Consider the following 57,671-nt stretch of genomic DNA (forward strand, 5'->3'; position numbering starts at 1 on the left):
ACAACCGGAGACCGACGAAACGGAGGCAGGACCCGAAATCGAGGTTGCCAAGAAGGATGTCAAGGAAGCGCTGGAGAGCTGGCTCAAGGTAAAGGTGCATTATCCACGCAGAGGCTCGAAGAAAAATATGGTTGCGATGGCTGGTGATAATGCCCGTGTTAGTCTGGATGAGAAGTTCCGGTTAATTGCCCGCGATGAGCAGCGTACCGTAATGGCTGTCGAGAATCTCGGAGATTGGCTTGGAACAGGCGTCATTCGCCGTATTGAGGCATTCGATAACTCGAATATTCAAGGCTCTGACCCGGTTTCGGCAATGGTTGTATTTACGGATGGCAAGCCGGATCGCAAGGAATACCGTAAGTACAAAATCCGCACAGTCATAGGTCCTGATGATTACGGTACGATGCGTGAGGTCATAAGACGCCGTTATGAGCGTGTTTTGAAGGAAGGCTTGCCACTACCGGATCTGGTCGTTATCGATGGAGGAAAAGGGCAAATTTCCGCGGCTATCGATGTGCTGGAAAATGAACTGGGTCTTTATATTCCGGTTTGTGGACTCGCCAAGGATGACCGTCACAAAACCGCACAGCTGATTATGGGGGACCCTGCAGAAATCGTTCCGCTGCCGCGTGACAGTCAGGAGTTTTACCTGCTCCAGCGTATTCAGGACGAGGTCCATCGCTTCGCTATTACGTTCCACCGCGAAACGCGTGCCAAATCGATGATCGTCTCCCAGCTGGATTCGATTCCGGGAATTGGCGAGAAACGGCGTAAGGCGATGCTGAAGCATTTTGGCTCGATGAAAAAAATAAAAGAAGCCAGCATTGAAGATTTCCGGCTTCTGGGTATCGGGGAAAAGCTGGCCACACAAATATTACAATCGCTTAATCAGAATCAAGACGAGGCATAGCTAGTGCCCGTCTTTTTTTGTTGCCATGCAGCCGATACAGCAGCCAGCCGACAAGACCGGGGAATATCAGATAAAAGCTGCCGACCACGATATGCATCCAATCCCCGAGACCATACAAGGAAAGCCCCATCAAAATACTATCCATCGAGGCGTGGGCAAACAGTACCGTCATAAACCCGTATTTAAGAAAGGCATATCCAAAAATGACACCGATAATCGTGACCTCAACAAGTCGGGTATAGACCGGATAAATCGGATATTGGGTATGGCTCATCGCCCAGATGATGCTCGGGAGCAGTACAGCCAGAAACCGAATGCGGACAATTTTCAGAAAGAAGGCAATGCCGAACAATCGGTATACGGTTTCTTCGGAGATAGCCGCTGCCCAGGCCATGAGCGGAAACAGTGCAGGGAACGTCATGTTCAGCACGGAATCTGCTGCATCATTCACCGACCATACGTCAAAAGCATGCTCCGCTATAAAGAACAGCACTTGCTGGACGCCGAGAATAAAGAAACAGAGCAGGTAGCCGCGAGTCATGGCCACCCATACCTGGCCCCCAAAAGCGGGATCCTGCCATTCCGGCAGCGGATTCCAGCTGTAACGGGACCACATCTGTCTGCCGGCAAGGACGGAGAGGTAGACGCTAACAGCCATCATCGCAATATTAATATTGAGAAGCCACAAGTAAAAGAGCGCTTCGAACTGGGATGGACCCGCCGTATGTGAGGTTCGGAAAGCCGGCAGCATGTTGAAGTTGTTTCCAATATAAATAATGAGAAAAATCAAGGTCAGCCACAGGCCGCGACGAAATGTGATTTGACGCCGATAGCGTATGATGATGAACAGAGCTGTAGCCGCCATAATTAACGATACACCCATACTGATGTTGGTCATCAGGGAGGCGCTGCTATTTTGCTTCTCCTTCCATTCCTCAAAAGCAGCCGGGATCTTGAAGTCAGGCTGGAAGGAAACGACCTGACCCTTGGAAACGAGAAGTGTAAGCTGTAGCTTTGCCTGCCCGATCAGATCAGTCCTGCTCTCATAAACAAGCACACGCCCCGTTAAGGAGGGGGAATTATTTTTCTTGTCCCGTTGGGGATGGGAATCCAGCAAGGTGAAATTGGTTGGCGAGTAGCCCTGTTCCTTGATCGTCTGCTCGGCCAACAGCTGAGGGTCCACTCCTGGCGCAGATACCGTATCTGCTCTGGACGATGGCGACTCATACGTCTTCCAGCCGAGCACCTTCTGATTCGAGTAATTGATATCGATGTAATAAGTTTTAGAGCTGGCAAGGTCATTAATTTCAACCTCGTAGTAGTCCAGCGGAAGCTGGGAATATCGCTCCGTATAAGAATGGAATAAGTGCTCCTTTTGCAAGTACCCGCTTCGTTCGGAATGAGTTTGGTATAACGTGCTCGTTGTATGATCGTCTGATAATGCGAAATGCTGCCTGGCAAAAATGACTGCTGTGTCAGCGGCCGCCTGCTGGGTAATCGTCGGTAGTCCATCCGCCTCTTCATTGGATGAAGGAGGTCCAGACAAATACGAGGATATGAGAATGACGGTAAAATAAAGGATAATACCAACAACTGCCAGCAACTGCAGCGGTCTATCCAATGAACGATTGATCATAGTAGTCTCCTTGGAATGAAGAAATGGGAAGGCTTGATTATTGTATTCCATAAACTTAGCATACATGTCTGATCAAATCCAATGCATTACCAAGCATAACGGGGATAAACGTTGAAAACCAAAGCGAATCCTCAGTTTGATGCCTGCCAGCTATAATAAGAATCGGAATATCCCTGCTTTTCGAGTTATTACGACTTTGTACTTATGGAAGAATAGCCTTATAATTCATATCAATTGAATACAGAAGCCGAATTTCTTTCCGAAAACGGGGGAACCATTTGTAGTAGTAAGGGGTGAATTCGATTCCATTCATGAGAGTGGAATTGATAGGGTACCTGTAAACCCGAATCCGTCAGCTAACCTCGTAGGCTTTATGGCAGGAACCTGTTTAGTTGACATTGGGTTTCCGATGTCTTTTTTTTGTTCTTTTTCAAATATTTGTGAGGTGAGAAATGAAAGTAACGTTGAAAAAAATCCAATTAACACCTCCGCAAATTTTGGTATTGGGTTTTGCCGCGATTATTTTGATTGGAGCACTGGTGCTTACGCTTCCAGTCTCATCGGCGACGGGGGACCGATTATCTTTTATTAATGCCTTGTTTACAGCGACATCTGCCACTTGTGTGACTGGGCTTGTTGTTGTGGATACAGGTACGTACTTCTCCGTGTTTGGTCAAATCGTTATTGTCACGTTGATTCAGATTGGCGGACTCGGCTTTATGACGATGGCGACCTTATTTGCCTTTGCATTGAAGAAACGAATTTCTTTGAAGGAACGCCTCATTCTTCAGGAAGCGATGAACCAAGGGAGTATGGAAGGCATTGTGCGCCTGATTCGTAAAGTAATTCGCTACTCGCTTACGATAGAGCTGATAGCTGCGATCATTTTTTCCATCCGCTGGTCCATAGATCTTGGTCCAGCCAAAGGTATTTATTTCGGAATCTGGCATGCGGTTTCATTTTTTAATAATGCAGGGTTCGATTTGTTCGGCTCGGTGAGCGGCCCATTCAGCAGTCTGACCTCGTATGCGGCCGACCCGGTTATCAACATCGTTTCAATGGGACTTATTGTGTTGGGCGGTATTGGTTTTATCGTCATGTCGGATCTGCTCGAATATAGAAAAATAAAACGGTTGTCGCTGCACTCCAAGGTAGTGTTAAGTACAACGGGCGTGTTGATCCTCACAGGAGCTGTGGTGATGTATGCTTTTGAATTCAGCAACGCCAAAACATTAGGATCACTGGACTGGTCAGGGAAAATATGGGCCTCGTTCTTTCAATCGGTAACGCCGCGGACAGCAGGGGCCAATACGGTCGATATCGGAGCTATGCGCCAGGCTTCCCAATTTTTTATGATTATTCTGATGTTTATAGGTGCTTCTCCAGGCTCGACAGGCGGAGGGATCAAGACCACGACCTTCATGACGCTGATCGGTGCTATTGTGGCGATGATTCGCGGCAAGGAGGACATTGTATTGTTCCATTACCGCTTGGGTAAGGATCGTATTCTAAAGGCGATTACGTTAACGATGATTGCACTATTTCTTGTGATTTTCGTGGCCATGATATTATCCACCACAGAGAGTCATCCATTTCTGATGATACTCTTTGAAGTTACCTCGGCTTTTGGCACGGTAGGGCTGACGATGGGATTAACGACGGATTTGACGATGGTTGGTAAAATATTGATTTCACTGACGATGTTTGCTGGCCGTTTGGGGCCAATAACCTTGGCCTATGCACTCGGACCCAAAACTGAAAAAGAATTATACAGATACCCTGAGGGGAAAATTACAATCGGATAGGGGAAAAGCAGGATGAAGCGCACGCAGTATGCAGTAATTGGATTGGGGAGATTCGGGTCAAGCTTGGCCAGAGAGCTGACCAAGTTAGGTCATGAGGTTCTTGGCATTGATCAGGACGAAGAAGCGGTTGATGAAATGAGCGAGGTGTTAACCCATGTCGTCGTCGCTGACTCCACAGATGAGGAGGTGCTGCGCTCACTGGGTATACGTAACTTTGATTGTGTGATCGTGGCGATTGGAAGCGATATTCAATCGAGTATATTAACGGCTATTTTGCTTAAGGATATAGGGGTGCCGTTAGTTGTTACCAAAGCGTTATCCGAGCTGCACGGCAAGGTGCTGAACAAAATCGGCGTTGATCGTGTCATATTCCCGGAGCGCGATATGGGAATACGTGTAGCGCATCAACTAGTATCTCCGAATCTATTGGATTTTATCGAGCTGTCCAGGGATTATACGATAGCTGAGCTGTCAGTACCGAAACGAATGTCGGGGCGAACGCTGAAGGATCTGAATTTACGAGTTAAGTATGGCTGTAGTGTTGTTGCTATTAATAAGAAGGAAGGCGTTATTATCGCGCCTACGGCTAATGATTTATTGGAAGAACGGGATATCATGGTGATCATAGGCACGAATTCGCAGATCGAATCGTTTGAGAATGAAGTGAAATAATCGTTTATAGAAACATGTTGATTGCTGGAGTCAGATTCGGAGTGTGTTGAGTTGAATAACGAGGTCAGTGAGCTGGTTTACCATGTGTTGTTCTTATTAATATTTATATTGGGTATGGGTATGCTGTCTGGTAAGTTAGCCGCCTGGTTGAAGCTTCCGGATGTCGCTTTATTTTTGATTGCCGGAATGGTTGTGGGTCAGGGCCTGCATCTGGTAACGGAGACCAGCAGCTCGTTTACGAATCAGTTTATATTAACCTTGGGTTCAGTCTTGATATTATTTGATGGCGGTCGCAATATCCGATTGTCCGGTCTTCGAAAAGTATGGCTCACCTTGACACTGCTAAGCGTTCCCGGTGTGCTGATCACCTGTGGGGTTGTCGCCGTGACGGCTCATTGGCTGCTGGGCATGCCTTTATTGTATGCCGTACTGCTTGGGGCTATCATTTCATCGACAGATCCGGCAACTCTGATACCCGTGTTCAAGCAGGTGCGGATTCGTACCAAGGTGAGAGAAACAGTTGAGAGCGAATCGGCATTCAATGATGCGACCGGATCGATTCTGACGTTTTCCGTGCTGGCTGTGATTACAGGAGGACAGGCAATTTCCGTATCGGCAAGTGTTATACAGTTTGTGGTTACCGCGCTTGGCGGAATCCTGGTCGGGGCTGTCATAGGTTTCATCTTGGTCTATGTTACGGCGCATAGCAAGCTCGGCTGGATGCGGGATTATGCCACCATAGCGATGGTGGTTACAGCTATTTCCGCTTATTTGTTAGGTGAAACGATACATGTCAGCGGGTTTATGGCTACATTTACAGCAGGGCTCATTTGGGGTAATGTGCATATATTCAAGCTCGATTTACAGGACAAGCATCAAGAGATGGGTCATTTTAGCGAAAATATAACCGTTATCATGCGGATGCTGATTTTTATTATGCTTGGCAGTCAGGTTAACTTTGGCGTGATCTGGGCTAACCTGTGGCCGAGCCTCGGGGTGATCGCTGTTTTCATATTCATTGCACGTCCGTTAACTGTGCTGGCTTCGGCACTGCCGGACCGCAAGGCACGCTGGACCTGGAGAGAGCTTGTATTCATGTTCTGGGTTCGTGAAACAGGAGTCATTCCTGCGGCCTTATCCGGTATGGTGGTGGGACTTGGCGTGAAGTATGCGGACATCATGGCTTCGGTAACTTTCCTCGCGGTGCTGTTCACGATCCTGCTGCAGGCAGGTACGACGGCCTATGTGGCCCGAAAGCTGGGTGTCACTGAAGCCGATACCGCTACTGACACGGAGGAGCTCAATCGCTCCGGTTAAAGTGGCTCTTGGCCTTTTCAATAAAACGTTGTGCCGATGGATGATGAACGGCTTCCTCTGTAAACAGCAGCGAGGTCGTTCTTGTTGTTTGATCCAGAGCAGGAATGAAACGGACGACCAGCTCGTTTTCCTCCAGAAAATGACGGCGAAGATAAGACTCGGGCAGCAGGGTAGCGGTTTTACAGGTGGACACGAGACGAATGATCGCTTCGAATGAATCGATCTCCATTTTGACATCAGGATGTAACGAATAACGCTGGAACAGCTCGTCCATCAGAATCCGGTACCAGGTGCCCCGTGAAAATAGGATCATTGGAAGCTCGTGCAGGTCTTCGATTTGTATAGCAGCTTTATCCACAAAAGGATGATTATCCGGCAGCACAATACATAGACGGTCGTCGAAAAGCGGAATGCACTGCAGCCCGGGGTGCTCAATCTTTGAGGCCACCAGGCCGATATCTACCTTGCGCTCCTTGACCATCGGGACGATCTCATGGGTTTTTCCGGTAATGGCTTTAATGTCGGTATGAGGGTAGTCCTTGGCATAAATCGTAATGAGATCAGGCAGGGTGGACTGCAGTGTGGTAAGACTGGCCCCGATAATAATACTGGAGGGCTTATCGGTCGTTTTGAATACCTCCAGAGAACGCTGCAGCTTGCGCCCCATAGCGCGCTGCTCCAAGGCATACTCATAGCAGATTTGTCCGGCACGGGTAATCTCCAGTCGTTTGCCCTTGCGGTGAAACAGCTGGATTCCAAGCTCCTCCTCCAGACGCATAATTTTTCTGGATAAGGCCGGCTGTGAAATATTTAACGTTTGGGAAGCCTTATTCAAGCTTTCCATTTCGACGACAATGGCGAAGATATCGATATTCTCAAACATCCAATAACCTGCTTTCTGTTATGTGAAAAACGCATAAGTGATTATAAAAAATCGGCACTTCCATTATAAGCACTAAAGGAGTACGATGTATAGGTCACGTAATCTTCACAAAATTTGTCTATAACTGCATAAAACGTTGTCGATTCATGGAAAATAGGCGTAGCGAACTTGTTGACGCTTGTTTCTTGCGGGGGTACAATGAAATATGGTTTTGACAATCGTGTGAACACGGCTATTTACTACTTAAGGGGGGAACGCATTCTAATGTTTCGAAATTCGTATTTAAATCGTAAGCTGCATTCATTACTTGGTGTGATTCCGGTCGGATTTTTCCTGGTCGAGCACCTAATCACCAACTACTCCGCTTCTAAAGGCGGACATGTGGCATTTCTGGAGAGCGTGGATTTTCTTCATAGTCTGCCTATAACGCTTGCACTGGAAATTGTAGGGATCTGGATTCCGCTGCTGTATCATGCCATTTACGGCTTGTATGTTGCTTTTACGGCGCGGAATAACGTATCTAATTATGGATATTTCCGCAATCAAATGTTTTTTATGCAGCGCGTGACAGGGGTAATAACGTTCTTGTTCGTGGCATGGCATTTCTTTGAAACCCGTTTTCAAATTACGCTGGGCTTGCCGCAGGAACAGATTGGCGTGCAAATGCATCATATTGCAACGAATCCGGTCAATTTTGTGTTTTACTGTATTGGGATTGTGGCTGCGGTGTTCCACTTTAGCAACGGTATGTGGTCATTCCTGGTTAGCTGGGGAGTCACTGTCGGACCGCGGGCGCAAAAGGTTTCCACATTTGTATGGATGGGCGTATTTGTAGTGATGACGATTATGTTCATCATGTCTTTGACCGCATTTTTAAGTCCTGAGTTCCAAAATCTGCCGATGCCGGTTAAAGGTTAAGGAGGGAATACACAACAATGGCTAATTCAAAGGTAATCGTAGTTGGCGGGGGTTTGGCTGGTTTAATGGCCACAATTAAAGCTGCTGAGGCAGGTGTTCACGTTAGCCTGTTTTCACTGGTTCCTGTTAAACGTTCACATTCCGTCTGTGCGCAAGGTGGTATCAATGGCGCCGTTAATACAAAAGGCGAAGGCGATTCCACCTGGGAGCATTTTGATGATACCGTATACGGAGGAGACTTCCTCGCCAATCAACCGCCTGTTAAGGCGATGTGTGATGCTGCACCTGGTATTATCCATCTCATGGACCGTATGGGTGTTATGTTCAATCGTACACCGGAGGGTTTATTGGATTTCCGCCGCTTCGGAGGAACCCAATACCACCGTACGGCATTTGCCGGAGCTACTACTGGGCAACAATTGCTCTATGCATTGGATGAGCAGGTACGTCGCTGGGAGACTGCGGGTCTTGTAACGAAATATGAGCATTATGAGTTTCTGGGAGCTATTATTGATGACGATGGCGTATGCCGCGGTATTACTGCACAGGATCTGCGCAGTATGGAAGTATTGTCCTTCCCTGCAGATGCGGTTATTCTAGCATCAGGCGGTCCTGGTATTATTTTCGGTAAATCAACGAACTCGGTTATTAATACAGGTACAGCGGCTAGTGCGGTGTATCAGCAAGGTGTTTATTACGCGAACGGCGAGTTTATCCAGATTCACCCTACAGCGATTCCGGGCGATGACAAGCTGCGCCTGATGTCGGAGTCTGCACGTGGTGAAGGCGGTCGGATTTGGACCTACAAAGACGGCAAGCCTTGGTACTTCCTGGAAGAAAAATATCCAGCCTATGGTAACCTGGTTCCTCGTGATATTGCAACCCGCGAAATCTTCGCAGTGTGCGTCGACGACAAGCTTGGCATCAACGGCGAAAACATGGTATACCTTGACCTTTCCCATAAGGATCCAAAGGAACTGGATGTTAAGCTTGGTGGAATTATTGAAATTTATGAAAAATTCATGGGCGATGATCCGCGTAAAATCCCGATGAAAATCTTCCCTGCGGTTCATTATTCCATGGGCGGCATGTGGGTCGATTTCAATCAAATGACCAACGTTCCTGGCTTATTCGCCTGTGGCGAGTGCGAGTATCAGTATCATGGCGCCAATCGCCTCGGTGCAAACTCGCTGTTGTCTGCTATTTATGGCGGGATGATTACAGGTCCGAAGGCCATCGAATATATTAAGGGCTTGGATAAGCATACCGAAGATATATCGACCAGCCTGTTTGATCAGGATCTGGCAAGACAAAAGGACAAGTATGAAAGCTTGTTAAAAATGGACGGAACCGAAAATGCCTACGTGCTTCACAAGGAATTGGGCGAATGGATGACCAACAACATGACGGTTGTTCGTTACAACAAGAAGCTGCAGGAAACCTTGGACAAGATCAATGAATTGAAACAGCGTTATCAAAATATCAGCATGACCGATACAGCGCGCTGGAACAATCAGGGTGTAGCTTTTACTCGTCAATTGTGGAACATGATGGAATTATCGCATGCGATGACATTGGGAGCTTTAATGCGTGATGAGAGCCGCGGCGCTCACTATAAACCGGAATTCACCGAGCGTGATGACGAACGTTTCCTGAAAACAACAAAAGCCAAATGGACTCCAAACGGCCCAACCATTGAATATGAAGATGTTGACGTATCCTTGATCGAGCCACGTAAACGCGACTATTCGACGGATAAGAAGAAGGGAGGACACTAATCATGGCTGAGACGAATACAGCTAACAAAAAAGTGAAATTCATTGTAACCCGTCAGGATTCTCCGGAAAGCAGCTCTTATACTGAGGAGTTCGAAATTCCATATCGTCCTAATATGAACGTCATCAGTGCCTTGATGGAAGTGCAGCGTAATCCTACGAATGCCAAGGGTGACAAAACGACACCGGTATGCTGGGAATCGAACTGCCTGGAGGAAGTATGCGGAGCTTGCTCGATGGTCATCAACGGTAAGCCTCGTCAAGCATGTACAGCACTGGTAGATAAGCTGGAGCAGCCGGTACGGATCGCACCGATGAGTACGTTCCCAGTTGTTCGTGACTTGGTTATTAACCGCGAGCGGATGTTCAATGCACTCAAGAGAGTAAAAGCATGGATTCCGATTGATGGTACGTATGACCTCGGACCAGGACCACGGATGGCTGAATCCAAACGTCAATGGGCTTATGAGCTGTCCAAATGCATGACCTGTGGGGTATGTCTGGAATCTTGCCCGAACGTCAATGACAAAACGTCCTTTATCGGACCTGCTGCCATTTCCCAGGTTCGTTTGTTTAACGCGCATCCGACAGGAGAGATGAATGCTGAAGAGCGTCTGGATACCTTGATGGAGGATGGCGGCATTGAGGGCTGCGGTAACTCGCAGAACTGCGTGCGTTCTTGCCCGAAGGGAATTCCACTCACAACTTCTATCGCCGCTATGAACAAAGATACAACCAAACATTTGTTTGCCAAGTGGTTGGGACTATAGAGGTATTATGCGCAGACCGACTCCTTCATCCATGATGAAGGGGTCTTTTTTACGATACTTACATATTGACGAATGGGCTTTTTATGATTACAATTTATTTAAACGTTTAAATTTTAGGTTGTAGGGGTGGTTCATTGAGCAAAAATCGTCAGATTACCATCGTCGATATTGCGGAAGCGGCTGGAGTCTCTATTGCAACCGTATCTAATGTGCTTAACCGTCGCAAGGTTCCGATGTCGGAGGGGACCATTCGCAAGGTTGAGAAGATTGCCGAAGAGCTTGGATATCGCCGAAATGTAATGGCCGCTAACCTGAGCCGCAGGAAATCCTTCGAGCTTGGGCTGATGATACCGAACTATGATGCTTATTATGGCCGTTTTGCTGAAGAAATGGAGCGGACCGCGCATCGCTTCGGTTATCATATGTCCGTTTTCTCTGCCGGTGGCTACGATCCCGATATGGAGAAACGTCATCTGGAAGTGCTATTGCAGCGCAGGGTTGATGGGTTGTTTTGCCACGGGCTTGCGATGACTCCCGAAACGACGCGTCAAATTGTCGGCGACGGAACACCACTTGTGCTGTTTAATGCCTGGGATTGGCCGCAGGATATAGCCATTCATGCCGTTAATCTGAATTTTGCGGATGGATGCGTGCAGGCTGTCCATCATTTGGTCGAGCAGGGCTGCGAAGCTCTGATCTATCTCAGCTCCGTACGATCCAAGGCAACGAATGAGCAGCGGTTAAAGGGCTTCAGGCAAGGATTGGCTGAGCTGCATAAAGCATCTGTGGCATCTGGAATTGTAGACCTGGGAGGCAAACCGATGACAGAGCTGGTGAAGCAAACTCAGGAAATCAGCGGGGGAAAGGGACCCATCGGAATTTTGGCATTTGACGATCTCACAGCTCTTCGTTTCATGTCAGCCGTTCAGGAGCAAGGCTATCGGGTACCCGAGCAGTACAAAATTTTTGGAATCAATAATGATCCTGTTTCCAGTGCCTGTTATCCGCCTATCTCAACACTCGATATTCCGTATAGCCAGCAGGCCCAATACGCAATTACGCTGATGCTCCGTCAATTGGGCGAGGAGCCGGACACGGATAAAGGGGTTCCCGCACTTCCCGATTCAACTGAGCATGAGGTGCGTATTCCGTTGACGATGCTGCCGCGTTTGTCGACTTCAAGTTAAAAGCTGGATCATCCATTGTACCTGTTTATAAAACTAATCGAATTGGGAGCGTGATTGTGCATGTGGAAGAAAGCAATTGAAGATGTTTTGGATAAAACGAGAGCTAATATTAATCGGTTTGGCGATTTATTCCCGCATGTCAGCAGCAATGGGAAATACGAGCTGAACGCGAACGATGAGTGGACGGACGGATTCTGGTCAGGTATTTTGTGGTTGTGCTATGAGTATTCCGGTGATCCTGTATTTAAAGAAGCTGCTCTTAGAACGGTAGACAGCTTCCGCAGTCGTCTGGAAACAAACACGAAGCTCGATCATCATGATATCGGTTTTCTCTATTCGCTATCATCCAAAGCGCAATGGATTATTGAACGCGATGAAGCCGCGAAGCAATTGACGATTCAGGCAGCGGATGTGCTGCTGGCACGTTGGAGACCTAAGGGGCAATACATTCAGGCCTGGGGACCTGAAGGCGATCCGGAAAATGGGGGTCGGATCATTATCGATTGCCTGCTGAACTTACCGCTTCTGTACTGGGCTTATGAGCAAACGGGTGATGAGAAATACAAGGAGATTGCTGTCATTCATGCCGATAAATCGCGCCGTTTTCTGGTTCGTGGCGATGATTCCTCGTATCATACGTTTTATTTCGACCCGGAGAATGGGGAATCCCTGCGAGGCGGTACGCATCAGGGTTATAAAGACAGCTCTACCTGGACTCGCGGACAAGCCTGGGGTATTTACGGCTTTGCCTTATCGTATCACTATACGAAAGATCCTTTATATCTGGAAACGTCCAAACGATTGGCAAGGTACTTTCTGGAACGTTTACCAGAGGATGATGTTGTGTACTGGGACTTCGATGCTCCGATTCATGCAGATACGAAGCGAGACAGCTCCGCCTCTGCGATTACCTCAGCAGGTATCCTTGAATTGCTGACGCATTTGGAAGCAGACGATCCGGATCGCGCATTCCTTGAGGATGGACTCCAGCGTTCGATGAAAGGTCTGGTCAACAGCTATGCTACGATTGGACAACCGGATGCGGAGGGGCTGCTGGATCATGGCTCCTACAGCGTTCGCGGCGGCAATGCGCCGGATGATCATGTGATCTGGGGAGACTATTATTACCTGGAAGCACTGGTTCGGTTGGAAAAGGGCATCAAGGGCTATTGGTACGATAGATAAGTCAATTCAAGATTATTGAACGGTAAAAAAGGACCTTCAGCTCTACTTTTTTAAGTGGGGTTGAGGTTCCTTTTTTCATTGTGAGGGGCTAATTCAGCCGCTGATTGTTCCTCTTCACGATGCAGCAAAAACTGCTTGCCATACTCTCCGTGAGGATGGATATTGGCATTCTCCATTTGAATCGTGGAATGCGTGATCCCGTAATGCTCCTTCAAGGTTTCGTTAATGGCCAGTATGATGCAAAATGGCTGAATGTCATCGTTGATGAATACATGAGCGGTCAAAGAGTAATGATCCGATGAGATCGCCCATAAATGCATTTCGTGAACGTCCTCAACCCCTTCCACCTGTCTGATCCTTGCTCGGATTTCATCCAAATTAAATTGCATGGGTACCGATTCCATCAGGATTAAATAAGAGGCTTTAATGATCTTCAAACCGCCCATGAAAATAATAGCGCCGATACATATACTGATTAAAGGATCAAACCACTGCAGCTGAGTAAAATAAATAAGTATGGCGGATACAATAACACCAACCGAGCTCAACAAGTCGCCGATAAAATGCCATAACGCGCTCTGGATGTTCAAATTGTTCTCTTCTTTCATACTGCGGCTCAGTATGACCGTCAGTACGATATTGACAACCAGACCGATGGAAGAAATCACAAGCATCAGCTTGAAGTCAATCGGTTGGGGATTAATAAAGCGCGTGATGCCCTCAACAAATATCCCGACGGAGATAATGGCCAAAGCGAGCCCATTCAGGAAAGAAGCAACAATTTCAAAACGCAAATAGCCAAATGTAAATCTGGCATTGGGTGGATGTGTGGCCAAATAGATCGCAATCATGCTGAGTCCGAGCGCCAATACGTCAGAGATCATATGGGCAGAGTCAGATAGCAGGGCTAAGGAATTGGACAGCAGACCTCCAATGATTTCGACTATAGTGAAAAAAAGCGTTAATATAAGTGTAAGCCACAATGTTCTTTTGGATTTGGATTGTTCTTTGACATGGCCCAGGTGATGATAGTCATACATGAAGCTCGCCTCCTTAACAGTTAAATAAACCTATGGATGGATTATACGTCAAGGTCCGAATTTTGGCAAATACTTTAATTGATACTGTTTATCACCGTTTTGATAGAAGTTATCACTGATTTGAGAAGTTTTATCATTGATTTACTCTGTTTTCCTATCAAATACTTTAAATTTACCAATTCAATACAATAAAATATTCGAATTTCATATCGTTACTTAACCTGATTAATAAGCGCTTTCAAAATTGTTACATAACTGAAATATATCTGTTATGGTTTTAACATCTTCGTCGTGTATTATAATAAACAAGACCCCCTTTTTAATATAAACACTTGAAGAGTCGCCCCGTTGGCGGCTCTCTTTTTTTGTCCAGTTGACAAATAACCCTAATAGACCAAGGGTTTACGGGCATATGTGTTAAAGTTAGGGGGACTTTTGAGAGCATTGGAAGGAAATTGGAAGGAAACCTGAGTAATCTAAGTTTTAGTGCAGAGATTGTTTTATATCTCTATTCTATTTGTGTCTTTATTCATATTGGGGATCAAATGGGAGTACAGATCTAACGTGTTTTCGAAGCGTCTTCATTTGCCATTCTACATAGACTCATCCTTTCTTTAAAAATCTATTTATCGTACTTGTAGGAATAATGTATATGTATATCTGCTAAAAGTTTGATTACAGCACTGTTCAATTCAAATTACTTTTGATTGTATGACGTTGGTTCGGATTATACGGTGGACAGAAGGGGGATATCCTTTTACTCCAATTCCTAAATTATGGATTGCCAACACAAAACTGGACAACAATTATGCGGACCTTTTCCCGATAAGAGATCCCTCAGGCGTTTTGTTGGAGGGACCCCTACAAATACTATAGTTGTTACACTAACAGACGCTGTAACCGAATTTTTTTCATTCAGCGGTTCAAGAAGTTCGAGATACTTGAAACTGAATACGATTGGTTGGGAAATTAGAAGATCTGATCGTGTTAAATCGCATTCATTTTGATATTTTAAAAGGGAGGTAACTATATTCTATAGGGGGAAACGATATAATGAAGAAATGGATGAAATCGACCACAGCACTTGCGTTAACGGCTAGCTTAATCGCTGGATGTTCGTCTCAGGATGCGGCAAAATCACCGACGGCTGGTGGTAATTCAATGTCTGCGTCACAGGCATCGGCAGGGGTTGACGATAAATTTAAAGACAAGCTAAGCCTCAATTTGATGAGCATCACTTACGAAGGCGGAGGCTGGCCAGACAAGCATCCTATGATTGACTATTTGAATAAAAAATTCAATGTTGATCTGAAATTCCAATGGGTTCCAACGGACACCTACAAGGAAAAGTTGGGTGTTCTAGCGGCATCTAATTCATTTCCAGACGCATTCTTTGTCGATATAAACGATTTTTTGAAATGGCGTGATAAGGGCGTATTTCTGGATGTACAGCCCCTGTTAGCCAATTTTCCTAATCTCACCAAAGACATTAAACCGGAAGCGTTCGCTATCGGCAATCCAATCGGCAAAGCATACGGTGTTCCGATCTACACACCTGAAACCCGCGATACTTTGGTCATCCGTAAGGATTGGCTGGATAAGCTGGGCCTCAAATATCCAACGACCACTGAAGAGTTGTATAACGTAGCCAAGGCGTTCACCAAAAACGATCCGGACGGGAACGGTAAAGATGATACGATTGGGTTTTCGACCGCTATAAGTGGGGGCGGCACAACCTTTGACAGATTTGATTACTTGAAATTTGCATTTGGCTTGGCCAATGGGTGGAAAGAGGTTAACGGTACTTTGGTTCCATGGCAATCACAGAACAAGGAATTGAAGGACTTCTTGGGTTATTTAAGAAGGGCCTATGCCGAAGGTATTTTGGATAAAGATTTTGCTGTAAATAAGAACAATGATCCGAGTGTTAAAACGGAAGCCAACAAATTGGGCATCCATCAACTGGTTGCAACAGCGATTTATGCCGAAGGCTCCTCCGGATCGGAATTGAATATTAAGAAGACAGCACCGAACGCGCAATGGATAACGGGTGCACCTCCTAAAGGTCCTACGGGTCTTCAAGGTGTGGGAACGTCAGCATCTTCAAACAAAGTCGTAATCAATGCCAAAATTGATAAAAACAAGCAAGAACGTATCCTGGCCATACTGGATTATTTAGCCACGGATGAAGGTGATAACTTGAACAAGAGCGGTGTTGAGGGCATTCATTATAAAAAGACGGCAGATAATAAATACGAAAAGCTTGATGCTTTCGATAAGGATCGTCCATTCATTATAGGTTTTTGGTTTTTCCGCAAATCCAATCCGTTAACGACTAACCGTCTATGGGATGATCCTGCATATGCCAAAAGGATAAATGCCATCTTTGATGAAAATGCCAAATATGCAAATCCTAATAAAGGGGTGGGCGTCTTTTCAGAGACAGCTGCCAAATCAGGTACTTCGCTGGATCAGAAATTAATGAGCGAAATGGTGAAATACATCATTGGCGAAATCCCAGCTGAAGGCATTGATAAAGGGATTGATGATTGGAAAAAGAATGGCGGAGACAAGATGATTGAAGAAATGAATGCTGCCTACAAATTAATGAAGTAAAGAAATACGATTCGCTGTAGTGTATAGATGAGGCCTCCAAGGGAATGCTTGCTGGGTCTCTTTTTTTGACGGTCTACTTGTGGGATGTAGTCAGGTGTTTATGAAAAATAAAGTAGTAGACTGTTTCCCATTGCTAAGAATGGATTTTGAAATCCAAAATGCAGCAGCTTTAAGAAATAAGTATAGACTCAGCGACTACAAGGTGTTTTTTTGGTGGATGATATAAAAGTATGAATATATCCCCAGTCTATAACTTTTTTTTAAGTCTAATACTTTATTTTTCAATCAACACTTTATTTTCTAGTTGAGAACTTTATTTGTTTCTTACATCAGGAGGAAAGCACATGTTTCAGGTATTAGTAGCGGAGGATGAACTCTGGATTCGAGATGCCGTGGTGGAAATGGTCGAGAAGCTTGAACCTCAGTTTAGTATTGCCAGCGAGGTTAGTAACGGTGAAGAGGCATGGAGTTTCATTAACGAGTATTGGCCCAGCATTGTGATCACGGATATAATGATGCCCAAGCAAACCGGACTATGGCTGATTGAACAAATCCATCGATTGCATTTACCCGTTGTCGTTATCGTGGTAAGCGGCTACGATAATTTTCAATATGCGAAACAAGCCATGCGTTATGGAGTATCTGAATACTTGCTCAAGCCTGTGGATGAAGAAGAGTTACACAGTGCGCTGAGAAGATCGACCAAACGGCTTGAAGACATGACGGAAACCCATGACGATTATCTGAAAATTCAGCAATTTATCGAACAGTTACCTGAACTGAGTCAGAAGGCACTGCTTCAAGAGCTTAACTCTATCCTGGATTACATTCTGAAGCAGAAGGTGAAAGCTCCGAGCATGTTTAAAAGTCTGATGAACATCCTCGATACCAAGCTAAACGAGTTGTTTCAAGCTATGATTTCGAATTACAACACGCTACCTTTAATGGAAGAGGATGAACAGGGCATCCGCAAGCATTTTGCAAGCTTAATGGATACGTGGCTGCTGGCCTCTCCCAAATATGAGTCCCAGCAATTTAAAAGTTCAATTAAAAAGGTTTGTGATTATATAGATGAACACTATTATGAAAATTTTACGCTCGCGCGTCTGGCAGATATGTCGCACATGAGCGTATCTTACTTTAGCATGCTGTTTAAGAAAACAACCGGTCAAACTTGTATAAATTATTTGAATCTGGTCCGTCTACAGAAGGCAAAGGAGCTCCTGCAGGAGCCAGATCTGAAAATTTACGAGATTGCGGATATGGTAGGTTATACCTCATTACCTTATTTCAATCGAATATTTAAACAAATTGTAACCATCACCCCGTTTGAATATAGAAAGCGTCTTGGCCTATGAATAACCCCGTTGGCTATATTTCACGATGGAAGATTTCGATCAAGGTGAAGATGGTGCTGGCTTTCCTGAGTGTGAGTGTCTTCTCTGTTTTGTTGTTAGGGGGATTCTCGCATTATATATACAGCAATGTGGCGGAGAAAGAGTTTTATAGCATTTCCAAGGAAGCTACCGTTCGCCTGAACTATCACCTTGATTATTATTTTCGGCAGCTACAGCAGTCGACGCACTCACTGATCTCGAGCGATCGGATCCAGCAATGGCTTACAAGCATGAACTATACCAATGAGGATATACAGAATGTCGAGAAGGAACTGAGGAGCTACTTGGCGCTTAATTATTCCGAAACGCAAGGCATGTTTCTGATCCCGATGTATAATCCTGTCGTTTCGATGGCCCAATCGTTTGCGAAGCTGGATCGCTTAACAAATGAGCCCTGGTATGACAGGCCGCTTTCTGGTAATTTAGAAATCCTCCCTACGCATATCGCCAAATACGAGATCGCTAACGGAAGACCCGTAGTTTCCGTATTTCTACCTATTTTCGATAAGAACTCGATGGATCTGATCGGAAGGCTTGTGGTGGACGTATCTTTGCAAGAAATCGAGCGCTCCTTGCAAAGCTCCAAACTAGGCAGCTCGGGCACTTTTTTTATCGTGTCCGCTCAAAATTCCATCGTGTACCATCCCAATGAAGAGTGGGACGGACTGCCGATGGCCGAGACTGACCTTGCTTCCCTGCGAATTCCAGATGAACAGTCGGCAGCCAAGCAGCGTTATCAGGGCAAGGATTATTTAATTGCAAGTTCCCGTTCAGCTGTTACCGGTTGGCGAATTGTGTCGATGGTTCCCTTCGAAGAGGTGGCGGTGGGCCTCAGTGCGGCCCGAATCTCCATGCTGGCCGTGCTTCTTCTAATCACTATACTCGTCCTTATTGTCGTCCCATTGGTGGCGAATCGCTTCATAAAACCGATTCTAACCCTGCGCAGCTTGATGAGACAGGTGGGCAAAGGGGATCTTACGGTACAGTCGGATTCAGTAACCGGACAAGACGAGATCCAGCAGCTTTTTCACAGCTTCAATTATATGGTTAAGAGACTCGATCAACTGATTGTTACCAATACGGGACTGCAATTAAGGGAAATGAAGGCTCAGCTCATGCAAAAGGAGATGTTCATCAAAGCCTTGCAGAATCAGATCAATCCGCACCTGCTCTATAATACATTGGGCATCATTACAGGGATGGCTTATCTTGAAAAGGTTCCCGTCATCGAACGGATGGCACGTAATTTAGCAGATGTGTACCGATATACGACCAGGTTTACGGAGATGGAAGTTAAGCTAGAGGAAGAGCTCGGTCATTTGCATAAATATTTGGAAATCATTCACATTCGCTTTCCGAAGCATTTTCAAAGTCAATGTTATTTCAATGAGAAGTTTTTGCACCTTCGGGTCGTTAAATTTATTTTGCAGCCGATTGTGGAGAATGCGGTTAAATATGCCATCGAGCCCAGAGGCGGTGAGGGTGCGGTTATCATTAGCGCCTATGATGAAGGCTCCGATTTCATTATCGAAGTGGTGGATAATGGACCGGGGATTGACCAGGAGGTCTTGCTGCGCATCAATGAACAATTAGATCAAATCTCATCCAATGTTGATGAACATTATGGACAAGGGGATTCGCTTGGGATCTCGAATGTGCATGCCCGGCTTGTATTAAAATACGGCAATAAGTACGGGGTTAAGCTTACCTCATTTGCAGGAAGGGGAACGGTTGTATCACTTAGGCTGCCTCTGATTACCGATGGGCGGAAGTGAGGAAGATTGAGGGGGGAATTATAAGATCTGATCATTACAATCAAACCTGTATTCGCTATACTTATCCTATAAAGCAGGAAGAAAGGAAGCACCGATATGGATTCAGCAAACCCAACAATAAAAGCACCTACCGTTTTATCGCCGGGCAAGAGAAATAAGTTTTCGAGCTGGCGGAGAGGAATTCCACTTTATTTCATGATTTTGCCTGGTTTTTTGTTTTTTGCGATTTTTAAGTATATGCCGATGGCAGGGATCCTTCTCGCTTTTAAGGATTACGATCCGTTTGTAGGATTTTGGGAAAGCAAGTGGGTAGGTTTGGAGCATTTTCACAGACTTTTTAGCTCCCCTGATTTCTTTACTCTGATGTGGAATACGCTTGCGCTCAGCGCGGTAAATTTGTTTTTCTTTTTCCCTGCGCCGATCATTTTGGCTATTCTGCTGAATGAAATCCGGTTGGCCTGGTTCCGAAAAAGCATTCAGACGATTGTATATATTCCCCACTTCCTTTCTTGGGTCATTGTCATTAGCGTCACCTTTATTTTGTTTTCTACACAGGAGGGTGGCGTCAATAAGATGCTCGTCGAATGGGGTTTTCCTCGATTCGAGCTGCTGACTAACCCTGAGTATTTTCGTCCGCTTTATTTGTCTCAGAATATTTGGAAGGAGACGGGATGGAACGCAGTCATCTTTTTCGCTGCGCTCGCCTCGATCGATCCGACTTTATATGAAGCGTCCGTTGTGGACGGGGCTTCCCGCTGGAGGCAATTGTGGCACATTACACTGCCTGCTTTAAAGCAAATCATTATTATCCTATTTATTCTCCGGGTAGGTTATGTGATGAATACGGGCTTCGAACATATCCTGCTTATGCAAAATCCTTTGAACCTCGGTGTAGCGGATGTATTTGATACGTATGTGTACCGGGAGGGGATCCTTCAAGGACAGTTCAGCTTCACGACAGCCGTAGGATTGTTCAAGTCCGTCATTGGCCTTATCTTAATTGTGTTAGCGAACCGGGTAGCCAAAAAAATGGGCGAGGAGGGCGTATATTGAGATGAATACTTACAATTTTCGGGGGAAATCCCCAGTCTACCTAACTATCGTCTACGCCCTGCTTATTCTTATTATTTGTGTTGAGCTTTTCCCTATTCTGTATATTATTATGATGTCCTTTTCCAGCAAACAAGAAATCGTGACCCGGGGTTTTTTTCTAATTCCGAAAGAGTGGAGCTTAAATGCTTACTCTTATTTGATAGACAACCCCAACTTTATGCAGGCCTTTCGCAGTTCAGTGACGATCACCTCCGTGGGGACGATCTTCAGCATGACGATGACGACACTCATGGCGTACGGCTTATCCAAACCTTGGCTTAAGGGACGAAATATTCTGAATTTCATGGTGTTGTTTACTATGCTGTTCAGCGGCGGCATTATCCCTTTATATTTGCTCGTGATGAACCTTCATTTGTTAAATAGCTACTGGTCCTTGTTTCTTACCGGAGCCATTATTCCGTTCAACCTAATTGTGATACGCAGCTTTTTTCAAAACTTCCCTGCCGAGGTGGAAGAATCTGCCAGGATCGACGGGTGCTCCGAACTCGGTTTGTTATGGCGCATTGTTTTACCACTATCCTTGCCGGTTATTGCGACTATTTCACTCTTTTATGCAGTGGAATATTGGAATACTTACTTTAATGCGATCTTGTATTTGAGTGACGGGTCCAAGCTGCCGCTCCAGGTGTTCCTGCGACAGATGCTGAATGTGTCGGATGGAAGTCAGGAAGTGACGGAAAGCGGAATTGAATTCAGTCCGGCCGTACGTATGGCGGCGGTTGTCTTTACTGCAGTACCGCTGCTTGTTGTGTACCCTTTTTTACAAAAGTACTTCAACCAAGGGGCGCTGCTCGGCTCAGTAAAAGGTTGATTGATTTGAAATTTGACGGAAAGGTGACCATTGTCATAGCCGTTGACGCGGTGAAGAACAGAGATAAAAATGATTATGGGAAGTGAAGCCGCATCAGGTTTTCCCAATCACTAGTGAATGGAGCGTTTACTAATGAAAACCATCAATGTGGGTATAATCGGCAATGGATTTTCTGCAGCCTTTCATGTAGAGGCCTACCGTAAGGTGACCGGCCTGAACGTATGCATCAGAGCCATTGCGGGAGGCAGCCGAGAACGGGCGGAATCTTTCGCCAGAAAGCATCGTATTCCTATCGTGTACAACGATTACAGGGAGCTGCTGGCCGATCCGGAGATCGACGTCGTAGACTTATGTATTCCAAATGTCATGCATGCCGGGGTAGCTATCGAAGCAGCCCAAGCCCATAAGCATATTATTTGCGAAAAGCCAATGACAGGTTATTTTGGATCACCCGAGTCGGCAGCGGGAGGTGATTCTTTTGCGAAGATGGCACTTGAGCTGGCGCTTCACTCAGCGGACGAGATTCTGCAGGCTGTGAAGGATAACCATGTTAAATTCATGTACGCCGAAAACTGGATTTACGCCCCTTCCGTGGCTAAAGCGAAACGGCTTCTACAGGCCGGAGACAGTTCGATTCTGGATATTCGTGCAGAGGAGAGTCATAGTGGTTCACATGCAGCAACGTCGAAGCGCTGGGAAACCGCCGGTGGCGGCTCCTTAATGATTCTCGGATCTCATCCGATTGCTGCAGCAATTCATCTCAAAAATTATGAGGGCCGTTTAAAAAACGGCGAGCCCATCCGTGTTCAGTCAGTCGTTGCCGACATGGCGCCGATGACGAAAAGCTCGGCATACCAGTCGGTGAAGGAGCATTGGATGGTGACGGATTGGGTCAATGTAGAAACGTGGGCCAGCGTAATCATCACGTTTACCGACGGGACCAAAGCGGTTATTTTTGCCTCATTCGCCGTACTGGGCGGAATCCGCAACGTCATGGACATCTATACCTCCAACTCCGTGATTAAGTGCAATATGACACCGAATGACGGAGTTATGGTCTATGCGCCTAGCGCTGATGTCTTCGCCAAGGAGCACATTACCGAGAAGCTCGAAACCAAAGCGGGCTGGAACTTTGCCTCTTCCGATGAGGACTGGGTACGTGGGTACAATCAGGAAATGCAGGACTTTATGGAATGCATCGCTGAGGATCGGCCGCCCATATCCGATGGTCAGTTGGCCAGAGATGTGCTGGAAGTGATTTACTCCGCGTATCTGTCGTATGAAACGGGGCAAAGGATTGACATTATGAATAACCGAGAGGAGATTAAAAGATGAATAACACAGAGATTAATGAAGTTTCACTCGCTAAAGTGTACAAACAAGTTCCAACTAAGCTTTATTTGGAGAATAGCCGCAGGGGGGAGTATTATTCTGGGGACTATAAGCTGGGTGTGAATCTATACAGCTTCAGCCATAATTTATTCTCTTGGCTCAAGGGGGACAACTCGGTGCCTCCGGTGGATACGTTGTCTCTCATTCGATTCTGTAAAGAAATAGGCTGTGACTGTGTGGATATCACCAGCTATTTTATTCCCGGCTATGAAAACTTTGCCATGCCATCTAAGTCAGACAAAGAAATTTACAGTTATGTCGAGAGTATTAGAAAGCTAAGCGAGGAACTTGGAATAGAAATAAGCGGTACGGGAGTCAAGAACGATTTTGCCGATCCTAATCCGGAAAGACGGGCTCTCGACGTTCAACGCACCAAATATTGGATCGACGTCGCTGTTGCGATGGGGGCCCCGGTGATGCGCGTATTTAATGGCGAGATCTCTAAGGATATTTTAACGACCGATTGGGAAACGATTGCCAAGGAACGAATCGTTCCCGCCCTGATCGAATGTGCGGACTACGGCGCCAGCAAGGGGATCCAGATCGGCATGCAAAATCATGCGGATATCACTTCAACGGCGGATCAGGTTATTCGTATTCTTGAATGGGCCAATCACCCCAACCTTGGTGTCGTGAACGACACCGGCTGCTATAAAACATTCGGCGCCGCAACGGGCGATGGCTATCCTTGGTACGATGACATTGAAGCGGTGATCCCGTACACGTACAACTTCCAAGTCAAGAGATTGCCGGGTGGTCTGAACACGGAGACCTTGACGGATTTGGATGAGCTGTTTACCCGAATCCGGTACAGCAATTACAGAGGGTATGTTCCGCTCGAGACGATTTGGTCGAACTCGGACCCAATTCATCCCGGCAAGCTTTCAGAGCCGCCTTACGAACAGGTTCGCGTCTTTTTTGAAGAGATTAAAGCGGCTATGATCCGTACGAAAGTGCAGAAGTAATTGGGAGAGCGTCTGTTGGGACTCCAGATCGGAGCCAGCGGGCGCTTTTCTATGTTGAAGGCCAATTACAGGATAGGGTCCTGCCAACCTTTTCTTACTTCTTAGCCTTCCAAGCGTCCAGCTGTCTTTGCTTCTCAACGATGATTTTATCAACACCGGCTGTTCTCAGCTTTTCCAGAAACATTGGCAAGTATTTGTCGGGGTCAACGGACCCGGTCCAGAGACTAGGGGCAAATTCGTCAATGACCGATTGCGTCTGGGCGATTTCCGCCTTCAGAGGCTCTTGATCAAAGGTAAAGCCAAGCAGCTTCGACTGCTCTGCCTTCGTATTCAGCTCAATCGTTTGCTGCCACACATCATCCGGCTGCCCAGGCATCAAATAAGCATTAAATTGGTTGCCAAACGCCCAAGCCCGGTTCGGGAAGTAGCCACTGTTCGTAATCGGCTCAATCCGAGTATCCGACAGCTTTTTGTAATGCTTGCCTTCAATGCCGAAGGACATTAGATTATACAGCTGTTTGTCCGTGTTCATCAGATTGATCAGCATCATCGCACGATCTGGATTTTTCGAGGTTTTACTGATCGCCTGCAGCGTGCTGCTGACATTGGACGAGGTGACAAAAGGGATATCCAGCACCTTGAATGAGGTGTCGATTCCTCCATTCGAAGCACGGGATTCGGCCTCTCCACCAGGCTTGATGTTCGTCCAAGCCGTGAGCACATTGCCCGTTTTATAAGGGGCGACAGGATCATTCAAGACGGGTGCATCCTTGGAAATATAGCCTTTTTTATACCAATCGGCCATTAGCTTCACATGCTCTTTAAAGGCTGGATCCTCGTATTGATTAAATACCTTGAGGCTGTCGTCACCCATTCGCACCGCGCCTGGCATACTATTCGTGCCAACGGGATCAATCCGGTAGTAGCTTAACATATCCCGCCAAGCGCCCTGCTTGATCATGAAAAAGACGTATTTGTTCGGTGCCTCTCCCGCCTTCAGCTTAGCCAGCAACGGCTCCAGATCCTCCAGCTTCTTCAAGCCTTCCACATTGAAATTATATTTTTCGGCTATCGGCTTTTGCACAGCAATCCCGTTTTGCCTCGCTACGATTTGGTAATTGGGTACCGCATAAATCTTATTATTGACGGTTACTGCATTCCAAAAGCCTTTCGGGATCGCCTCATACGTTTTCTGGGCATGCTTCTTAATCAAGTCATCCAACTCCAGGAAAGCTCCCTTGGCGGTATTTCCATAAAAATCGCCGCCGATAGACGAGGATACAAAAGCAAGATCGAATTCCTCTCCTGCAGCGATCATCGTCTTCAGCTTGCCGTCATAGACGCCAAGATCGATAAAGCTAAGCTCCACCTCTGTGTTAATCTTTTCCTTAATAATTTTATTCATTTCCGTCTGCACCAAGGCGAGATCCGACTGTGGTGCGCTTCGAATAACCCATTTCAGCTTGGCTGGAGCCAGCTTTTCCGTCGTGGATGTAGCCGCACCCGCTGGTTTAGTAACTTCCTTTACTTCCGCTGCACCACTACTGCATCCTGCTAAGGCTGTCGTAATCGCAAGTACACTTAATAAGGACAAGCTTGCTCCTTTAAATCCTTTTTTTTCCATAGCTAGCTTCATCGTTTTAATCTCCCTTTTCATCTGGAATGGCTTAACCCTCTAACCTTTAATCGCTCCAACCGTAAGCCCTGTGACAAAATATTTTTGAAAAAACGGAAATACGAACAGCATCGGACCCGCAACAATAACGGCTATCGCCATTCTTGCCGACTCGGCCGGGAACTCTATCGTCTCTCGAATCCCGCTTTCGGCAGCGGCTCTGGCCAACTCCTGGATATTGGTCATAATCCGGTACAGCATCAGTTGCAGCGGAACCGACTGCTCATTATCGATGAACAGCAGCCCCAGCCACCAGTCATTCCAATATTTCAAGATCGACAATAACGCAATTGTAGCAAGCGCAGGCCTCGACAATGGCAGGATAATCCCAAAGAAAATCCGGTATTCGCTACAGCCATCGACTTTGGCAGCTTCAATAATTTCTCCCGGAATACTCTGGAAAAATGTCCGCATCAGCAGGACAAACCAAGGCACGATCAGATACGGCAGAATCAGCGCCCAAATCGAATCCTTTAAATGCAAATATCTCGTAACGACGATATAAAACGGCACTAAGCCCCCGTTGAACAGCATTGTGAAAAACACGAACAGCATGAGCGGGCGATTATACACGTAGCTCCTCCTGGACAACGGGTAAGCAATCATCGCAAGCAGCAGCACGGATAAGCAAGTGCCTACAATCGTAACGAATATGGATATGCCATAGGCTCGGAAAATTTTCGCCGAATCGAGGAAAATATAGCTGTAAGCATCCCAGCTTATTTGCTTCGGAATAAATGTGTAGCCGTAGGTGTACAGGTTTTGCAGATTGGATAAGGAGGTCGAAACGACCAGGACCACCGGAAAAATGCAGGCAATGGACATCAGCAACAGGAACATATGGGGGATCAGGGAAACAAACCGTGCAATCTTGACCATAAGCTTAAGCTCCTTTCAATAAGAGTAAAGGTTATCTATTAGGTTATCTAGAATAAAGCGTTATCACTATTAAACCGACGAACAATCGAATTGACGATCAGCACCAGCGCAAACCCAACAATCGCCTGATAAAATCCGATCGCTGCCGCCATCCCCGTATCTCCTACTACCCGGAGCGATCGGTATACATAGGTATCAATAACGTCGGTCGTAGAATAGAGGGCTCCCGTGTCCTGTGGAATCATATAAAATAGCCCGAAATCGGCATGAAAGATATGCCCCAATTGGATCAAAGTCATAATCGTGACCAACGGGAGCAGCAAAGGGATCGTAATTTGCGTTTTCATCTGCCAGCTGGAAGCGCCATCAACCACGGCGGCTTCATAATAAGAGTGGTCCAACGCCAGAATACCTGCATAGTAAATAATCGTGTTATAGCCTACCGCTTTCCAGAAGTTGACTGCGACCAGAATAATGGGCCATGCCTGCGCTTCGGAATACCACATCATCGGCTCGATCCCCACCAAGCGTAAAGCCTGATTGGCAATCCCCAGATCCGTATTCAAAAAAGCCAATACAATAACAGCTACAACTGGCCATGATAAAAAATAAGGAAAAAACAAGCTGGTCTGATAAAATTTCACCCATTTCTTTTTTGTAATTTCATTAAGCAGAATAGCAAGGAATACAGCGCCCACCGTCACACTTACAATAAAAAGGCAGTTGAGACCAATCGTGTTTCGTGTCACCCGCCATGCGTCTTGGGATTGGAAGAAAAACTCGAAATTTTTCAAGCCTACCCAATCACTTCCCCAAATCCCTTTATCAAACCGATAGTTTTTGAAGGCCAGCACAAGCCCGCCCATCGGTAAATAATTAAAGAGGAGAAGCAAAATAATCGCCGGCAGCGCCAGGGTGGTCAGCGCCCGATTCTGGCTTTTTTCAAATGAAGAGGTTTTCGTTTTGCGTAACGCCATGTTTATTGGTCACCAGCTTTCCAATGTATTACAGGATGATGTGCTACGATTGCTATCTTAATGTGCTATGGCTTTTATCTTACTGTAACGTTTCTCGGTTAGCCTACTATCAAATGTGCAAAATCATCGACTTGAGGGCTGTCATTTTTAAAAAACTATGTCATTTCGTTCAAATTCGCTCAATTGGGCATAAAAAAACGCCTTGATCGTAAAATCTACAGGCGGGTAAGTAAATTGATGTTCCTTTATGTATGGCTCTTCATTTTATCCAGCAGCGTTATATTCATCCGAAATTCACTCGGTGTAAACCCCAGCTCTTTCTTGAATAGCTTATAAAAGTGAGTCTCGTTCGTAAACCCGACCTTCTGGGAAATTTCGCGGATGCTCCATTCCGTTGTTTTGAGCAGGTAAAGCACCTCTTCAAGACGGAGGTCGTTAATATATTTGGCAATCGATTTGGAGGTAGCCTCCCGAAAAATTTGCCCCAAGGAGCCCTGCGACATTTTGAACTCGGAAGCGATCATTTTCAGCGTCAACTCCTCCTCATGAATATGGAGCTGGATATAGTCCATCACTACGCGAATAATCGTATGGTGCTTGCTGTCCGTATCCTGCTTCTGGCTATCGAGAATAGCCTCGAACAACGCCTTGAATTGCCCGGAAAATTGCTCTAACGTATCCAATTGCAAAATATCGCTGTACACCTCATGGATATGGATCGGGATTTTATCCATCCGGTTGCGATTCCATTCATCGACCAAATTGCCAATGGAAAAAGCAAGCCGGACCGCCGACAGCATAAAGGCGCGATCGTCCATCCTTGAGGCTGCCTGGATGAAATTCTCATAGCAGGCCGAAGCGGTCGAAGCCTTCCCTTGCTTTAAAGCATCGATAAGCTCCTTCTCCCATTCCTCGGGATAGGTGAAGCTCTCCACAGGCCAATCACTGGCCACAGTTGCTTGGTCAAGGATACAGCTTGTACCATAACGAAGCCGGTAATGATGGAGATGCAGCGTAGCTTTGTAAAGCTGCTGCAAGTCGCCGGCGCCCTTGCATGGCTCGCTAATCATCGCGGATATCGTAACCAGCTTGGATACTCGGTGTACAACGGCCTGGATCGTTGCCAGCTTTTCCTTTAGCAGCCTCTCCTGCTCTGGGATGAAAGGCTCGTCCATGCCAAACAAATAAATAAACTCGCCGTTTTCCATCGTCGCCTTCTCAAAGGACGCAAAATCCTGTAACACATCGCCCGCAATATTCATCACGGAAAATTTAATAAACTGGCTCTCCGACGCTTCAAGCTTCTGAAAGATATGGCTTTGGTCAATTTTGAAAATCACCAGCAAATATTCGCGATCCACTGCAAAGAAATCACTAACCTCCTTGAAAAGTTCTCCGAGGGTACTGCCCTGCTTCTCCTGATTTTCCAGCAATATCGACTTCAATACATTTTCCTTAACCAGCTCTTGCGTCGACATTTTATATTCCTGAAAACGATGTAGACTGGTATCAAAGATACTGGCCAAGTAATCAGGATCATTGCGGTAGCTTAACTGCCCTTGCTCCTTCATTTGGGATTTCACGCGCTGCACCAGCCTCCCAAACGGAGCATAAATCATCCGCGAGAGCAACGAAGCAATAATGACCGCCGCAACCATAAACAGTATGGTATACTGCACAATCTGATTTTTCAGCTTCAGCATCGATTGAAATACAGCATCATAAGGCTCGTCACTAATGAGTGTCCATGCATCTGTCCCGGGTATGGTCAGGTACGTAATTACCCTTTTTTCATCGCCGATATTCATGATGGAGCTATCACCGTTTTCGGGCTCTTTAAGCAGACGGGCATATTCCTCCCTCAGCGGATCGAACGTATGATAGCGCTCTCGCGCATCCAATATAATCTGGTTATGCTTATCGAAAATAATGAAATTGGAGTCCGGGTTCATAAATTTTTGCAGATTGCGCCGCAGCCAATCCATTTTCACATGCAGGATCAAGGCTCCATTCATAAGCCCCTTGCTGTTCTTTTCATCGAACATGAAGTAAGTGAATAAAGGCGTGCTCGACGAGGCATCCCGCAGCACCCTCGGAATTGGTGTTAAAGGTGGAATATCCATTCCGTTGTTAATCATGTCGGGGAGCTCACTATCGATCTCGATCCCAATTCCCGCTGAGGTTGAATAAAACTCCTGCTGGTAATTATTGTAGAGCACCGCAGAATGAATCATCAAATTGCTGCTGATTGACTCATGGAACCGGTTAACCGTTCGGACCACATCAAAAAACTCCGTATTCCTGTAGAACATCAGCTGGACGTTGCCCGGATCAAAATATTGATTCACGGCAAAATTTTTCACTAATTGATTCATATAGTCAATGTTGAAGGTCAGCTCGGAAAGCATTTTTCGGTTAAATTCGTTGGTGCTCTCCAAGCCCGCTTTCTCAAATTGCACGAATAATAATCGGGAAAATACCGTGATCAGAATGATTAAGGTTAGCGTGATTGTTACTAAAATTCGTACAAAGGTTTTGGATTTAAACATGCCTGTTACTCCCTTGGTATGGATTGCTGCCACTATTACGTAGCATGTCATGCCCGGCCTAATTTTGCAACCATTTCTCCGATATGGAGATTAAAGGTATGTGGTAGCTTGCGCGAATATTTTAAAACGGGGAATTTGAGGAGCAGAAAAAAGGAGGGACCTATACTGGGGGGAATAGGATGAAGGCGGCTCGAAGCTGATGACCGAGCAATGCTTGCACAACGAATTTGAATGAATTTCTAAACCTAGTAATAATGAGACGCAAGCATGTCAAGTTGCCGCTATGAAATCAGGCCGTTTGCGTAATATTAACTTACATATTGACTTACATTAGCGGACATGGTATTCTTATATTAACGAGAACATTAGCGGACATTAAGTTGTGGTCAAATTATTTTTTGGAGGAATCTTATGCAGACAGGTACAGTTAAAAGGTTTAGTCGCAAACTACAGAACGTTTCTAAAGCATATTAAAATCTTTCAAGTTGTCCTAAAACGTGGACAGCTTTTTGTTTTTTCTTAAAGAAGCTTTAAATTAAGCTTTAAGACACCAAATGCTAAAATAAAATAAAGATGTTACTACATCAGAAAAGTGGTTTTTTATCAACATAAGTACACGTGATTCGAACGTTAATGACGTATTTTCTACTATTGATGACATTATTAATTTTTATTCCAAACAGGGATCGCAGACAAAAGCAGCCAATCTGAGCAATTTAAAGAATGACACAAGTAAGGAAAGGGATGATATATCATAATTGGAGAAATGATGCTTTACAACCGACCTGTAAGGCCGATTAGGAAGAGTTCATGGTTGATAATGATTACCTGCGTATTTTCTTCATTTTTCTTCACTGTTTGGGGGGGATGCCTTTTGTTTGGCTGCCTCCTTTATATGGCCTTTTCGAATCGAAAGCTCAGAAGCACCTTGGTGATTTTCGGAAATTCATTGCTGCGAACGGTTTCCAAAAAAGGGGGATTACTATGAAATCACTTCAAGAATACACTCGCTGGAAGAAGGACATGGCTCATCAAGGTAAATCGGATTTGAGGAAGAGCGTCTGGCAGTTGGTTAATAGCATCGTTCCTTTCATTTTGCTTTGGGGTCTGGCTTATGAAGCTCTGTCTATCTCAATATGGATCACACTGCTGCTAGCAATTCCAGCTGCTGGATTCATGATCCGAATCTTCATCATATTCCATGATTGCTGCCATCTGTCTTTTTTCGCTGGGAGGAAGGCGAATACGATCATAGGAACGATAACGGGAATCCTCACTTTTTTCCCTTATGAGCAATGGAAAAATGAGCACTCCATTCATCATGCGACTAGCGGTAATTTAGGCCGTAGAGGCACAGGCGACATTTGGACACTGACTACGAAGGAATATGCGGCACTCTCCCCATGGAAGCGTCTGGGATACCGACTATATCGCAATCCATTTGTTATGTTCGGGCTCGGACCGGTATTTATTTTCTTGTTTGTATATCGGTTGAACCGGAAGAATGCCAGACGCAAAGAGCGCGTGAACATGTACCTAACGAACGCAGCGATAGCAGGCTTGATGGTACTGCTCTGTTGGTTGCTGGGTTGGAAGGAGGTCCTACTGGTGGAGGGGGCGATCCTCTACTTGTCTGGCGTTGCGGGCATATGGCTCTTCTACGTGCAGCATCAATTTGAGGACACCTATTATGAGCGTACAGATGAGTGGGATTTCGTCAGCGCGGCTATGAACGGCAGCTCCTATTATAAGCTGCCCAAAATCCTGCAATGGATGACGGGGAATATCGGCTTCCACCATATTCATCATCTGGATCCTCAGGTGTCGAACTATAACCTGCAGCAAATACACGAGAGTAACGCCGCCATGCAAGACGTTCCTGCGATCGGAATTCGTTTGAGCCTGCAGGCGCTTCGATACCGACTGTGGGACGAGAGCAGCAAACGATTTGTGGGGTTTCGGGGTCTGAAAGGATAAACAAATGGCAGATCGTAGTTTCTTGCGATCTGCCTTATTTCATTGAAATTAATGGTGCCAGATCCATGTTCATCGAATTCATGTTATCTGCAGTTGTTTTTGCTTACTTATTATTATCAGGTTGTATGTGACATAATAAGAAAACATGATGAGCATCAGTCCTGCTGTCCAGCTACTGTCCATGGCCTGAAACCGACTGGTCCAATCCATCCCTTGCGAGAATCCACCGGATTGCACCATATCGAATATGCGGTAGACTAACCGACCCAAAAAAAGCAAGGTGACAAGGCCGCCGATCCAGACATTCGTTCGGTACGACCATTGTCCACTATGCAGTTCGAACCGGGTTAGCCCAGCGGCGTAATACGCCAAAATGGCGCCTAGCACAGCACCGATCAGGTCTGAAATCAGACTGGTCGTATGGAAAGCTCCCTCCACTAAAAATAACAGCCCGATTACGCCAAAGATGACTGTAAATGTCCGTAATTTCCCCAATCTTAGGGGCTGCCAGCTGAACGTTCGACGAACTCTCTGGAATAGACGATAAACAATGAATACTCCTGCCAATAACGAAATAATAATTTGCCAATTCATAATTTGCTCCTCCTTTTGAATGTCCTTTGGTATGAACTAAGCATACTCCTTGTGCCATTTTGGAACGACCATCCCCAGATAGAACTTTCCTGCGCGGGTCTATATCTGTAGATAGAGATACTCCATTGTGAACTACAGCAGTTGAATATTGACAAAGGAACAAGTTAGAATATAAGCGTACAAGGTGAGTTTTTGGAGGGAGATTAAGGTGGACTACCGCGCTTATGGAAGGCCGCTCGCCAGCATTGCAGTCTTTGTTTTTCTGATGGTTGCCAATCGCCCTTGGGAGGATCTACTTCCACAGGCCGGACTGAACATTGCAGTTTGGGCTAGTTTTGCCTTCATCCTGTTCATTCCCAAAGCCTGGTGGACTCGAGCACGGATCGCGATTGCCTGCAGCCTTCTCGCTATTGAATGTGTCATAGACATCGTCTGGTTTCATGAAATGAAGCTGCTCTATTTCTGCGCGATCCTCTTGCTCGCTGTCGTGATTCGCATGTCCTTCTCCAAAATCACGGCATCCGCGCTCATTCTGATGATCTTGACTACTGTGTTATATATCCGGTTTGGTCGGTATGATGTGTTCAGCTTGCTGTCTTTTGTCACTATGGCAAGCGTGCTGTATTTGTTTATTCGCAGCCGCATTCAGAGAAATGAAATACATGAAATGAACAAGCGGCATCTGGCCGAGCTGCAGGATGCCTACGAGCAGCTACATACCGCCTCGGCAACAACCATACAAAATGTGGTACTGGAGGAACGAACTCGAATTGCCCGTGATATTCACGATGCTGTCGGCCACTCGTTGACATCGTTGATCGTGCAAATGCAGGCGCTTCGCTATATGATGAAAGAAAACCCGGATGAGGCCAGACAATCACTGGAAGGAATGCTGGCCGTAGCCCGCCAGGGATTGCAGGATATCCGTTCGTCCGTCCATGCATTGGCTGACAACCGCACGGTTCCCGGAATTACGGTGCTGAAATCCCTGCTTTCGCGGATGGAAGCCTCGGCATCGATTCGCTTTTCGTTACAGATGGATGTGAACGATGAGGAAGTAACCGTTGAAACCTTCGAAACGCTGTTCCGGGTACTCCAGGAAGCGATCACTAATGTCATCCGCCACTCGCAGGCAACAATGCTGAAGGTTACGATCGACAAGGAGACGGAAACGGTTACGATGCGAATTCGGGACAACGGCATTCTGCAGGCAGACCGTGAAATCAACGAAGGGTACGGTTTGCTGACGATGAAGACAAGGCTTGCAGAGAAGGGCGGAAGTCTCCTTTATCGGATTACCGAGCCGAACGGCTTTGAAATCATCGCCACGATTCCAAATGGCGATCCGAGCCAGCATCACGATACAGAGAAGGAGGATTAAAGGTGTCGCTTAACGGAAAAATTCAAGTATTGCTCGCTGACGACCAGAAGATGATTCGGCAAGGCTTCGGCTATATGATCGGTCTGCAGCCCGATATGATGCTTGTAGGTGAAGCCGCGGATGGCAAAGAAGCGGTCGACCTTGCGGTCCGGCTCCTTCCTGATGTCATTCTGATGGATGTGCAGATGCCCCGCATGACGGGAATTGAGGCGACCAGGGAAATCATGACCAGGCTTCCGGAAACAAAAACCGTCATTCTAACGACTTTCGACGATCAGGAGTACATTTATCAGGGCATCCGGGCTGGTGCCGTCGGCTATTTGCTGAAGGATGCGGAGGTGGAGGAGATGCTAGGCGCGGTTCGCTCCGCTTACCGAGGCGAAGCCGTATACAAGACGGGTCTGGCGGCCAACGCACTTCAGAGAATGACCACATCCGGACTACCAATTGCGGAAGCAGCCTCGAAGCCTCCCCTGCTGGAGCCGTTAACAGAACGCGAACGGGACATTTTGCAGGAAATGGCTTACGGAATGCGCAATGATCAAATCGCCCGCAAGTTGGTTATAGCTGAAGGCACGGTCAAGTCGCATGTGCATCACATTTTGCAAAAATTCGGATGCGAGGATCGGACGCAGGTAGTAGTCGCGGCACTTCGCAATGGAATGGTAAACTGAGAAAATAAAGTTGTAGATTAACGGCTGGCCAACAACTAAACGACGGAAAGGTCCGAGAGCCAGGTAAAGGCTGCGTAGAAACTTAATTGAGCAGGGAATGCATTTGTACTGGTATAACAATAAGAGCGAGCATTGGAGGAAATCCGGGCTCGCTTCTTGTCTGTATGTGAATACTTGTCGTGCATTACGCAGGAAGGCAGGTTTGGGGAGTACCCTTATCCTGCCTTCCTGCGTGTTATATGTTGTCTACTGTACTAGAATATCCAAATCCGGCTGTAATTTGTTCCGCAGAACATACAGCATGATGGCACCAACAAGGAACGCGACGGCATCCGAAATGACGATCGACCACACCACCCCGTGGAAGCCGTTCATTTGATTGGCGATATACAACACAGGAATCAGAGTAATTCCTTGAATAACTGACATAATAAACGCAGCGGTTCCTTGCGCTGTTGCTTGAAAGATCCCTGTAAACAACGTGGTCATTCCTGTAATGAACAAGGATAAGAATGTCACATGTAGAATGTAGCTGCCCATTTCGATTAATTGCAGGTCATTCGTAAATAAACCAATCAAGTGGTCGGAAATCAGATAGACGATAACGCCGAACACGACGGCTAACGCCACAATCACTTTGATCGTGAATCCAATGGTATGCTTCATGCGTAATTTATTCGCTGTAAAAGAAAAGGCAATCAACGGCACGACTCCCTCGCATAAGCCCATTAGAATAAACTCAGGAAATTGCAATAAACGTGATGAAATTCCGAACCCCGCTACGGCCTGATCCCCATATTGGACAAGAAAATGGTTGAAGATAAGCGACATTGCACCCAAAAAGATACTCATAATAAAGACGGGGACTCCGATTTTGAATACATTGCTCAGAATGTCCTTGGTAGCCTTAAACCATTTTACAGAGACAGTTAAGAATTGACTCTTATATCCTATATGGAAGGCGTAGAATGCACTCGCCACCAAGTTAGAAATGACCGTAGCAGACGCAACCCCGATCACGTCCCAATGGAACACGAAGATGACTAACGCATCGAGAATAATATTTACAACAACACTGAGAATCATACCGATCATTGACGTGATTGCTGCACCTTCTGAGCGCACGATATTTTCCAGCGTGAAAAATAATACGACAATTGGCGAACCAATAAGCATAATTGTGACATAGTCCTTCGTGAATCCGAAGGATTCAGGCGTTGCCCCCAGGCCATGAACGATGGGATCGATCAACGGGAGACCGACGGCTATCACGATAAGACCGAGAACTAAACTGCTGTAAAAGGCGAATGAAGACACATGCTTTACATCATCATATTTTTTCTCTCCTAGCAAACGGGAGATGAATGTACCGCTACCCATGCCAATCAAATTGCCAAGCGCCATAATGACGGCGAATAACGGCAAGGTTAGTGCGAGTGCTGTTAACATGGCAGTATTGCCCAGTGTGCCAAGGAAATAGGCATTCAAGATGGAATATATGACACTCATTGATGTGCCAAGCATCATCGGTACAGCGAAGTGAGCTACGGCTTTTGCGATTGGTGCTTTTTCAAAGTAATGAAGGTTTTCTGTATCCATGCGGGTCACCACTTTCTTCATTTATTTGGGAACAACCTAACGATGATCGATCCAAACTTACAGTGTTAGATTGAACCTTACAGTGTTAGATGATATCATGAACTTATGAACCTGTAAAGAACAAACTTACACTGTTAGATAAAAGGAGGATACCGATGAAAAAGCAGCAGCCTCAGATTTCGGAGGATAAGATATTGGAAGCTTCGTGGGAGCTTCTGGGAGAGGAGGGCATCGAGAAATTCAGCTTGAGACGATTGGCCGACCGGCTGGGGATTCAGGCTCCCTCTCTGTACTGGTATTTCAAGAGCAAACAGAATCTCTACCAGCGTCTGGCCAACCAGGTATCAAAAATGATTCTGGAGGAGTTCCACTCCGAGGGGGACTGGAAGGAGCAGCTGACGGGGCTTGCGGTAACGGTACGGAGTGTGCTCAGCCGGTATCCCTGCTCCACGCAGCTCATGATGATGACGCTGCCCCACGAACCGGACATCATCCGCTTCACCAATCGTATGTTGCTCTGCGTGGAATCGACGCCGCTTGAACAAGAGCATAAAATGCAAGTGGTTACTACGGTTGTGAACTATGTCTTTTACTTCGTTCTAGACGATTATCAGCATGATCGTAATGTCTCCGCAGTCCTTAAGGACCAGAGAGTGCTTCCGGGTGAGGAGATGATTCACCTACTGGACTCCATGAGCGAGACGGAAGCGGGACTGTTCCGGAGAATGTTTACGAGCGGTCTGTTCGAGCTGATGGGAACCGACGGTGCGTTTGAGTTCGGCTTGAAGCTGATTCTGTTGGGGATTGAGCAGGTGATAAAGGAGCAGGAGAAGTAGTATGTAAAAAACGCTCATCCGGTTATCGGATGAGCGTTTTCAATGAGGTTTACCGTTTATCTGCGTCACATCAGATCCCTCAATTAATGGACTCTGTATCGATAGGACGCCAACGATCCTTCATAATAAACGACTAATAGAGGTCGGGTTTCAGAGGAGATTATAGACCCAATATCCTAAAAATGTAAAGATCCCGATTGAACAATTACACCATCCCAATATTCGCGCTATCTTTTCCTCTTTAAAGAGCTGCTGTTTTTTGTAGGACCCTGCTTCAAAAAGTAACAGTATCAAGCCAGTCAGAATAAACAGGAGTTCAATATAACCGATATAACCAATCGCGAGATAATACACAAGATTCAATCCCCTTCTTTAAGAAGCTTTCATACCAACCCGCCGAATTCGAATTTCCATTTTAACGTCTACGGTCAGGTTTTTGAATTCCTCCTGCCACTTTTTCTCGGTTATAATTTCACGATTCCAATATTCAGGTTCCTTAGCCCTGACGTATTCACCGAAACCAAAAATATCGGACCCAGCTCTCTGCATTTTTTCAATCAATTCTTTGATTCCAGTTTCCGAGCCTTTGCTGATTTCATCCTGAATTTGTACAATGGTCTTATGCTCTTTTATTTTGAATAATTCATTGGATTTTTCCTCAATGTCTCCTTCTACCCGCATATTCAAGTTGATGTGGGGACGGCCATTTTTGATGCTGACCTTGGTTCTGGATTTTCGGCTGGTGGTTTTAAACATGATCGTATCAAAGGAATTGGGAAGATATTCATAGACATTGTAACCTCCTGTCTTGACTCCTGTTATTGCCATAAATAGGCCAATCTCCAGTGGTTTTGTTGCACCGATCATTTTATCCCCTCGAAAATAGGCAAGTCCCGAAATTTCCAAGTTTCCCTCTTTTTTGATTTCAATATAAGGAAGAAAGGGCTCCTTACCTCTGCTGGAATCGGCACTCCAGAATATGCCCAGAAAATCATTAGGCAGCTTCCCCATCTGAATTGCATTATCCATCATAGCCAATAAATACAGAGAGGGGACGCGCTCCAGTTGAGGTGCTGCCTTCATAAGCTCAGCTGCGGGACCTTTGGAAACAACCATCCAAGCTAATCTTCTGACTTCAGGACTGCGCCTAAGGTAATCATTTAAATTTTGTACGCCGCTTCTGGCAATTTTTTCTGAAATTACAATGATTCGCAAATGACCGAAAAACATCCGTTCCCCGAGCTGCTGCTGGAGTACCATCAATGCGTCGTCAATGGTAAACCCCTTGGCGCTGAGCACCCATACAGGTTTGTTTTTCCCTGTGCCGCTGCTTTCACCTGGTCCCAGAGGTATCCGTCCAGGGACTGCTATTTGTACAGTCACTTGTATCATGCTTCTGGGCGGTTTTGGGAAAGCAGATTTAATATGTGTAACCTCGCTTTCATCTTGTTTGTCCACGGCTTCATCTACGGAAATTCCAAGGACTACCGCACGTTCCTCAATTTCCATTCGATCCCAGCATCCAGTCAGTAGAGGGACGAATATTGAAAAGAGAATGAATAGTTTAATATGGAGCCAAGAGTTAGGAATCAATTCAATCACTCCTTTTTTTCCAAATGATCGATATTACCAACAGCAGACCCGGATAAACAATTGTGATACATAATCCAATTCGACCAACGATATTAATGATTTCATATAGCTGTATAACATTTTGCGGTAGCATCGCTATCGTAGTGATAAAGGGAAGCAGGAAATAGCTCAACATCTTATGCGTATGTAAACGAAATATTTGAGTTATGGATTGAATGGTCAGATAGAAACTGGAGAAAAGTGTTGTGAATACAGCTGTAACCCAAACTGCCAGAAAGGCAGCATCCAATCGTTCCAAAATGTTAGCTGGCAATGAAGTGGTTTTTGCCAATTCCAGTGTAGGCCATAGCAGCTTATTGATTTCTTCCGCACCAAATACCGCTACTGAAGCTACAACAATTGAGAGATAGAGTCCTGTTGCTATTCCCATTCCCCATAGGCTGGCCTTCATCGCTTTTTGTGGTCGGCGCATAAAAGGAATGATCATTGTCAAAATAAAGGACCCCTGAAATAGTGCAGAAAGCGTCAATATACCGTTCAGTACTCCACTGGGATGGTTTCCCCAAATCGGCTGTAAATTGATCAGATCCGCATTTTTAAGTGACAAAGCAACGATTAATAAACCAGGGGCCAAAATAAACGGCAAATAAAACAGATGAATATAAGAAAAGGTACGTATATCATTGCGCGAAGCAATAGTCGCGAGTAGCAGCATGACGATAACAGTCACTTCTATCGGTGTTTTTTTCAATACGGATGTAATGACAACTTCTCCGAATTCACGAGAACCGAGCGCTGTCAATAAGGCGAAAAAAATGATAATAGCTATATTCCCCAAAGCTGCCGGCCATTTCCCAATGATTTCCTCACTGTATTGAATGAACGTCTTGCTCGGGAAGCGCATACCCAGTACGGCTATGAAGGTAAGTCCGATAAGGCCAAGCAGTGCTCCAAGCAAGGTGATCAAGGGAGCACCTGTATCAGCAACTTTCACGCCATAGAGTGGGAGCCGCAATACCCCGACACCAACAATTGTACTCGAGAGTATTGCTGCTGCCTGAATATTCGTAACCTGCCGTGGATTATTCATCTTACTTATCCTCCTCTTGATTTCCCATTTTCGACGGATCCAGAGCATTATCAGATTTCTGTAAAATAATTTGTTTCATATTTGTTCCTAATCGGTCCGTATCCAAGGGGAAAAGAGAGGCAGGTCTTTTCTTCATCCACCAAAACGGAGCTCTGATCACCAAATCCTTCAATCCTTGAATATTCCAAGGAATTGCTGGTGTCATATAGGGAACTCCGAATGAACTTAAGGACAACAAGTGGTTACAAATCAGAATTAATCCAACAACTAAACCATATAGCCCAAAGATCCCTGCAAGAAAAATAAGTGGAAATCTAAGCATCCTTAATGCAAATGCTGCATTATATGCTGGGGTTGCAAAGGAGCCGATCGTGGTAAGTGCAATCGCAACAACTGTTATTGGGCTCGCAAAGCCCGCCGCTACCGCTGCCTGTCCGATAACGAGGACACCAACAATGGATAGGGCGCCACCGACCTGCTGTGGCAAACGAATCGTTGCTTCACGTAGAACCTCCATGGAAACCTCCATGATTAATATTTCCACAAGAGCAGGAAAGGGAACCCCGGCTCTGCCGCCTGCAACGGCAACGGCAAATTTGGTCGGAATCAATTCCGGATTAAAAGAAATGATGGCCACATATAGAGCCGAAAAAATCAAAGAAAAAACAAGAGCCACTACACGAGCCATTCGGACAAAGCTTCCCTGCAAATACCGTGTCGTATAATCTTCAATGGATTGATAAAAAGAACTGAAAACGACTGGGGCTATTAGCGCGAAGGGAGAACCGTCTACAAGAATAGCCACTCTCCCTTCCAGCAGGTTAGCTACTGTTTTGTCTGGACGTTCAGTATTCATAATCTGTGGAAAGGGTGAGAAATGATTGTCTTCGATAAACTGCTCCAGATAACCCGCATCCAGGATGCCATCAATATCTATGGCAGATAGACGTTTATTCACTTCCTTAACCAACTCGGGATTAACAACCCCTTCCAAATAGCATACAGCAACCAAAGACTTGGTCTTAGTCCCGATTTTCGTCAAATGGACACGGAAATCGGCTGTCGGCAATCGATAGCGGAGCAGGCCCAGATTTGAGATGAGGGGTTCGATGAAACCTTCTCGTGGGCCTTGTATGACTTGTTCAGTCTGAGGCTGCTCGACAGCCCGTTTATCTACAGTTCGCGATCCAATTAATAAGGCCGCATCCATACCTTCAATGGCAACCACGGTCTTTCCCTCTAAAATCGCTTCAGCTATATGGCCCAAATGTCTCTCAAATTTACTTTGGCTATAGAAAAGCGCTTGATCCGATATGATGTTTTTTAACAAGGAAATTTCGATTTTTTCGTTCTGCAGATGCTCGGGTACATACATAAGGGGTTTCATAATTTCTTGATTGATCATCACTTGATCAGTTAACGCGGAAAAATAAAATATAACGGCTGGAAACTCCGAGAATACCTTGAAGCGACGAATGATAAGGTCATCATTTTGTCCCAATAAATTATTTATAAAAGAAACCACTTCCTCTATGGAACCATTCAAAGTGATGTCTTTGTATCGATTCAGTATTTGCTCGGGTTCAGACTTTACTTGGTCATTCAAGGGTTCCCTATGCGTAGAAGTGGATCGTGTTTGTTTTGGCGTTTCCTTTGATTTCCGAAGTAACCATTTCAAAATAGACATTTTTCCCCACTCGCTTTTTGTCCCGGCTATCATGGATTTCCGGGTTATTGAGTAATATTTAATTTTCATTCATGATTATAATTTTCTATATCTTATATTTTTATCCAATTTCATTAAAAACCGTAATTGTGATAAAGCCGTTTAACTGCTCATCACCACTTAATTTTCCGTAAAATCATCCTTGCTACCAGATTGACAAACCCGCCTGCAGGTTTCATTATAATTGTATGAATGATAGGTGAAGAAGGCATCAGATCTTTATTTGGGCGCTGCTGGAAGGTTGAGTGAGTGGAAATGGGGAGTGGGAGAGACCGGTATATAAGATGTGGAGATTGCGTGCGTTCAGCAGTTAAGCGCTTTCGGAACGATATGTTTTTGCCTGCGCTGTTAGGTGTTATAGTCGCCATCGCCCTAAACACTCTTTGGGGACAGCCCGCTGCAGAAGCGGAGAGAACGCCTGTCGCCTGGCAGGGTGTCATTGATTTGCGCAGCTGGGATTTTGCAGCTAAGGGTATTGTTCCACTAAATGGACAGTGGGAATTTTATCCCAATCAGCTGCTGGAGCCACGTGATTTTCGTGAAAGGCCGCTGCAGCCCGGTTATCTTTCTGTGCCTGGAGCCTGGAGCCGTACAACAACAAGCGATAGCGGAACCATGAACAAGTGGGGGTTCGGGACTTATCGGCTGATTGCCAAAGTAAAAGCTGACGCTTCACGGTATGCCATTCGAACTAACGTGGTTTTTATGTCATCCAGATTGTTCATTGACGGACAACTACTTGGCCACTCCGGTCGGCCGGCTGCATCCAGAGAGGAGTATCAGGCGGGGAATGTGCCTTATAGTGCAGTCATTGACAGTAAAGGCGACGAAGTGGAAATCATTCTGCAAGTGGCTAATTTCGACCACCATACAGGCGGAATTGGCGTTCCGCTATATTGGGGATATGAGGCAGAAGTGGCTCATGCGATTTTGCTCGATGTGGGCATTCAGGCAAGCAGTGCTGCAGTGCTATTGATCTTTGGGTTTATTTTTCTGGCTTTGTTTCTATTCTTTATCCGAGATTCGACCCTGCTTTTGTTCGCCTTGTTTTTTGTTTTTTTCGCAGGCAACCTGTTCGTTAACGGGGAAAAGCTGTTTTTGCAACTTTTCTCGCAATTGCCGTTTGAAGTCGCTTGGAAACTCAAAAATTTCACTATATATATTGGTGCGCCACTTCTGTATCTGATAACTACAAAAATCCACAAAACACTCAAGTATCGCTTCGCTGCCGCAATCCCGGCTTTGGTCGTAGGTGCGTATTGCGCAGCAATTTTGTTGCTGCCTTATCGTCATTATATGATCGCGGAAAAAGCTGTCATAGATTTGCTTATGCTGTTTTATTTACTGTTGTTTGTCGTATTGGCCGTAAACTATTGGCAGCAGAATTTCGGCGCTTGGGGAAAGATTGGATTTCGTTACTACATAGTTGCTGTACTGTTTCTATTTGCCTTCAAGGTTAACAATATTTTATATATCCGATACTTTATGCCGAAGAGCTGGTTCGTACCTTTCGCGATTATTTGCATTATATTACTGGTTTCGCTGATGCTTGTGCAGCGATATGTCGGGACATACTCGATGGTTGCGGGACTGGCTGGAAAACTGCAAATTGCTGATCGGATGAAGGATGAATTTCTACTTCGAACATCACTTGAACTGAAGACTCCCATACACCGAATACTCAATTTGTCGGAATCGTTGATCGAAGCTGTCGGTCGTACAGATGGGAGAGAGAAGAGCAGGGATCAATTGCAGATGATTCGCCATTCGGCATTTCGTATGTTCCACATGGTAGATGATCTAGTCGATCTGACCAAGATCCAGGATGGCAGCCTATCTGTGCAACTCAAGGGTGTAGACCTTGCCGCTTGCGCTGGAATGGTGTTCGAGGTGTTCGGATTGATCGCTGACGGCAAGCATATTCGCATGGAGCGGTATATTGAACCGAGCGCCCGATTCGTACTGGCTGACGAGCAGCGCTTGATGCAAGTATTCCATCACCTTATCGACAACAGCTTGAGATATATGGAAACGGGCAGCATAGCCGTATGCAGCCGTTGTGATGATGAATTCGTCATAGTAACGGTTGATATCGATGGGAGCGGTGTGTTGCTGGATAATCGCGAGGTGATTCGGCAAGCGTTCGAAAATCGGGAAAAAGCTTTGGAGCTGGACAGCAGAGGAATCGGCTGGAGCTTGTCCATTGCAGACAAACTGGTTGGACTTATGGGGGGAAAGTTTCGGATTGTGTGGTCGGAAACAGGCAATAGCTACAGCTACGAGATAGCCTTACAACAACAGGGTGCCGATGCTTGCGTATCGGTTCCACACTCACTTCTGGAGATGGCCAATAGTGCTGCTGCGGGAAGAGAAACGGTCAATGGCAGCGGGACGGTAGAGGTTTCGAGCGCGTACACGATACTCGTCATGGAGAGCGAGGCGGTCGAGCTTGAAGTATTTATTCACTTACTGGCAATGGAAGGCTACAGAGTAGCAGCAGCCCGTTCCGGTGAGGAAGCCATGTGCAGAATTCGGGCTGCGGACAAACCGGATATCGTACTGTTGAATATGATGATGGATGGAGGGGCGGGCTACGAGGCATCCCGTGCTATTCGCCGGTTGTATTCCCAAATTGAATTGCCGATTCTATTTATCACACCCAGAAATACACCTGCCTATGTGCAAGCGGGTCTGGAGGCGGGTGGGAACGATTATATTACAAGGCCTATCGATGCCGCCGAAGTGAGCGCCAAAATCCGCACGATGCTAGCGATGAAGCGGCTGGCTCTGGAGTCGGTAGCGAATGAAATGGCTTTTCTCCAGTCGCAGATTAAACCGCACTTTTTGTATAATACGCTAGGTGCGATTATGTCCTTGTGCTACACAGATGGCCGGAAGGCAGGAAAACTGCTCGCCGTATTCAGCCGTTATCTGAGAATATTATTTCAGTTGGATCACCCTGACCAAATGATTGCTTTAAGGAAGGAACTGGACCTTATTCAGGCTTACACGGAAATTGAAATGGAACGATTCGGAGATAAGTTACGTGTTCAGATAGAAGCCGATCCGGAATTACTTGATTGCCGGATTATTCCGTTGACCATACAGCCGTTGGTTGAAAATGCTATCCGTCATGGAGTGGTCAAGAAAGTGGCAGGGGGCACGGTTAGACTGACCATTGAACGCGATGCAGAGGAGATTAAGGTTGTCGTGGAAGACAATGGCATTGGCATGTCAAAGCAGATGGTTCTAGAACTATGCAGCCGGACTGTGACGGCAAACGGCGTAGGGTTTGCGAGCATCAACAAGAGAATCATGCATTTGACTGGTAGACCTTTGATGCTGGAGAGCGAGGAAGGTCAAGGAACGAAAGTAACCTTCAGAATACCTGTGATGCTTCCGTTTTTGGGGAAAGTGAGATGAATGGGAATGATTCGAGCTTATTTGGTAGATGATGAGGAGCACGCGCTGAACTTACTGGAGGTTTTGCTGCTGGAGATCGGCGGAGTGGAGGTCGTGGGCAGGAGCGGAGATCCGCAGGAGGCATTGGTGTGCATCAGAACGATAAAACCCGATTTGGTGTTTCTGGATATTGAGATGCCGGGCATGTACGGGATCGAGCTGGCCGAACGGATCAAGAGTGATCTGCCGGATACGAGCATTGTATTTGTTACCGCTCATAACGAGCATGCTATCGCCGCTTTTGAGCACGACGCATCCGATTATTTGCTGAAGCCGCCAGAAGAGGCACGGCTGTCCAAGACCGTTCAGAGAATTCGAAAAAAGCTTGCAGCTTCAATCGGCCCTCTGCCTGCCAATCGACCTGAACCACGGCTGCTTGTACGGCTACTGGGTGGATTCGAGGTGTACAACGGAGAGCTGGAGCCGCTGCGCTGGCACACAGCCAAAGTGAAGGAGTTATTTGCCTACCTGCTGCTGCAAACCGGGGAAGGCGTGCATAAGGACAGGATTATCGATGCGTTATGGGAAAGCGAGCATTACCAGAAGTCCAAAGTCTATTTGCATACCTGCATCAGCTATTTAAGAAAAGATTTAAGCAGGTGCGGCTTGACAGGTATCATTACTTACAAAGACGAGAAATATTATTTGGATCAGATATCAATCGAAAGTGACCTTTCTGTGCTGCGTAATGGTTTGCTTCTGGCGCATCAGCTTTATAGCAAGGGTGACATTGCCCAACTGGAAGCAGCGTTAGCCTTGTATCGCGGTCCTTTGCTGCTGCATTACGATTACAATTGGGCCTTGGAAGAGACAGAACGGCTTCACAGGCAATGGATGGACGCCCGACTGGCCATGGCCTCGTATCTTCATCAGCAGGGAGAGCATCGCAAGGCCATCGATATGGCAGAGCTGCTTTTATTTGCCCGACCGTACGATGAATCTGCGTATCACCTGCTCATAGCTTGTTATAAGACAATAGGCAAGCACGACGAAGCTATACGGATATCCCGATCTCTGGTGGAAATGCTGCTGGAGCTGCAGGAAGAATCATGAATATACGAACAAATCTTACGATGCTAAAAAGTCGACGCTTTGAACACGCAGTTTAAGATGATTGGATAATCGCTGTTTTTTCCATTGCGGAAAGAATGGCGTTTTTTGCGTGCTCTTAGATCTTAGGGCCTATTTATTAGCCGTTTTTAAGTGATCTTTAAGAGGCATTTGATAACATATGAGTTAGCAATGATTTGTTGCGGATAACCAACAGGGAGGAACATACATGGCAGTCAGTTTCAAGAAAAGCTTAAGCTTAGCTATGGCATTATTGGTATTATTCAGTTTCTGGTCGACATGGACAAGCAAGGTTTCAGCGGCAGGGAATACAGCGAAGCTAGCGGCAGGGCAAGAAAACGGTCTGTGGCTGAAAAGCGACGGACGGGTGTGGGCGTGGGGCAACAACGCATACGGACAGCTGGGGGAAAATATTCAAATTTATGAGGATGGACAGAGGGTTGTAATGCCGACCCGCTTAACCAACCAGAGCAACGTAAAGGCGATCGCGGAAGGCTGGATCCATACGTTGTGGTTGAAAAACGATGGTACAGTATGGGCAGCTGGATATAATGGTTTTGGAGTAATAGGGAATGGAACGACGACCGGTGACGGCGCTAACAATGTGAGGACGCCAGTACAGGTGATTACGTCCGTGGGTGGTGCGGCTCTGAGCGATGTGGTGGCGGTTGCCGCAGGGCAAAATCACAGTCTTGCGTTAAAAAGCGACGGCACGGTATGGGCATGGGGCTCTAACGGCTACGGCCAGTTGGGGACCGGCAACACAACCAACTCAGCGGTGCCCGTACAAGTGTCAGGCCTAAGTGGTGTTAAGGCGATTGCGGCAGGGGCAAACCACAGCCTTGCTCTGAAAAACGATGGAACGGCATGGGCCTGGGGAGGGAACAGCTATGGCCAGATGGGACTCGGAAGCAAAAGCAGCCAAGTAAAAAATGCCGTACAGGTACCCTCGTTGAGCAATATTACAGCTATCGCAGGGGGGACGCGGCACACGCTATGGCTGAAAAGCGATGGCACCGTGTGGGCCGCGGGATCTGCTCAATATGGACAGACAGGAGATGGCACGAAAGGCGCAGGACAGACGAAAGATACGCCGGTGCAAGTCTTGGATCAGACCGCTGCGCTAAGCGATGTGAAAGCCATTGCCGCAGGGCATGAGCATAGCGTCGCCTTAAAAAGCGATGGAACGATCCATACCTGGGGGGGAAACTACTCCGGAGCGCTGGGAGACGGTACAACGGATGATCGGTCGAAGGCTGTGCCGGTCATTGGTCTTACTGGTATGGTCATGACGGAGATTGCTGCAACCGGAGATAGCCAGAACAGCAGCGGGCCGCAAGGAAATACGTTCGCGCTGAAGGATGATGGTACCGTGTGGGGATGGGGAGATAATTCGGCCCTGCAAGTCAAGAATGATAGTAATGTAACAAACCAGACCGAGCCCTGGCAAATTACAGATTTGACGGCGCCGGTATATCAAAGCGCGGCGATCAGCGATGACAAAAAAAAGGTAACACTGACCTTTGATCAAAGGCTGGATAACAATACGGCTGATGCGAGCTCGTTAAAAGCTGCGGTGACATTGGCAGCGGATGGCACGGCCTTCGCTGCGCTGGGTGCAAGCGATAGCGTGTCACTTGTAGGCAAAACGCTGGTAGTGACGTTGAATACAGCGCTCACAGGAGCTGCCAATAAGCTGAAGGTGGCTGCGAATACGCTTCAGGACGCTTTCGGCAACGTGTTGACGACGGATGTGACGACGGACGCGGTGCTTGGCGCGATTGCGCATACAGTTACCTATAATGGCAATGGCAGCACAGACGGAACCGTTCCTGTGGATAGCCAGACCTATTTTAAAAATACGCTGGTTCCTGTTAAGGGCAATGTTGGCAGCCTGACCAAGACAGGCTTTGAATTTGCCGGATGGAATACGAAGGCGGATGGTAGTGGCTCCAGCTACGGTACAGGCGGAATAATCGTTCTTCCGTTAATGATGGGGGATGACGATATCACCCTATACGCTATATGGACCAAGAAGGTTGCCGTGTTTGATCCTATTGCAGACGCAACTGCGGCAACGCTGACGGCAGGTTATTCGTCCGGTTCACAGGAGACATTAACGATCACTTTGAATAAAATTGAACCGTATATGCTGACAGGTCTGACAGCAGCCCTCAGTGGAACCCATGCCGGAGATTTTGTCGTTACGCAGCCATTGGATCTGCTGAATACGCCTGTAAAGGGATCGACCACTTTTACAGTCAAGGCGAAGGACGGATTAAAGGAAGGAACCTATACGGCAACCTTAACGGTTTCTGCGAGTTACTTTGATATGGTAAAGATGTCCTTTAAAACGGATTCTGTGATGCTTACCGTTAAACAGGTGGTCGTAGCTGCGAAGAACATCATGAAAGGCGATGTTAACGGTGATGGGAAGGTAACACCCGCGGATGCGTTATTCATCACAAAGTATATGAATGGAACGATCAACTTGACTGACGAACAGAAGCAGATACTCGATATGAATGACGATGGCATCGTTAATGCCGATGATGTAACCATCATTATGAACATCTATTTGGGGGTGAGGTAAGATGAACAATTCCAGACGAGGGAAGGCCAGGCATTTTTCCACCCGACTGTTATCCTTCCTTATCGCATGGTGCATGGTAGCTGCCTTTATTCCAACAGTTGAAGCCGGGGGGTTAATACCTGTATCGGCGGGGATATCGAATGCATCGGGGCATCCCGGAGATTCTGTCACTGTGTCCGTATATGCAGATCCGGGGAATGAAGTCTCCCTGTTGCTTTACAAGATAAAAGTGAGCTATGATGCCCAAGTGCTCGAGCTTAATTCGCCGAATCCAGTGACAGATAACGCAGCATCTGCTCAATTTAGTGCGGATACGAATGCCATTGGCTCGATTCAAGTAAACGCAGGATACTTTGGGACGAACTATTACCTGGAGCCCAATCAGAAAGTATTCACCATTTCGTTTAAAATAAAGGCTGGGGCTGCCTTGGGAGATTCTCCGGTCTCCATCAGCACGGCTTCCTATTCGGAGGACGAAACGAACTGGAGTGCTATTCCAACTGTGACTGCAGGAAAGGTGACGATCACTACTGTGCCAGATACGGTTGCGCCAACGGTTACCTCTGCTACCTATTCGGATACCCTGAAGGTGAGTGCGAACCTGCAATTAACTTTTAGTGAGGCAGTCATCGCAGTAAATGGTAAAAGCATTATCATCAAAAAGTGGGCTGATGATAGCGTGGTGACGACCATTGCGGTGGACGACCAGGCGCAGATTTCCTTGTCAGGGACTACAGTAACGATCAATCCAATGGCTGATCTGGAATATGGAACGAAGTATTATGTACTGATCGATGCCGGAGCGTTCAGGGACGCTGCGAGCAATGCTTATGCAGGCATTGCCGACAAGTTGGTATGGAGCTTTACAACGGAAGCTGTTGTGTCGCAGACAGCAACCGTTGGTATCGGAAGTGCGGCAGGAGAAGCCGGGCAATCGGTTGAGGTGCCTGTTACTATCGTTCAAGCATCCACAGGCGTTGCTTCCTATGGCGTACAGGTGAATTTTGATGCTGCTGCATTGGAAGTGGCAAGTATTACAGGAAAATCCGGTAATTATTTGGTATCTACCTTCAACAATGAGAATGGCTGGCTCAAGGTGGCATGGGTTGATGCACAAGGCGGTACGAACGCAATTGCTGCGGGAAGCACGCTTTTCATCGTTAAATTTAATCTAAAAGCCGGAGCTTCAGCTGGTGACAAGGAGTTGACTGTCAGTAATCAAACTGATGTGCAATATTTCACGGTTACGGATACAGCAGCAGTGGAATTGTCCAAAACGTTGACAGCCGGTAAAGTGACGATCAACCCAAGTAGCCCAAGCAACCCGGATAATCCGGGAAATCCAGATAATTCAGGTAACCCAGATAATCCAGGCGACTCGGGTGGTGATAGCAGCAGCAATGATGGTAATGGCAGCACCGGTAGCACATCGACTTCGTCATCATCCGGCTCAAGCGCATCGGAATCGGTTCGGACTGGTGTGGATGTGCTGGTGAACGGAAAGGCTGAAAATGCAGGAACCGCAACAACGACAACGGTCAACGGACAAACCGTGACGGTCGTGGCTGTCGACCAGAGCAAGTTGGAGGCCAGGCTGGCAGCGGAAGGTCAGGGCACGGTAATCAGCATCCCGATCCATATAAAGTCCGATAAAGTAATCGGTGAATTGAACGGTCAAATGATCAGCAGGATGGAGCAGCAGCAAGCAGTTATCGAAATCAGAACGGACAAGGCTACCTACACTTTGCCGGCAAAGCAGATCGATATTCAGTCCATTTCAGAGCAAATTGGCAGAACCGTATCGCTTCAGGACATTAAAGTGCAAATTGAAATGGCCGCCCCATCAGCAGATATGTTGAGAGTTGTAGCCAGCTCAGCATCTGCAGGAATGTTCGAGATTGTAGTTCCGCCGCTTGAATTTACCGTCAAAGCGGTCTATGGAGACCTAACTATTGATATAACGCAGTTTCAAGCTTATGTGGAGAGGACCATTGCCATTCCAGAGGGCATTGATCCGAATAAAATTACTACAGGCGTTGTAATTGATCCTGATGGTACCGTACGTCACGTACCGACCCGGGTGGTCAACCGGGATGGCAGGTATTACGCAGTGGTGAACAGTTTGACCAACAGCATCTATTCAATCGTATGGCATCCGCTGGAATTCAAGGATGTTGTCGGTCATTGGGCCAAAGATGCGGTGAATAATATGGGTTCCCGCATGGTTGTTAACGGTTCTGGCAATGACATATTTAATCCGGATCAGGATACTACACGTGCGGAGTTTGCGGCGATCATGGTAAGGGGGTTGGGATTGAAGCTGGAGAAAGGACCATCGTCATTTGTGGATGTGCATGAATCGGATTGGTACAGCAGCGCGGTTCAAACGGCTTATGCCTACAAGCTGCTCAGCGGGTTTGAGGATGGCAGATTCCGCCCGATGGATAAAATTACGCGGGAACAAGCCATGATAATCATAGCCCGGGCTATGACCGTTTCCGGTCTGAAGGCGAAGCTTCCGGCTTCTGCTGTTGAGCAGCAGTTCCATGCTTTTGCAGATGGAGCGGATATTGCGGAATGGGCGAAAAACGATATTGCCGACTGCTTGAAGGCAGGTATCGTGTCAGGCAGAAGCGCTAGCGAGCTTGCGCCAAAAGCGTATATTACCAGAGCAGAGGTTGCGCATATTGTTCAGAAGCTATTACAAAAATCGGAATTGATTTAGGAAGTATTTGCCAAAAAAACAAACAGTAATCAGGGTCGAAGATGGTCGGATACATCACCATCTTCGACTTTTTCTGCGTCCGCTAAATAATTAACAAGGATACCCATTCAATAATTTATGCAACGATAAATTTCTAAATACTGTTATATTCTCCTTCGATATTCCATTGGAGACATACCGGAGAAGTTTCGAAACACTTTGATAAAATAACTGGTATGATCAAAGCCGATCTGTTCAGCGATCTGTTCGACACCCAGGTCGGATTTATCCAGTAATTCTCGTGCCCGCTCCATTTTGGAGCGGTTCATGAAATCTACAAACGTCTCTCCAGTTTCTTTCTTGAAGACACGGCTGAAATGTGTCGGAGTCAGTTTCACTGACTTCGCCATCTCTTCCATACTGATTTTATCCCCCAAATGCATCAGGATATAGCGCTTCGCTTCTGCAATCTCCTTACGAACGGATAGATCGCGTATATCCTGTACGGACACTATCTTTTGCTCGACAAATTTAATTACCCATTCCTGAAGATGGTTGAGCGTATCGATCTCATAAATGGAGCGATGGAGCAGCTCCGCGTTAAAATTCGTAACAAAATGCTGAATGACATTATATTTGAGATCTAATTCTGTTACCAGATTTAACACCCAGCTCCGAACATCTTCCATCGGATACCGTTGTGTCTCGATTCGTTTAGTCCACACTGATATAGTTGCCGCTGCGTTGGCTTTGTCCCCACTTAGAATACAAGCTCTAAGATCTTGCAGGGCTTCGGAAAAATGTATAAAAATATCATCTTGTGTCGTTACGATGTTCTGTATGTAGTCAATGCGGTATTCTCCGGCATAGAAACGGAACGTTTTTGCGTCCATCAGACACCGAATCTGCTTTTTCAATGCAGCAAAGTTCTCGCATACTTCCCCGATATAAAACGAGATGTCCAGCCGCATAGTATGTCGTAGTGATTGCTGAATATTGCGTAAGTCTTGCCGAATTTCCTCATGCATATTCCGTTTTAGCGTTCGGGTAAACGGGAGCAGAAATATGAAATGTCTATCGTCAAGCGCCAAAACGGTGCTTCCCTGTGAACCGATCTTCTCGAGTGCGTTATCGACGACAAACTGCAGCATTTGCGCTCCTCCAAATCGAGCCTCTAGGTCAGCCGCACGTTCCGGCTTAGCCAAAACAGGCAAATACGGAACCTTCTCCTGAAAGCGAATACCCAGAGTAACCGCTTTTTCCGCCCACTCTGCTTCGCTCCAGACAGGCTGCTCCATCAGGGCGCGTAAAAATGTCGTCCTGATGGCGGAAAGGTTTTGCTTGACGACATCCAGAAGGTTGCGATGATCGCTCTGAGCGACATATTCCTCATTCAAGCGGGTGATCATGCTGCGGATTACATCAATTAAGTGCTCGATGTGAAAGCTTTCCTTCAGAATGTACTCGCCTACATCTAACTTTACAGCTCTCTGAGCAAATTGAAAGTCTTCGTGACACGATAATATGATCGTTTTAAGCTGCGGATTAGTCCGGCGAACCTCCTCGATCAATTCCAATCCATTCATGAGTGGCATCCCTATATCTGTAATCAGAATGTCAACCTGATGGCGAAGGCAAGCTTCTAACGCTTCCTTTCCGTTTGTACAGGTCGCAACCAGCTCGAGACCCAGTTCGTTCCAGGGAATACTCGAAGTCAGATAGTCCAGATAAAGAATATAGTCATCCGCCATGACCACTTTATACATGATGTTCCCCCTCTACAATGTTAACAGGAATAATTAATTCAACCGAAGTTCCTTGTTGAGGTTCACTGCGAATATTCATAGCAAACTGGTCTCCGTAAATCAGCTTCAGACGCTCATAAACATTGGAGAGACCAATCCCCGATGATTTTGGCTGTTCGTGATGCGTAAATTGCTCGATAATCTGCCACTTTTTCAACTGCAGTCGCTCCTGGAGGAGTATCAGTGCTTCAGTTTCCATGCCGAATCCATTATCTTCAATCACGATACGCAAGCTATGTTTCGTCTTTGTCACCTGGATGGAGATGGTTCCCCCTTGGTGTGTGAAACCATGCTTGTACGCATTCTCGATTACGGGCTGCAAAATAAATCGTGGAACCGTAAGCATAAGGTCCACATTCATGTCGATGACGGTATTAATGGGATGCCGAATCGCAATATTCATCAGTTCGATGTATTGCTTCGCTGTTTGGATTTCGGTATGCAGGGTGACAAACTCTTGAGAATTGGAGATTGCGGCCCTTAGTAGGGAAGATAGCGATCCGACTAATTCTGCATTCTCCGCGTCCCCTTTCATCAGCAGCTTAACCCGGATGGAGCCCAACACATTGAACAGAAAGTGTGGATGAATTTGAGCCTGCAGTAATGCAAGCTCTGCCTGCCGCTTCAGCTCCTGCTCGAGTTGAATTTGCTCGATCATACGTTGGATCCGGTCTAGCATATGATCGAACGACCAGCCAAGTCTCCCAATTTCATCCCCTCCGCGAATGTTGGAACGGATACCAAGGTCTCCGGCCTGTACTTTTTGGGCGACGTTCCCGAGTACTTGAACAGGCTTGGTAAACCTTCGAAGAAGATAAGTAAGGGCGATCATAAAGCCTGCCACAAAAAGCACTTGCAGCAGCAGTCCCGAACGGTAGATGTCGGTCAGCTTGGAGGTGAGCTGCTCGTAAGGAGCTACGCTGACCAACTTCCATCCGGTATGACGCAGGGAAACGGATATATATAACTGATTTTCTTCATTCAGGCGAATAATTCCAGGTGAGCTAATATCATCCATAGAGATGATATTTTGGAAATTTTGTCCAATGCGTTGTTGGTCTTTGTTAGAAAGTATCCGATTTTGGCCATCCAGCAAGTACACGTCTTGGGTAAAGTTGGTGAACAGGTCCCGTATTGTATTCTCCGTTCGGCTGACAATCAGATAGGCATACGGCTTCGAAGGCTCATCCATCAGAGGGCGAGCTACCATAAATACGTAACGCCGATCTCTCACTTGGGAGGCGAGGTAATTGGGCTCTGCTCCTAAAAACAGGGTATCGAAAGTCGACAATCGCGTAACCTGCTCAAACCAATGCTGCTTAAAAAACGATATGGGTGCAAAATCATAAAAGGAATAATCCGAATAAGCGCGTCCGTCGTTAAGGAGCAGAGTGATCTGCAGATCTTGTTTTTCTCCGGCGATTTGCTCTAACCGGTTAGTCAACTGTCTTCCGGCCGAAGGATTGGTTTTGGCTTCAGCCAAAAGTGATCTGAGCTCTCCGTCGAAATGGATAAAGTTAGTGATGGAGAGCATCTCATCGAATATCGCATTGATTTGTGTCTGGACGACATCAAGCGATTGCGATGCATTTTCGAACGTTTGCTCGCGGATAATCCTTTGAGAATAATAACTGGTTGTATAGAGCATGAATACGGCAGGCAGAACCAGACAGGCGACGGATGTAACGATCAGCTTTCTTCTAAGTGACGGTCGACACAAAAATAAACTGAACCTCATATCATTCCTCCTGTGTCGATCCCACATTCCTATCCGGGATCAGCTTTGTCATATTGAACTATTCATAGGATACTAGAATCTTGATATAAATTCATTCAACTATTTTACCGTATTCCAAAACTTTTTGCGCAATATTTTTTTTGAAAAGATAAAATCGTTTCATGCTTTTATCAGATGCGCCCCTTAGAATGAAAACATGCTTGGACAACCAAAAAAAGGAGGATTTGAATGGAAAATTTAACTTTTATAGGTTTTGGACATGTGGGCCTATATATAAAAAGTTTGGATAAGTCTAAAAAGCTGTATGTGGAAATTCTTGGATTTAAAGTAGTGAGCGAATATGTTCGTGAAGACGGTACCCTATTGTGCTTTTTAAACAATGGAAACTGCACTGTAGAACTGATTGAATTCGCAGATAAAACCAGAAGCAACGACCGCAAGGATGGCATCATCGACCATCTAACTATTAGAGTAGGTGATATTGAATCCGCAAAGGCCTATCTCGAATCAAAGGGAGTCATATTTGAAACTGAAATCCTGCTGGACAATAATTTATACGATAACGGTGAAAGATATGCGTTTTTCAGAGGACCAAGCGGCGAACGTCTTCAAATAGAACAAATATTATAATTCAACATTCGTAGGCACAACTCGGAGTTATCAACGCAAAAATTGATATTTTGGTTCGACCCCATTATTTAGAGTTGGAGGATGGATTTACAGTAGAAAGGGTGGATGTCAGATGATAAGAATTCCTTTTTCGGAGATGAAAGAGCAATTAGTAAAAGTGCTGTTAAACATGGGATTTATTGAAGAACGAGCGCAGCTGTGTGCAAAGCTTTTTGCTGAGGCCAGCCTTGATGGTGTATATTCCCATGGACTTAATCGCTTCCCAAGCTTTGTTGATTGCATCAAAAAGGGCGATATCAATATACACGCTGTACCCGAAATTGTCCAAAGCTATGGGGTAATCGAGAGATGGGATGGAAAGCTAGGGCCGGGAAACATTAACGCTCACTTTTGTATGGAGAGGGCGGTTACACTTGCCAAAAATCAAGGAATGGGATGTGTAGCACTAAAAAACACGAGTCATTGGATGAGGGGTGGAAGCTACGGTTGGCAGGCCGTAGAAAAAGGCTGCATCGGAATTTGTTGGACGAACACAGAGCCCAATTTACCACCATGGGGATCGGCTGAAAAAAAGCTGGGCAACAATCCGATTGTATTTGCCGTACCACGCGAGGAAGGGCATATAGTACTCGACATGGCCATTTCCCAATACTCTTACGGGCAATTAAATGAGGCAAAGCTGCTTGGATCGATGTTGCATGTTGAGGGTGGATATCATTTGGGGGGAGAGCTGACTCGAGACCCATCTACGATTTTGGAATCAGGAAGGCTGCTTCCAATTGGTTACTGGAAAGGATCAGGATTCGCGTTGCTGCTTGATTTAATCGCTATGGTTCTTTCTGGGGGGAACTCCACCTATGAGATTGGTAAACTTACGACCGAGCCCAGTATATCGCAAGTATTTATTGCATTTGATGTAAGCTTATTTGAACATTCTGCCTTCGTGAACCAACGTATACATGAGGTCATCCGTGACTTGCAGGGGTCCATCCCTGTGGAAGAACATGCTTCCGTGCGTTACCCCGGAGAAGACACCATGGTCAGACGTCATGAAAATTTGGCAAGGGGAATCCCCGTCGAACCCGCAATCTGGCAGCAGGTATTGAAAATATAAAATAATATGTGGGATGATTTCAAAAATATGCTCATTCTTAACAACTCCTGCATCCAAGGGTTTGAACCTCATTCCCATTGTGCAATATCTTTTGCAGAAACATAAATTTGTTTCATGCTATTATGAGTGCTCCTCTTTATAATAAAACCATACGGGAACAATGAGAGGTGGTTGTAATGGAACAAACCATGAAAAAAAGCACTACAATAACCGTTTCCAGAAGCGTACGTAAGCAAAGCCATTATGACACGTTGGCTGGGTATTTGTTTATTGCTCCGATGCTGGCGACAACAATTGTGCTCACGCTGATTCCGATTTTGCTTTCCGGAATTCTCAGCTTCACCGATTGGAACTTTATCTCGGGCATCGATAACATCAAATTCATCGGCATGAACAATTATGAGCAGTTGTTTCAAGACGAGACGTTTATCCTATCTTTTAGAAACAATATGGCATTGATATTAGTGGTTCCTGTCTCCATGTTTATTTCTTTGGTGCTGGCTGCACTGATCAACAAGGCGACGTATTTCAAAGCCTTTTTTCAAGTCATCTATTTTATGCCCTTCATCTCCAGCCTGGTTGCAATTGCCGTACTATGGAGAGTGCTGTACCACCCGAACAGCGGTCCGATCAATGGTTTTTTGCACTCGATCGGAATCGACCACCCTCCATTATGGTTGGCAGATCCGAGCTATTCGCTATTGTCCATTATGATTATCATGGTATGGACTTCACTCGGCTTCAATTTAATCATTTTTTTAGCGGGATTGCAAACGATTCCCAAGGATTTATACGAAGCAGCCGATATCGATGGAGCTTCTACGATCAGGCAATTTT

Annotated in this window: 42 protein-coding genes and 1 riboswitch (2 of these 43 cut by a window edge); of the genes, 27 read left to right on the forward strand and 15 right to left on the reverse strand. The window is 46.1% G+C overall.

Annotated features, from left to right (window positions below):
• Positions 1-910, forward strand: partial view of an excinuclease ABC subunit UvrC gene (gene uvrC, locus NST47_RS08630; protein ID WP_341154760.1) — the final stretch only. It extends 1,064 nt beyond the left edge of the window; only the last 910 of its 1,974 coding nucleotides appear in the window; its start codon lies beyond the left edge, outside the window; its stop codon occupies positions 908-910.
• On the opposite strand, the gene NST47_RS08635 is transcribed toward uvrC, so the two are convergent.
• Positions 885-2,546, reverse strand: a complete 1,662-nt coding sequence (locus NST47_RS08635; RefSeq protein ID WP_341154761.1) for a CPBP family intramembrane glutamic endopeptidase — start codon at positions 2,544-2,546, stop codon at positions 885-887. The two genes, uvrC and NST47_RS08635, sit on opposite strands and share 26 nt — an antisense overlap.
• Positions 2,547-2,781: 235 nt before the next feature.
• Positions 2,782-2,932: riboswitch (cyclic di-AMP (ydaO/yuaA leader) on the forward strand.
• A gap of 66 nt (positions 2,933-2,998) precedes the next feature.
• Here NST47_RS08635 and NST47_RS08640 point away from each other — a divergent pair.
• From NST47_RS08640 to NST47_RS08650, 3 genes are all read left to right on the forward strand, one after another.
• Positions 2,999-4,351 carry a TrkH family potassium uptake protein gene (locus NST47_RS08640; protein ID WP_341154762.1) on the forward strand — a complete coding sequence of 451 codons (1,353 nt, stop codon included), beginning with the start codon at positions 2,999-3,001 and terminating at the stop codon, positions 4,349-4,351.
• A gap of 12 nt (positions 4,352-4,363) precedes the next feature.
• A complete protein-coding gene (locus NST47_RS08645; RefSeq protein WP_341154763.1) occupies positions 4,364-5,023 on the forward strand; it encodes a potassium channel family protein in 660 nt (219 codons plus the stop codon).
• A gap of 114 nt (positions 5,024-5,137) precedes the next feature.
• Positions 5,138-6,340 (forward strand): cation:proton antiporter, encoded by a 1,203-nt coding sequence (locus tag NST47_RS08650; RefSeq protein WP_445667449.1) that lies wholly within the window; start codon positions 5,138-5,140, stop codon positions 6,338-6,340.
• On the opposite strand, the gene NST47_RS08655 is transcribed toward NST47_RS08650, so the two are convergent.
• Positions 6,324-7,223 carry a LysR family transcriptional regulator gene (locus tag NST47_RS08655; RefSeq protein WP_262687589.1) on the reverse strand — a complete coding sequence of 300 codons (900 nt, stop codon included), beginning with the start codon at positions 7,221-7,223 and terminating at the stop codon, positions 6,324-6,326. The two genes, NST47_RS08650 and NST47_RS08655, sit on opposite strands and share 17 nt — an antisense overlap.
• Positions 7,224-7,487: 264 nt before the next feature.
• On the opposite strand from NST47_RS08655, the gene NST47_RS08660 reads away from it, so the two are divergent.
• From NST47_RS08660 to NST47_RS08680, 5 genes are all read left to right on the forward strand, one after another.
• Positions 7,488-8,141, forward strand: a complete 654-nt coding sequence (locus NST47_RS08660; protein WP_341154765.1) for a succinate dehydrogenase cytochrome b558 subunit — start codon at positions 7,488-7,490, stop codon at positions 8,139-8,141.
• A gap of 17 nt (positions 8,142-8,158) precedes the next feature.
• Complete coding sequence (sdhA, locus tag NST47_RS08665; protein WP_076232340.1) at positions 8,159-9,919, forward strand: succinate dehydrogenase flavoprotein subunit; 1,761 nt, start codon at positions 8,159-8,161, stop codon at positions 9,917-9,919.
• A 2-nt stretch (positions 9,920-9,921) separates the two neighbouring features.
• Positions 9,922-10,686 carry a succinate dehydrogenase iron-sulfur subunit gene (gene sdhB / locus NST47_RS08670; RefSeq protein WP_262687587.1) on the forward strand — a complete coding sequence of 255 codons (765 nt, stop codon included), beginning with the start codon at positions 9,922-9,924 and terminating at the stop codon, positions 10,684-10,686.
• Between the two features lie 134 nt (positions 10,687-10,820).
• The gene (locus NST47_RS08675) at positions 10,821-11,873 is read left to right on the forward strand and encodes a LacI family DNA-binding transcriptional regulator (RefSeq protein WP_341154766.1); all 1,053 of its coding nucleotides are present in this window, start codon (positions 10,821-10,823) and stop codon (positions 11,871-11,873) included.
• Positions 11,874-11,933: 60 nt separating this feature from the next.
• A complete protein-coding gene (locus NST47_RS08680; protein ID WP_341154767.1) occupies positions 11,934-13,058 on the forward strand; it encodes a glycoside hydrolase family 88 protein in 1,125 nt (374 codons plus the stop codon).
• 50 nt (positions 13,059-13,108) lie between these two features.
• Here NST47_RS08680 and NST47_RS08685 read toward each other — a convergent pair whose 3' ends face one another.
• A complete protein-coding gene (locus NST47_RS08685; protein WP_341154768.1) occupies positions 13,109-14,098 on the reverse strand; it encodes a cation diffusion facilitator family transporter in 990 nt (329 codons plus the stop codon).
• A gap of 1,053 nt (positions 14,099-15,151) precedes the next feature.
• Here NST47_RS08685 and NST47_RS08690 point away from each other — a divergent pair.
• The 7 genes from NST47_RS08690 to NST47_RS08720 all read left to right on the forward strand — a co-directional run bounded on the left by NST47_RS08690 (position 15,152) and on the right by NST47_RS08720 (position 24,167).
• A complete protein-coding gene (locus NST47_RS08690; protein WP_341154769.1) occupies positions 15,152-16,714 on the forward strand; it encodes an extracellular solute-binding protein in 1,563 nt (520 codons plus the stop codon).
• Between the two features lie 344 nt (positions 16,715-17,058).
• Positions 17,059-18,072 (forward strand): response regulator transcription factor, encoded by a 1,014-nt coding sequence (locus NST47_RS08695; protein WP_341154770.1) that lies wholly within the window; start codon positions 17,059-17,061, stop codon positions 18,070-18,072.
• Entirely contained in the window at positions 18,069-19,886 is a 1,818-nt protein-coding gene (locus NST47_RS08700; protein WP_341154771.1) for a sensor histidine kinase, read from the forward strand. Before NST47_RS08695 ends, NST47_RS08700 begins: the two co-directional genes overlap by 4 nt.
• 96 nt (positions 19,887-19,982) lie before the next feature.
• Positions 19,983-20,939, forward strand: a complete 957-nt coding sequence (locus NST47_RS08705) for an ABC transporter permease (RefSeq protein WP_341154772.1) — start codon at positions 19,983-19,985, stop codon at positions 20,937-20,939.
• A gap of 1 nt (position 20,940) precedes the next feature.
• A complete protein-coding gene (locus tag NST47_RS08710) occupies positions 20,941-21,810 on the forward strand; it encodes a carbohydrate ABC transporter permease (protein ID WP_341154773.1) in 870 nt (289 codons plus the stop codon).
• 132 nt (positions 21,811-21,942) lie between these two features.
• Positions 21,943-23,145: a Gfo/Idh/MocA family protein gene (locus NST47_RS08715; RefSeq protein ID WP_341154774.1), complete on the forward strand. Its 1,203-nt coding sequence runs from the start codon at positions 21,943-21,945 to the stop codon at positions 23,143-23,145.
• Complete coding sequence (locus tag NST47_RS08720; RefSeq protein ID WP_341154775.1) at positions 23,142-24,167, forward strand: sugar phosphate isomerase/epimerase family protein; 1,026 nt, start codon at positions 23,142-23,144, stop codon at positions 24,165-24,167. Before NST47_RS08715 ends, NST47_RS08720 begins: the two co-directional genes overlap by 4 nt.
• A 94-nt stretch (positions 24,168-24,261) precedes the next feature.
• Here the strand turns inward: NST47_RS08720 and NST47_RS08725 are convergent, their stop codons facing one another.
• From NST47_RS08725 to NST47_RS08740, 4 genes are all read right to left on the reverse strand, one after another.
• On the reverse strand, positions 24,262-25,803 hold the full coding sequence (locus tag NST47_RS08725) for an ABC transporter substrate-binding protein (RefSeq protein ID WP_341154776.1): 1,542 nt from the start codon (positions 25,801-25,803) through the stop codon (positions 24,262-24,264).
• A 39-nt stretch (positions 25,804-25,842) separates the two neighbouring features.
• Positions 25,843-26,721 (reverse strand): carbohydrate ABC transporter permease, encoded by an 879-nt coding sequence (locus NST47_RS08730; RefSeq protein ID WP_341154777.1) that lies wholly within the window; start codon positions 26,719-26,721, stop codon positions 25,843-25,845.
• Between the two features lie 47 nt (positions 26,722-26,768).
• Positions 26,769-27,698, reverse strand: coding sequence for an ABC transporter permease (locus NST47_RS08735; RefSeq protein WP_341154778.1), 930 nt, complete (start codon positions 27,696-27,698; stop codon positions 26,769-26,771).
• Positions 27,699-27,943: 245 nt separating this feature from the next.
• Complete coding sequence (locus tag NST47_RS08740) at positions 27,944-30,247, reverse strand: helix-turn-helix transcriptional regulator (protein WP_341154779.1); 2,304 nt, start codon at positions 30,245-30,247, stop codon at positions 27,944-27,946.
• Positions 30,248-31,231: 984 nt separating this feature from the next.
• On the opposite strand from NST47_RS08740, the gene NST47_RS08745 reads away from it, so the two are divergent.
• Complete coding sequence (locus NST47_RS08745; RefSeq protein ID WP_341154780.1) at positions 31,232-32,224, forward strand: fatty acid desaturase; 993 nt, start codon at positions 31,232-31,234, stop codon at positions 32,222-32,224.
• Between the two features lie 78 nt (positions 32,225-32,302).
• Here NST47_RS08745 and NST47_RS08750 read toward each other — a convergent pair whose 3' ends face one another.
• The gene (locus NST47_RS08750) at positions 32,303-32,818 is read right to left on the reverse strand and encodes a hypothetical protein (RefSeq protein ID WP_341154781.1); all 516 of its coding nucleotides are present in this window, start codon (positions 32,816-32,818) and stop codon (positions 32,303-32,305) included.
• A 208-nt stretch (positions 32,819-33,026) separates the two neighbouring features.
• Between NST47_RS08750 and NST47_RS08755 the strand changes: the two genes are divergently transcribed.
• Positions 33,027-34,199 carry a sensor histidine kinase gene (locus tag NST47_RS08755; RefSeq protein WP_341154782.1) on the forward strand — a complete coding sequence of 391 codons (1,173 nt, stop codon included), beginning with the start codon at positions 33,027-33,029 and terminating at the stop codon, positions 34,197-34,199.
• Between the two features lie 2 nt (positions 34,200-34,201).
• On the forward strand, positions 34,202-34,873 hold the full coding sequence (locus NST47_RS08760) for a response regulator transcription factor (protein ID WP_341154783.1): 672 nt from the start codon (positions 34,202-34,204) through the stop codon (positions 34,871-34,873).
• Between the two features lie 246 nt (positions 34,874-35,119).
• Here the strand turns inward: NST47_RS08760 and NST47_RS08765 are convergent, their stop codons facing one another.
• Entirely contained in the window at positions 35,120-36,472 is a 1,353-nt protein-coding gene (locus tag NST47_RS08765; RefSeq protein ID WP_341154784.1) for an MATE family efflux transporter, read from the reverse strand.
• Between the two features lie 155 nt (positions 36,473-36,627).
• Between NST47_RS08765 and NST47_RS08770 the strand changes: the two genes are divergently transcribed.
• Positions 36,628-37,308, forward strand: a complete 681-nt coding sequence (locus tag NST47_RS08770) for a TetR/AcrR family transcriptional regulator (protein ID WP_341154785.1) — start codon at positions 36,628-36,630, stop codon at positions 37,306-37,308.
• A gap of 150 nt (positions 37,309-37,458) precedes the next feature.
• Here the strand turns inward: NST47_RS08770 and NST47_RS37155 are convergent, their stop codons facing one another.
• From NST47_RS37155 to NST47_RS08785, 4 genes are read right to left on the reverse strand one after another with little or no spacing between them, the layout of a single operon-like run.
• Entirely contained in the window at positions 37,459-37,662 is a 204-nt protein-coding gene (locus NST47_RS37155; RefSeq protein WP_445667369.1) for a CLC_0170 family protein, read from the reverse strand.
• A gap of 18 nt (positions 37,663-37,680) precedes the next feature.
• Entirely contained in the window at positions 37,681-38,910 is a 1,230-nt protein-coding gene (locus NST47_RS08775; RefSeq protein WP_341154786.1) for a Ger(x)C family spore germination protein, read from the reverse strand.
• Positions 38,903-39,991 carry a GerAB/ArcD/ProY family transporter gene (locus tag NST47_RS08780; RefSeq protein WP_341154787.1) on the reverse strand — a complete coding sequence of 363 codons (1,089 nt, stop codon included), beginning with the start codon at positions 39,989-39,991 and terminating at the stop codon, positions 38,903-38,905. Before NST47_RS08780 ends, NST47_RS08775 begins: the two co-directional genes overlap by 8 nt.
• 1 nt (position 39,992) lies before the next feature.
• Positions 39,993-41,678, reverse strand: coding sequence for a spore germination protein (locus NST47_RS08785; protein ID WP_445667370.1), 1,686 nt, complete (start codon positions 41,676-41,678; stop codon positions 39,993-39,995).
• 336 nt (positions 41,679-42,014) lie between these two features.
• On the opposite strand from NST47_RS08785, the gene NST47_RS08790 reads away from it, so the two are divergent.
• From NST47_RS08790 to NST47_RS08805, 4 genes are all read left to right on the forward strand, one after another.
• On the forward strand, positions 42,015-45,140 hold the full coding sequence (locus NST47_RS08790) for an ATP-binding protein (RefSeq protein WP_341154789.1): 3,126 nt from the start codon (positions 42,015-42,017) through the stop codon (positions 45,138-45,140).
• Positions 45,141-45,146: 6 nt separating this feature from the next.
• Positions 45,147-46,232 carry a response regulator gene (locus NST47_RS08795; RefSeq protein ID WP_341154790.1) on the forward strand — a complete coding sequence of 362 codons (1,086 nt, stop codon included), beginning with the start codon at positions 45,147-45,149 and terminating at the stop codon, positions 46,230-46,232.
• Between the two features lie 226 nt (positions 46,233-46,458).
• Positions 46,459-48,843 carry an RCC1 domain-containing protein gene (locus NST47_RS08800; RefSeq protein WP_341154791.1) on the forward strand — a complete coding sequence of 795 codons (2,385 nt, stop codon included), beginning with the start codon at positions 46,459-46,461 and terminating at the stop codon, positions 48,841-48,843.
• Between the two features lies 1 nt (position 48,844).
• Positions 48,845-51,568, forward strand: a complete 2,724-nt coding sequence (locus NST47_RS08805) for an S-layer homology domain-containing protein (RefSeq protein WP_341154792.1) — start codon at positions 48,845-48,847, stop codon at positions 51,566-51,568.
• Between the two features lie 143 nt (positions 51,569-51,711).
• Here NST47_RS08805 and NST47_RS08810 read toward each other — a convergent pair whose 3' ends face one another.
• Positions 51,712-53,313 (reverse strand): helix-turn-helix domain-containing protein, encoded by a 1,602-nt coding sequence (locus tag NST47_RS08810; RefSeq protein WP_341154793.1) that lies wholly within the window; start codon positions 53,311-53,313, stop codon positions 51,712-51,714.
• On the reverse strand, positions 53,306-55,090 hold the full coding sequence (locus NST47_RS08815) for a cache domain-containing sensor histidine kinase (RefSeq protein ID WP_341154794.1): 1,785 nt from the start codon (positions 55,088-55,090) through the stop codon (positions 53,306-53,308). Before NST47_RS08815 ends, NST47_RS08810 begins: the two co-directional genes overlap by 8 nt.
• A gap of 228 nt (positions 55,091-55,318) precedes the next feature.
• Between NST47_RS08815 and NST47_RS08820 the strand changes: the two genes are divergently transcribed.
• The 3 genes from NST47_RS08820 to NST47_RS08830 all read left to right on the forward strand — a co-directional run.
• Complete coding sequence (locus NST47_RS08820) at positions 55,319-55,720, forward strand: VOC family protein (RefSeq protein WP_341154795.1); 402 nt, start codon at positions 55,319-55,321, stop codon at positions 55,718-55,720.
• Between the two features lie 112 nt (positions 55,721-55,832).
• Positions 55,833-56,834: a 3-dehydro-L-gulonate 2-dehydrogenase gene (gene yiaK / locus NST47_RS08825; RefSeq protein WP_341154796.1), complete on the forward strand. Its 1,002-nt coding sequence runs from the start codon at positions 55,833-55,835 to the stop codon at positions 56,832-56,834.
• Between the two features lie 176 nt (positions 56,835-57,010).
• Positions 57,011-57,671, forward strand: the 5' portion of a protein-coding gene (locus tag NST47_RS08830; RefSeq protein ID WP_341154797.1) for a carbohydrate ABC transporter permease. Its footprint extends 272 nt past the window's final position; only the first 661 of its 933 coding nucleotides appear in the window; its start codon is at positions 57,011-57,013; its stop codon lies off the right edge, out of view.

It is taken from the genome of Paenibacillus sp. FSL H8-0034, from assembly GCF_038000305.1.
GTDB lineage: Bacteria > Bacillota > Bacilli > Paenibacillales > NBRC-103111 > Paenibacillus_S.

Bases quoted from the DNA above. Each gene is read 5' to 3' on its own strand.
- NST47_RS08815 (WP_341154794.1), bottom strand. From the start codon at position 55,090: ATGAGGTTCAGTTTATTTTTGTGTCGACCGTCACTTAGAAGAAAGCTG.
- NST47_RS08740 (WP_341154779.1), bottom strand. From the start codon at position 30,247: ATGTTTAAATCCAAAACCTTTGTACGAATTTTAGTAACAATCACGCTA.
- NST47_RS08765 (WP_341154784.1), bottom strand. From the start codon at position 36,472: ATGGATACAGAAAACCTTCATTACTTTGAAAAAGCACCAATCGCAAAA.
- NST47_RS08705 (WP_341154772.1), top strand. From the start codon at position 19,983: ATGGATTCAGCAAACCCAACAATAAAAGCACCTACCGTTTTATCGCCG.
- NST47_RS08710 (WP_341154773.1), top strand. From the start codon at position 20,941: ATGAATACTTACAATTTTCGGGGGAAATCCCCAGTCTACCTAACTATC.
- NST47_RS08800 (WP_341154791.1), top strand. From the start codon at position 46,459: ATGGCAGTCAGTTTCAAGAAAAGCTTAAGCTTAGCTATGGCATTATTG.
- NST47_RS08750 (WP_341154781.1), bottom strand. From the start codon at position 32,818: ATGAATTGGCAAATTATTATTTCGTTATTGGCAGGAGTATTCATTGTT.
- NST47_RS08700 (WP_341154771.1), top strand. From the start codon at position 18,069: ATGAATAACCCCGTTGGCTATATTTCACGATGGAAGATTTCGATCAAG.
- NST47_RS08650 (WP_445667449.1), top strand. From the start codon at position 5,138: ATGGGTATGCTGTCTGGTAAGTTAGCCGCCTGGTTGAAGCTTCCGGAT.
- NST47_RS08690 (WP_341154769.1), top strand. From the start codon at position 15,152: ATGAAGAAATGGATGAAATCGACCACAGCACTTGCGTTAACGGCTAGC.
- NST47_RS08785 (WP_445667370.1), bottom strand. From the start codon at position 41,678: ATGTCTATTTTGAAATGGTTACTTCGGAAATCAAAGGAAACGCCAAAA.
- NST47_RS08655 (WP_262687589.1), bottom strand. From the start codon at position 7,223: ATGTTTGAGAATATCGATATCTTCGCCATTGTCGTCGAAATGGAAAGC.
- yiaK (WP_341154796.1), top strand. From the start codon at position 55,833: ATGATAAGAATTCCTTTTTCGGAGATGAAAGAGCAATTAGTAAAAGTG.
- NST47_RS08660 (WP_341154765.1), top strand. From the start codon at position 7,488: ATGTTTCGAAATTCGTATTTAAATCGTAAGCTGCATTCATTACTTGGT.
- NST47_RS08780 (WP_341154787.1), bottom strand. From the start codon at position 39,991: ATGAATAATCCACGGCAGGTTACGAATATTCAGGCAGCAGCAATACTC.
- NST47_RS08745 (WP_341154780.1), top strand. From the start codon at position 31,232: ATGAAATCACTTCAAGAATACACTCGCTGGAAGAAGGACATGGCTCAT.
- NST47_RS08695 (WP_341154770.1), top strand. From the start codon at position 17,059: ATGTTTCAGGTATTAGTAGCGGAGGATGAACTCTGGATTCGAGATGCC.
- NST47_RS08645 (WP_341154763.1), top strand. From the start codon at position 4,364: ATGAAGCGCACGCAGTATGCAGTAATTGGATTGGGGAGATTCGGGTCA.
- NST47_RS08715 (WP_341154774.1), top strand. From the start codon at position 21,943: ATGAAAACCATCAATGTGGGTATAATCGGCAATGGATTTTCTGCAGCC.
- NST47_RS08810 (WP_341154793.1), bottom strand. From the start codon at position 53,313: ATGTATAAAGTGGTCATGGCGGATGACTATATTCTTTATCTGGACTAT.
- NST47_RS08735 (WP_341154778.1), bottom strand. From the start codon at position 27,698: ATGGCGTTACGCAAAACGAAAACCTCTTCATTTGAAAAAAGCCAGAAT.
- NST47_RS08795 (WP_341154790.1), top strand. From the start codon at position 45,147: ATGATTCGAGCTTATTTGGTAGATGATGAGGAGCACGCGCTGAACTTA.
- NST47_RS08770 (WP_341154785.1), top strand. From the start codon at position 36,628: ATGAAAAAGCAGCAGCCTCAGATTTCGGAGGATAAGATATTGGAAGCT.
- NST47_RS08680 (WP_341154767.1), top strand. From the start codon at position 11,934: ATGTGGAAGAAAGCAATTGAAGATGTTTTGGATAAAACGAGAGCTAAT.
- sdhA (WP_076232340.1), top strand. From the start codon at position 8,159: ATGGCTAATTCAAAGGTAATCGTAGTTGGCGGGGGTTTGGCTGGTTTA.
- NST47_RS08640 (WP_341154762.1), top strand. From the start codon at position 2,999: ATGAAAGTAACGTTGAAAAAAATCCAATTAACACCTCCGCAAATTTTG.
- sdhB (WP_262687587.1), top strand. From the start codon at position 9,922: ATGGCTGAGACGAATACAGCTAACAAAAAAGTGAAATTCATTGTAACC.
- NST47_RS08725 (WP_341154776.1), bottom strand. From the start codon at position 25,803: ATGAAGCTAGCTATGGAAAAAAAAGGATTTAAAGGAGCAAGCTTGTCC.
- NST47_RS08685 (WP_341154768.1), bottom strand. From the start codon at position 14,098: ATGTATGACTATCATCACCTGGGCCATGTCAAAGAACAATCCAAATCC.
- NST47_RS08820 (WP_341154795.1), top strand. From the start codon at position 55,319: ATGGAAAATTTAACTTTTATAGGTTTTGGACATGTGGGCCTATATATA.
- NST47_RS08720 (WP_341154775.1), top strand. From the start codon at position 23,142: ATGAATAACACAGAGATTAATGAAGTTTCACTCGCTAAAGTGTACAAA.
- NST47_RS08635 (WP_341154761.1), bottom strand. From the start codon at position 2,546: ATGATCAATCGTTCATTGGATAGACCGCTGCAGTTGCTGGCAGTTGTT.
- NST47_RS08730 (WP_341154777.1), bottom strand. From the start codon at position 26,721: ATGGTCAAGATTGCACGGTTTGTTTCCCTGATCCCCCATATGTTCCTG.
- NST47_RS08805 (WP_341154792.1), top strand. From the start codon at position 48,845: ATGAACAATTCCAGACGAGGGAAGGCCAGGCATTTTTCCACCCGACTG.